We start from the raw sequence: 57261 nt of genomic DNA, 5'->3' as shown, positions 1-57261 counted from the left end.
AGCTTCTAAATTAAAAGAACCCAAAATGGGTCAACGCATTCCAAAGTTCCTTTCCAAACATGAAATAGAACATTTACGCGAAGCCTGCGACACCTCGATGGAGAAAGCCTTATTCGAGTTTTTCTATTCAACCGGTTGCCGTATAGGAGAAGTAGCTACACTCAATCGGCGAGATATCGATTTCATCGGCAACTCGGTCATCGTGCTCGGTAAAGGCGACAAAGAACGCGAAGTGTATTTCAATGTACGGTGTGCGATTTGGCTAAAACGATATTTAGAAGAACGCGACGATCAAGACCCCTGCCTATTCGTCACCGAGCGGAATCCGAAGAAACGTATGAGCATCGATACACTACGTTATACTCTCAAGCGTGTATCAAAACGCTCAGGTATTAATAAATGTATACACCCTCATCAGTTGCGGCATAGTTATGCTACGCATCTGATTAACAACGGTGCCCCGCTTGAAGTAATCCAAAGTTTACTCGGACACGAAAAAAGTGAAACTACACGAATTTATGCGCACTTGAGCGGGAAACTACGCCATGACTTGTATAGTAAGTATTTTTAATGTGGATCAACGTACAGATACTTTTTTCTATTCGTCAATGCTACGCTCGCTACGAAAACAGTATACATCCATTTAAAGACCCCCTCACAGAATTGTAAGGGGGTCTTTACCATTTGAATTTGTGTATTTGGCAGTTTCTTACGCTGGTATCATAAAGTCATGATTCGTAAAACCAATTATTTTCTCCAGATTTCCCTTGCCAAGTAACTCCACCGTTCTGGCGTTCTTTCTGAAGTCTACGTTTAACGCTGCAGAAGCGATATCGATCAAGCTACTGCAAGTAGGTGTTTTAATACCCAACATTTGTCCAAGAGATTCTAATAAAACTAAGCCTTCGGGTACGTCTTCTGTAATAAATCGGGAATCTGCTACAAGCGGACCTTCTGGCGAACTGTTCTTTGCATACGTCAGAAACGCTTCTTTCGCATCAATAGTTAGATCTTCAGAATTACGGTACCTACACGCTTCCACATAAGGTAATCTTTCTGCCCCAATTGCCTCAAGAACATTCATCTTTTCATCGTCTAAACTGTTGACGATGTTCCAAACATGCGGTGTAAATACTTCTTTATACATCCAATAATCGCCTTTTGTATGTTCAATGCGAGGAATACTCATAATTCCACCGATTGTATGAACAATTAAATTAGGATTATGAAGAGCTGCTTCGATAATCGAATTCAGATAAACAAAGTTATATTCTAATGTGTTCAGCTTCTCCTGTATTACTTTTTCATTGCGATTAGTAAATATCGCTACAGGATTTCGCACATTCTTGAATAAAACTTTTACTTTCCCAGGTTCTACAATTCGACAATCAATTGGAGAACTTTGTGCTTCCACTATAGTGAAACTTTTCTCTTTTTCGTGTTTTAAGAAATAGGCAGTAGATAAGTAACCTGGTTCCAGCAACACAATTTGATCTTCATTCATGAATGGAATAATACGTTTGATTACGTCCTCATGGTAATTTGTTTGCACATATATAATAATAATTTCAGCATTTGTAATAGCCAATTGTACATCCGTCGTGACTAAATCGAGATGCACAGTAGTTTCTACAGAATGATCTAGTAATGTGATTTCGCCTTTATTTCGCGCAATATGGTCGAAATGTTCAGTATGCAGCCCCTTGGACGTTTTCAATAAGGTGACCAAGTGACCTTTCATTTTTAAATCTGCTGCAATGGTTGTACCTCCGTGCCCTGCTCCTACTACTGTTATGTTCATAAAGTTCCCTCCAATGATTTGATATAAAGATTCATCAATTTCATAGTTACGGGCCCATTTTATATAAACCTTCAAGAGTGTTTACAAAGAGTCTATTATAAGGTTTTTTAGAATACATTTTCCCTCATTAAAATGAAGACAAGTTTCTACCAAAAAAGACTGCTTTCTTTTTTCTATTTATTAACTTTTCTGTATTACTTCTCTATCATACACCCTATTTGAAAATTTAGATAATTATAGCGATATTTAATTAATCATTAACTAGACAATGATAGCTGAATTAAAAAGTGTGGTTACGTTATATGAAAGAGACTTCCTCCACTTGCACAAATGGCATGTTCAGAAAAATGCTGAACCATTATTTATTAAAGGACTTTGAAAAGGCATTGAAATAGTATGAAAGGTTGAGTAGTATTGTAAAATATAGACAGATACAAAAAGCACGAATTGAAACTTCAAATCCATAGCCATGGAAATATTTTAGTAAGTAGTTGCTTATTTGTTTACTGTGGGTTTGGGTTTGGGTTTGGGTTTGGGTTTGGGTTTGGGTTTATGACGATGTTCCATAAACGGGCCATATTATTGCATTGAATTTTTTTTGAGATGATAATTGTGAGTGGTAAAACAATAAAAGTTAAAAAGGAGAAAAGTTAATGATTAATAAAATTGGTCAAATTATGCTTTATGTAAAGAACCAAGACGAGGCAGTTGATTTCTGGACGAAAAAAGTGGGCTTTAGTATCGTTGCTGAAGAAAATGGACAAGGAATGAGATGGGTTGAAATTTCTCCCTCTAAGGATTCAGAAACAAGTATCATTTTACACGATAAAGAAGCAATAGCTAAGATGTCTCCAGAATTAAATCTAGGTACTCCATCTTTAATGTTCACAACTGAAAACCTCGATAAATTATATAACGATTTAACAAGTCAGGGTGTTACTGTTGGGGAGATTATGGAAATGCCGACTGGTAGAGTGTTTAACTTTGCTGACAGTGAACAAAGTTATTTTGCAGTTATGGAAAAAAGTAAATAACATTATTATTTCTACAATCGGGCGCGATTATGGAAGAAGCTTATTTGTAGACGCTTAGTTGATCGGAGTGGAAGCCGGCGACTCCGGGAGGATCAGCGAGAGCCGTAACGAAGAACGGCTTTTGCGAGTGAAGCGGAGCGGAAAGGAGCACATCTTTGCATTGACAGGTGAAACACCCTGCGAGCGCAGCGAAGGGGTGTGGTTCACCGCCCGCCCTCCGGAACGCGTCCGGCTGCAACGCAGATCAACGGTTTCAAACCACTGTCCGAACTATGGGTGCTAGTATAGAATAAGGACCATGCCTCAATCAGGCTGATTTCTTTAATCATAACTGATCAAGTCAAAGAAGATAACGGAGTAGAAATCACTAACGACAGTGTAAAAGATGCGGTTATTAATACAGACCGAACAACATTCACAACGGACGTTTTCACCGAGCAAATGCGAGGAAATCCATAGTCGAGCTGGTCATGAAAACGACGCGATTGATACAATCATCCGTCTAACGAGAAATACTACGACAATAAAAAAGCCTACACCTCCATTCTCTGTTTGGTAAAAGAGTGTCGAGGGGTAGGCTATTTACAATCATTTTTGAATTTAGAATGTTTTAGTGTTTACGCTTTACTTCGATTCTATAGCCGTCAGGGTCAGTAACAAAGAAGTAAGAAGGTGTTCCGCCTGCAAGTCCTTTTAATTCTCCTGTTTCATAAGAAGAAGCTTTACAGATTTCATGCATTTTTTCTAAATCATTTACGGTTACACCTAAATGACTGAAACCATTTCCTATAACATATGGTTCTGCATCATAATTATACGTAAGTTCTATTTGTACTGAAGACCCTGGTGAATTTAGATAGATTAAATCAAATTTATTCTCAGGGAATTCTCTGCGACTGGCTACTTCAAAATCAAAAAGCTCCGTATAAAAATCTAAAGTCGCATCAATGTCTCTAACACGTAAACAAATTTCAACGAGCACTTGGTTCATCACTATCATCCTCCATGATTTTATTGACCTAATCTTATCATAGATACTATATCCGTACACTTTATGCGATTGAACAAAGTCAGTTGCCCTAGAAATTATCACGCGCGTTACGTAGTTCGATAAAGTCTTCCAAAGTTTCTGCTTGCAAAAAGAGGTTAATTTCCTTCTCTCTGCCGATTGTTGACGGGAGCGTTGGCTGACCTTTAGCACGCATTTCTTGGACTTCATCCAATGAGTTGGAGATTTTTTTATTATCCGGCTGTATTTCGTATGCAAAACGTAAATTAGTTTCGGTATACTCGTGACCGGCATAAACGTTTATATCATCGTCCAAGTGCTTAAATTTCTGCAACGTTTCATATTGAGCTTCGTAATCGCCCGTAAAGACCCGACCACATCCGGCTGAAAATAAGGCATCCCCGCAAAAGAGGTTTTTCCCCATTAAAAAACTGATATGGCCATGCGTATGACCTCCTGATTCGTAGACCTGGAAAGTTTGACTCATCAAGTTAAAGGAGTCCCCTTCCTTTACCACACTATTCACCAAGTCTTTCGTTTCTTCCGGGCCATAAACGAGAATTTCAGGATGACTCGCTAGAATCTCCCGTACCCCACCAGTATGATCTTCATGCATATGAGTTAAAAGAATGGCCGCCAAACGAAGCTGCTTTTCTTCAAGGTACTCCAGGACAACACTCGCTTTTCCTGGATCCACCACAACGACCTCTGTTTCTTCTTGAATGCACCATATATAATTATCAGAAAAGGCTTTGATTGGATGAATAATCACTTTATGATTCCTCCTCTTTTATATATTTAATTTGCGGTTTGGAGACTTATTCCCCTTGCACCGACAAGTTTTAATTTATCCAGCTATCATAACACAGAGATAATTTATATACATGAAGAAGACAACCTCCTCTGTCTGTAATTCAATACTAATTCCTGTCATTTTGAAAAAAGTTAAGGAAAGTTAAAAATTTTGGTTTTAATTGTTACCTCAATTCCTGTACTTCTTCTACTGGGTTTGATTTACTTCCAATATTTTATGAAAAATAAAAGTCTTCCTCAACACTAGGTTGAGAAAGACTTTTAAGTATGACCAAGAACTCTTACGATTGCTTTAAAAAATCCACTTCGACTTCATTTTTTCGCGGTTCACGCTTAAAGAGATAGCCACCGTTTCTTACGGACATCAGCACTTCCGCCCGCTCACGAATAGCCTCATACGGATCTTGTGCATCCAACACGATAAAGTTCGCAGGCTTCCCTACTTCAATACCATACGCATCGTTTACTCTCATAATGTTCGCACCGTAATACGTGATCAAATCCAACGCCTTATTGATCTCGTCAATATGTGTGTAATGCGCTAAGTGAATCCCATTATCTAAAATATTCATCATATTTCCATTGCCTAACGGATACCAGTAGTCTGCTATGGAATCTTGCGCAAACGCCACATTGTTTCCGTTATTCAACAACTCTTTGACTCGTGTTAAGCCACGACGTGTAGGATAGCTATCTCCCCGTCCTTGTAAATGAGCATTTTCAGTTGGACAAGAAATAAAGTTGATTTGTGATTCTTTAAATAGACCTAACATTTTATTGGCATAGCTATTATCGACTGAACCGAAGCTACATGTATGACTAGCCGTTGTATATTTACCGTAGTCTTTTTCCATAACGAGCGCGTTTAACACTTCTAAGAAACGACTATTTGGATCATCGTTTTCATCACAATGAATATCAATCATCACGTTATGCTTTACGGCCATGTCGACAATACGTCGCAATGACTCCACGCCATGCTCATACGAAATTTCAAAGTGAGGAATCCCCCCTACGACGTCCGCACCCATTTCAAGCGCTTCTTGCATTAAACGCTCTGCCCCTTCATATCTAAAGAATCCTTCTTGAGGAAAAGCTACGAGTTGTAATGTAACGAGGTCTTTCAATTCTTCGCGCAGTGTAACTAACGCTTTCATTCCCGTTAAATTTGGATCTGTAATGTCTACATGTGTACGAATGAATTGAACTCCTTTACTCACTTCTTTTTGAATTCCTTTTATCGCACGTTCACGCACCATTTCTTCAGTCAATGATTTCTTATTATCACTCCAACGCTGAATGCCTTCAAATAATGTTCCGGATACATTTGCATTTCCTTCGCCTAGTCCCGAAAAGATATAATCCAAATGTAAATGAGGGTCCACATAAGGTGGCAATACTAAACGTCCTTGCAGGTCAATTACTTCATCTGCGTTATCTAGATCATTACCTATTGCGGTAAACTGACCATCTTTCACTAAAAACTCATGGGAATCTGGGTCACCGTATATATTCGCATTTATATATTTCTTCATAAAATACATTGCTCCTTTATCCGTTGGTATAGTCATGAGTATAGCAGTTACGAAACAAGAAAAATAATTCTTGCTCTCAACAGCATGTGATCAGCTTATTCTTGTCTGTTTTTAAAATAAAATCCAAACTTTTTGCAGAAGCTGTCCGTCAAAAGAGTAAGACGTGATCGCGACATGTTTAAAATTAAAGAAGGTGAACCTTTTGTCATGACAAAAAATAAAAAAATAGAGCAGGTTGAGCAATTTTTAATTGAAAACCAAAATGCTCATTATCGGCTCGCCTATAGCTATGTGAAAAACAAAGAAAACGCACTGGATATTGTGCAAGACTCGATTTTCAAAGCGTTAAAATCCATTCATCGCTTGGAAGAAATCAAGTATTTAAAGACGTGGTTTTATCGGATACTCGTGAATACTTCCATTGATTTTATTCGCAAACATCAGCGGGTGATGGTGATGGATGATGAAGTTCTAGATGGCTATTTACCACAAACTGAAGATGAACCAACTGATATAGATTTACTAGATGCGCTAGATACACTGCCTCCAGATGAAAAATCGTTAATTATTTTACGTTTCTTCGAGGATTTGAAGATTGACGAAGTGGCAGCCGTCTTAGATGAAAACAGTAATACAGTGAAAACCAGGCTTTACCGGACTTTAAAGAAACTGCGTATAGAAATTGAAAAGGGGGATTTGGAATGAAACGGTTAAACAAACTCAAGAAAGAATATGACGATATTGAAATTCCTCCCGAATTGGACAATTTAGTGAAGGATTCTATCCAAGGTGCAAAAAATGCTAAAAAGAAACGCTCACCCGTGAGAAACTGGTCGATTGGAGTCGCTGCTGCGGCTGCTTTATTCGTTGGCAGTATTAATGCTAGTCCTACTTTCGCCAATTCACTAGCGAACATCCCCGTTCTTGGTTCCATCGTGCAAGTTTTCACGATAGACACCTTAACTCTGGAAGAGGAAACGTATCAGGCAAACATGAAAACGCCGGCAATCGATGGTTTAGAAAACGAAGGATTGCAAACTGCGCTAAATGAAAAATATATCGAAGAAAACAAAGCGCTCTTTACGAAATTTGAGGAAGAGATCGCCAGACTAGAAGAGGCAGGTAGCGGTCATTTAGGTATGGATTCAGGTTATGAAGTAAAAACCGACACAGAACAAATTTTATCTATTGCGCGTTACGAAACCACTACGGCGGGATCTTCTTCCACTGAAATGCAATACGACACGATTGATAAACAACATAATATTCTTCTTACATTACCAAGTCTCTTTAAAGACGATTCCTATGTCGAGATCATTACTACCTATATTAAACAAGAGATGAAGCGACAAATGGAAGAGGATGAAAACACTGCGTATTTAGCTATCGAAGGAGCGGACATTGAGTTCAGTTCAATTCAAGCAAATCAAGACTTCTATATTACTGCGGATCATACACTCGTCATTTCTTTTGATCAGTATGAAGTAGCACCGGGTTATATGGGGGTCGTCACATTTGAGATTCCTTCACATATTTTACAGGATGCCCTAGTCGGGGACACATATATTCAGTAAGTTATTTAACAGCAGCAGATGATGGATTTCGTCTGCTGTTCTTCCTATAGATAAAGGTGTTTCTATACATACATAAGGTCATAAACGGTCTATTCAACACAAAATGATAGGAGATGTAAATTTTATGAATACGCTACATCAACAAGTCGGAAAGAAAAGAAGAAAGCTGAAGAAAAGATATTTTCTGCTTCTGATTTTTCTTCTCGTTCTATCGGGTACTGTTCTTTTTGTTGGGACGTCCTACTCTTTCCGTGAAGTACCTAGTACACCGGATCAACCTGTAACCAAACCAGCACCAACTGAAACACCACCATCAACTGATCAGCCAGAACCTATTACACCGCCAGAAGAATCTAGTCCTGAACCTGAAATTTTCCCTACAATAGAATCCGATGAAACAGAAACACCTACCGAAGAAGAAACAGAGATATCTTCTGAAGGGCCGACAGAAACGCCAGCTGAAGAAAACACGGAGCCACCTGTAGAAGAGGAAAAACCAGAAAAAGTAGTGTATTTAACATTTGATGACGGTCCAAGCAAATGGACTGAGCAGTTTTTAGATGTCTTGGCTGCACATGACGCCAAAGCTACATTCTTCATGCAAGGCAGTAACTTGAAGAAAGAACATCTTCAGGAAAGCGTAAAACGTGCAACACAAGAAGGTCATTATATAGGCGGCCACAGTATGACTCACAATTATCAAGCACTTTATACGAATCAACAGTTTGTACCCGAAATGATTGAAACACTAGATCTAATTCATAAAATCACAGGAACTACTCCTAGTCTAGTTCGCCCTCCTTATGGATCAGCGCCTGGATTGAACGGCGGACAAATACGGAAACAATTAGCTGACGCCCATATTAAAATTTGGGATTGGACAATCGATTCGCATGATTGGGAACTTCCCGGTAATCCTTCTCAGATAGTGCAAAACATCAAACGAGACACTACTTCCGATAAAGAAATCGTATTAATGCATGAAAAATCACAAACTTTAGAAGCACTTCCTGAAGTTTTGAACTTCTTCAAAGACCAAGGATATGTTTTCGGAGTGTACAATGATGCGTCTCACTTTGTCATGAACTTCCAAAATGATGCTGCGCTTTAACACCACGATGTATTAGAATCTACTAATAGATGATAGTGTATGGAGGCTATTTAGTACGTGCAGCTAGCCTCCCCTTTCGTTTCACCATTTCCATTTGAAATGATGCAAACTTTTTACGTATTGTAGATCTTTTATAAACGTATGGGTTGACATCGTAAAGTGAATATTATATGATTACCTTGAATTCGAGATAAAAGGAGAACGTCATGGACAATCAAAATAAAGAAATCTATGAAGAAGATTTGTCTCTAAAGGCATTCATTGTTTTAACTCGTGCATTGCAATCCATTAAAGTGCGTGTGGAAGAAGATATAAAACGCTCAGGATTAAATCCAACAGAGTTTGCCGTTTTAGAATTAGTCTATAGTAAAGGTGATCAACCGATACAAAAAATCGGTGAGCAAGTATTGATTGCTAGCAGTAGTATCACTTACGTTGTAGATAAATTAGAAAAGAAAAACTTAATCAAAAGAAAGCCTTGTCCAAAAGATCGACGTGTCACACATGCGTCCATTACAACGGATGGGACGGAATTGATGAATGAAATCTTCCCTCCTCACAAAAAGGCGATCAAAGAAATTTTTAGCGGACTAGATATACAAGAAAAAGAACAACTAATTACACAGTTAAAAAAATTAGGTTTACATGCACAGAATATGTAATGGTAAATCTAGTTTTTTCACAACTATTCTCTCGAATTGATATTATATCAACTAAATATAAATTACAAAGGGGTTTTATGACATGACAAACGAATTACTAGGCATTCACCACGTAACTGCAATGACAGATAACGCAATGAGAAACTATGAATTTTTCACAAACGTACTCGGCATGCGATTGGTTAAGAAAACGGTAAACCAAGACGATATCCACACGTATCACACATTTTTCGCGGATGATGTCGGTTCGCCAGGGACTGACATGACGTTCTTCGACTTCCCGAACAACCCGAAAGGAACACCGGGAACGAACTCGATTTCTAGAACTGGCCTACGGGTACCTAACGATGCAGCGCTTGAATATTATCTAGAGCGTTTCAAAGAGTTTGGCGTAGAAAACGACGGCATTCAAGAGCTTTTCGGCAAAAAAGTACTACCTTTCCAAGAAGCTGACGGACAAAAATATCAACTGTTCTCTGATGAGAATAATGAAGGCGTAGCACCCGGCACACCTTGGAAAAATGGACCCGTACCTGAAGAGCACGCGATTTATGGTTTAGGACCAATTGAAATCACAGTCAGCTATTTTGAAGATTTCAAGAAAATGCTCACTGAAGTATACGGTATGAAACCGATTCTTGAAGAAGTGAATGTAACGCTGTTTGATGTAGGCGAAGGTGGCAACGGAGGTCAAGTCATTTTACGAAATGATGATACAACACAAGGTAGTCAAGGGTATGGACAGGTTCACCATGTGTCGTTCCGAGTGAAAGATCATGAAGCGATTAAAAACTGGGAAGCAAAGTATGATGCAATGGGTATGCAACATTCGGGTCACGTAGACCGTTTCTACTTTGAAGCACTTTATACACGTGTCGGTCATATTCTGATCGAGCTATCAACAGACGGACCAGGTTTCATGACGGACGAACCTTACGAAACATTGGGAGAAAGCCTATCCCTTCCACCGTTCCTGGAACCAAAACGTGAATATATTGAATCACAGATTCGCCCATTCGATACAACACGTTCATAACAGTTGTAAAGGAGTTTTATAAATGGAAGCTATTAAAAAGATCCACCATATTACAGCTATTGTAGGAGATCCCAATGAAAATCTGAAATTTTACAGAGATGTTTTGGGACTCCGTCTCATAAAGCAAACGGTAAACTTTGAAGATCCAGGCGTCTATCATTTGTACTTTGGGGATCATAATGTAACTCCTGGAACGGTTATTACATTCTTCCCTTGGACAAATCAGAATCAAGGTAGAAAAGGCAGCGGTCAGGTCGGACGGATTGCTTTCAGAATACCAAAAGGAAGCATGGACTATTGGAAAGAGCATTTAACTGCCCAGCGTATTCCCATTGAAATGACACTGCTTTTCGGTCAAGAGACACTCGAGTTCGTTGATGTTCATGGACTCGAGCTCGCACTGGTCGAAGGTGAAATAACTGCAGATCATTACGATATAGTTGATTTTCATGGCGCTGTTTTATTGTCAGAAAATCCCGAAGGCACTAAAGACTTACTTACCGGCCTTATGGGTTTAACTGAACTCAATATAGATGATCAGAATCAACATTTTGAAACAGTAGGCAAGGAAAAGCACCATATTATTACAGCCACTCCCCCGCAACCTGCCGGAAGATTCGGTATTGGTACGGTCCATCACATCGCGTGGTCCTTGCCGCATAAGGAAGCATTGAAAGAGTGGCAGTCTGCACTGGCAGATGAACAATTTAAAGTCACTGAAGTGAAAGACAGAAATTACTTCACCTCGATCTATATTAAAGAAAAAGGACGCGTCATTTTCGAATTTGCAACTGACGGTCCAGGATTCGATGTAGATGAAGATATGAAATCACTTGGTTCCATGCTGAAATTACCGGAACAATACGAACAGAACCGGCAGGAATACGAAAGTCTGCTGCCGAAATTGGAGGTATAGTAGATGAATAAAATGCTCAACTTCTCTCCACAAGATCTAACGGCAAAAGAAAAGAAGAAATTCCTGATTGGTTCAGTTATTCCTAGACCTATCGCATTGGTTTCTACGATGTCCAATTCGGGTATTGTAAATATTGCACCATTCAGTTATTTCAATATCGTCACATATGACCCCCCGATGCTGTCCATCGCTGTACAGCGCGTAGACGGGAAATCGAAAGATACTGCTAGAAATATTTATGAAAATAAAGAAGCCGTAGTCCAGGTTGTCGATACAGATAACGTAGAAGCAGCAAACGCGACTTCCGCACCGCTAGGGCCCGATGAAAGCGAACTGGACGTCTCGAGTTTTACGACAGTAGACTCAAAAGCGATTCAAGTTCCAGGATTGAATGAAACCAAAGTGAGATTTGAAACAGAATTATACGATTCAATGGTCATTTACAATGAAGACAACATCGCAACTACAGATGTTTTATTGCTGAAAGTAAAACACTATCATATAGACGAAACAATCTATCACAACGGCTATATTGACCCGTTGAAACTACAAGCTGTAAGTAGACTAGCCGGTAGCGATTACGCTGAAATAGGTAAGCTATTCACAGTAGAACGCCCCCTTAAATAACCAAAGGAGTTGACGTGTAATGAAATATATTTACAATGAAAATAAAAAAGGTGCACCCGTATTCGTATTGCTCCACGGCACAGGTGGTACGGAAACAGACTTAGTCTCTCTTGCCGAACTACTCAATCCTGAATACAACGTGTTGGGCATTAGAGGAAATGTGCAGGAAAATGGCATGAATAGATTCTTCAAGCGTCATGGTGAAGGTCAGTACGACTGGGAAGATCTTGAGTTCCGAGGCAATGAACTGTATGAATTCATTGAAGAAAAATCAAAAGAATATGATTTCAAAATGGAAGATACGGTGCTAGTCGGATTCTCAAACGGCTCGAACATTGCGATTCAAATGATGCTCAAGCACCCAGAAACACTTAAAAAAGCAGCTTTATTCGCACCGCTGTATCCCGCAGATTTAGAAGAAAAACATGATTTCAGTGATGTGGAAGTATTCCTTTCACTAGGCGAAGGTGATCCGATTGTGCCTGAATCTGAAAGCAAGCGCGTCATCCGTCTCTTTGAAGAAAGAGGCGCAAACGTTACAACGGCTTGGGTTAAAGGACATAGCCTTACACAGGAAGTCGCAATGCAAGCGAAAAACTGGTTGAAGTAAACACATTCTATATACTAAAAATATAAATAGGAGTGATAATAATGGAAATTAAAAAAAGCAATGAGAAATTTTATGTTGGTGACAACCCGGAAGAACCTCTAGCGGAAATGACGATCGTCTTGAATGGTCCAAAGCAATTCATCATTGATCATACAATGGTTAGCGACCAATTAAGAGGCCAAGGCGTTGGCGATATGCTATTAGAAGAAGTAGTGAAATTTGCGCGTGAAAACAATCGTCAAATTATCCCTTTATGTCCTTTCGCTAAAGCGAGACTTGAGAAAAACAGAGCGCAATACGAAGATGTGTTGAAAGCGAAATAATAAGCCGACTGCATTTTCATTACTACGCTATGAAACGATACTACAATGACCAATTTCTATCGAATCCCCTACTCTAAGCTTATATTTTTCAAAAAAGGGTAAGTAATTCCTAGGAGGTGCTATTAGTGGGATTTTATAAAACGCATAAGAATGAAATCATCACCTTACAGCTTGTTTCTCAAATTTTAGGGAAAGTGAAACTAGAATATGCTGCACAGGAACCCCAATGGGCGCACGTAGTTCTCGATATTACACCGCGCGGGTTTACTACAGGGCTACTGAGATATAACGCTCACCACTTTGAAATTGAAGTCGATTTAATTAAAAACGTAATCATTAGTAAAACAGAAAAAGATGACGCGGTAATCAAACTTGAGGACGGAAAGACGATTCGTGACTACTATCAGGAAATCATTCGCACTGCCGATGATCTAGGTATACCATTGTCTATCCATACAACACCTCAGGAAATGGAAACGACGACGCCTTTTGAAGACGACGTTGAACACCATCACTACAACGAAGACGTAGCTAAACAAATTCTTAAGTGGTTCCAATTTGCATGGGATGCCGAGCAACAATTCCTTGCTCCAATCAGACAACGAAAGATTTATCCAGGTCTTTTCTGGGGCACGTTCGACGTGACAGGTATCATTGTGTATAACGAGTTCGAACCTTTCCCAGATGATAGTAGAGTAATTGAACGAGCTGCTTTTGATGAACATATGATCGAGTTTGGCTTTTGGTTGGGTGATGACAAATTTGAACATCCTACCTTCTTCACACTGCCCTATCCGTTTGTCGAAGGCGTGGAATTAAAAACAGATGACTCTTTCCCAGAAGGCAGTTACTTCAGCCCCGATATGGCTGAATACCTGTATGAAATCAAGAGTGATGTCGATCAAGCGGACCCTGCTGAAGTCATTCGCTTCTTGGAAGCTTCATGCAGAAAGTCATTTGAATACTTAGAATGGGAAAATACCCATCACTGCTTCGTAGAGTTAAAAATGGAACCGAATAAAAAACAATAAACACGGTTTATTGTATGAAAACGTTAAATGACTATAGTAAATATAAACAAACCATTATTGGAGGAGATTTTTTATGACAAAAGCAACATGGAACGTAGACACAGCACATAGTACAGTAGGTTTTTCCGTAAGACATATGATGATTTCAAACGTAAAAGGAACATTTAACGAATTCCAAGGAAACATCGAAGCGGATCCAGAAGATTTAACAGGAGCGTCTATCGATTTCACAATTGATGCGAACAGTATTGATACACGTAAAGCCGATCGAGACAATCATCTACGTTCAGCTGACTTTTTCGATGTAGAAAATTACCCGAAATTATCATTCAAAGCAACAAAAATTGAGAAGACTTCTAAAGATACGTACGACTTAACTGGCGACTTCACGATTAGAGACACAACAAAGCCTGTCACGTTCAATGTAAAGTATGAAGGTATGGCTAAAGATCCGATGAGCGGAGACGAAGCTGCTGGATTTACAGGTAAAACAACGATTAACCGTAAAGAATTCGGTTTAACATGGAACGCTGCACTAGAAACTGGCGGCGTTGTCGTGAGTGATGAAGTAAAGATCAATATCGAAATTCAATTACGTAAGTAAGCCATATAAAATTCAGCCTTTTTGAAACGGCTGATAATGTGAAGTATATAGCAAGCCCCTACAGGTAGATTTTATCTTCTACCTGTAGGGGCTTTTCTTTCTATCTATAAAGCTAACTTTTTCTCCATTACGATATGTGGTATACCATCTTCCATGAATACATCGGATGTAGTTTTATATCCGAGTTTAAGATAAAACTCCTCTGCATGCGTTTGACCGTGCAACTTTAGCCGCGCCAGTCCCTTGTCCATTGCAATCTCTTCCAAGCCTTGAACAATTATCTTTCCAATACCTGCACTGCGATGAGAGGCTAGCACACAAATGCGTTCTAACTTCCCTACTCCATCTACTACTCTTACTCTACCTGACGCGATCGCTTGTCCTTCATCTTCTACTACTATATGTTCACATAATTCATTCAACACATCAAATTCATCAAACTCGTCTTCTTCCGGAACCTGTTGTTCTTCGACGAATACCGCTTTTCGTATGTTGAAAGACTTTTGAAGATCTTCTTCTGTACGTATTCTCTTAAAGTTCATCGTGCATCAACTCCTCTTTTTACTTTTCTTCCGTAAATAAGAAACTTCCCCAGACAATCTCTCAGTCTGTGGAAGTTTCTTGTTCTATCTCACATTTCAAAAATACATAGCCATCTTTTTCGATAGTCTCACTCATCTTCACCGGAATGCGTTCCTTGAAAATCGGTCCATCGACTACGACCGTGTGGAATTCCCCTGACTCCCCACAACTATCGATGCCGAGTGCTTCGAGTTCATCCATTAATTCCACCGTGAAACGTCTACCGAGAAATTTAGCAGGCATCATCTTTGTATTCACAACGACCACATAGGCTTCAAAGTCTTCTGCAATGAATTCTTCAAGTAGCTTACGTCGCGGTTCTTCCCAAAGTGGATGATATGCTTCCATACCCACTTTGGCACACATCGACTGTACCCATAGTAAATGATCTTCTAAATCGATGTCCCCAAAAACTGCTTTGTGAATACCATGGGCTTTCGAAACGCGCATAGCATCTATGAATTGCATTTCATAGCCAGCCCAGTCTGCTTTTCGAATCATCAATGGAATATCCATCTGCTTCGCCTGTGCTTGAACGATCTCCAGTGGCAATGCATGTGATTTGGAATGTGGCTGATCTTTCTCGAACATTGTCCACAGCATAGCCGGCGTATTTCCCTCTTGGATTGCGCGATACGTTGCGAGTGCAGAGTCCTTGCCGCCACTCCATGACGTAACGAACTTCACGCCCGTCATTGTCCGTCCGCCCATGAGATGCGTGCATCCACTGTACGTGCCATGCGAATCATGTACGAACGGAATCCAAGCTTAGGCCAGAAATACGACGCCAAATGATTCGCCGTCAGCCAATCGGTCATGACATATTTATAACCCGCATTTTTCATTTGTGTGAAACTGTGATTCGCAATCGATTTGCCGATTCCTTGTCCACGCATCTTTATATTCGTCGTCGCCTGTACAAGCACTGCCGACTCATCCGGTGTGGTCATCGCATGACGTGCGTCTGCCGGTGTGAATAGATGAAAGGCTACAGGTACTTCATCTTGCTCTGCAACCCAGCTACGCGTACCTTCCTTGCCTTCATACGCCGCAAATACATCACGCTCTGCATCCAACGCTTCTTGTGTAATCGGTTTCCATGCTGGCGCTTTCGCCTGATGCAAACTGTTCCACGGCGCCATCTTATGCAATGTTTTTTGCTCGTCTCCTACTAGTTCCTTCATCTTCACGAGACTATTCTCTCCTGGCTGTGCGCGATAGTGTTCCAGTGACAACGCCGCAAAGCGCTGTTCGAAATGAAACGACTGCTCCAGCATTTCAAGAATTAATTCGTCATTACCAACCGGAATATCCATGAGATGTTCAAAATAGCCATTGCGAACCCATTCCGCGCCAGCTTCCGTGTACATCAAACGTGCCAATCTTGGATGCTCATCTTCATGAATGACAAACGATGGATACCCAACATATACCGTACGTCCGCGAGTAGCATCCTGACGATATTCGTATAATAAATAGCCGATGACGTCTTCGTCACGTAACGTCACGAGTCCCCCTGTATACGGTTTCTCCAATTCTTCACGCAAGCGATTCTCAGCTTGCTCGATGTCCTCAAAGCGTTCCTGCAAAAACGGAAAACGCTGTCGTTCATCTGCATGTCTCGCCGCTAATAACGTGGCCATCTTCGGTACATACTGCTCTTCAAATTGTACAAAATGAATCATCAGAATCCCCTCCTGCCTTATTTAACTAAATTATACCACAACTGTTTAGCTTGCCAATGAAATGAATGGATGGGAGGTGTTTTTGGGGATAGGTGGGTTATTGGTATAGAGCGGATGTGGAGATATATAGAGCGTTTAACCTTGATGTTTGAGCGGGGGCGGAGCTTGATTGAGCGTTCAACCTCGAACTATGAGCGGGACCGTAGCTTGATAGAGCGTTCAACCTCGAACTATGAGCGGGACCGTAGCCGGATAGAGCGTTCAACCCCGAACTTTGAGCGGGACCGTAGCCGGATAGAGCATTCAACCTCGAACTTTGAGCGGGACCGTAGCCGGATAGAGCGTTCAACCTAGAAGTTTGAGCGGAGGCGGAGCTTGATTGAGCGTTCAACCTAGAACTTTGAGCGGGACCGGAGCCGGATAGAGCGTTCAACCTCGAACTTTGAGCGGGACCGGAGCTTGATTGAGCGTTCAACCTCGAACTTTGAGCGGGACCGTAGCTTGATAGAGCGTTCAACCCCGAACTTTGAGCGGAGGCGGAGCTTGATAGAGCGTTCAACCTCGAACTATGAGCGGGACCGTGGCTTGATAGAGCGTTCAACCTCGAACTTTGAGCGGGACCGGAGCTTGATAGAGCGTTCAACCCCGAACTATGAGCGGGACCGGAGCCGGATAGAGCGTTCAACCTCGAACTATGAGCAGGACTGTAGCTTGATTGAGCGTTCAACCTCGAACTATGAGCGAGGGCGAGCATACATAGAGCACTGATCCTTAAACTTTGACCGCAAATACGTCAATATTGAGCCAAAACACAAAAAACTGCAGACCCACTCATTAAAAGAGTGAATCTGCAGCTTATAAAATCAACCACTCAAGCAGGCATTGGAGTATCTGTAGGTTTTGCATAGTCTCCGTTACCGTATTCCGTGTCAATTGCGTCACGGATTTCTTTCATGGACTTGCCGTCTTGCTTCATTTGTACGGATTTCACTGCGATCTCCAGGCAAACTAGGCAACGCGTGCCATGGTCGTCCCAGACAACGGAGCCGTCTTCGCGTATTTCATCCAAGAAACAATTCATATTGCTCTTGTGCCCGGCACTATCTCCGCAGCCACAATAGCAAGGCATGTATTCCAAAACGTCCGTTGCGTTGCCCGCCACTTGATAGACCATGCGCATATCTTCTGGCTTATCCTCTAAGAATGAAGGCAGGATATCCGCTGATGCGGTCACTTCCTGCAAGTCGCCGTTTGGCAAATGTTCTGCGTGGTCATGTCCTGCTTCTACCCGCGCATCTGTCGGATCAACTTCAGCAGGCTTTTCTGTAGCGCCGTTTCCGCATGCCGCAAGCGCTAAAGTCAGCGCCGTCAGTCCTGCCAGTACCTTCTTTTTCATGTATATTCCTGACTCCTTTGTATAGAGGTTATGCCTTTAGTATACAAGGTTTGCGGGAAAAACAAGCGTACAAATTCATGACAATTATGAGTTGCCCGTCATCTTGCTTGGGTCTACATATTCGTCAAATTGCGCTTCTGTCAATAAACCAGTAGAAAGTGCTGCTTCTTTCAGCGTTGTACCTTCTGTATGAGCTTTCTTCGCAATCTTCGCCGCATTTTCATAGCCGATATGTGGATTCAATGCTGTAACGAGCATCAAAGAGTTCTTCACTTTATTGTCGATTTCTTCACGGTTCGGTTCAATTCCTACCGCACAGTTATCGTTAAAGCTAATCATACCGTCAGCAAGTAATTTCGCTGATTGTAGGAAGTTGTAGATAATAACTGGTTTGAAGACGTTCAATTCGAAGTTCCCCTGGCTCGCAGAAAAACCGATTGTCGCGTCGTTACCCATTACTTGTGCCACAACCATCGTCAATGCTTCACTTTGCGTCGGGTTTACTTTACCTGGCATGATCGAGCTGCCCGGTTCGTTTTCCGGAATCGTAATTTCACCGATACCTGAACGTGGACCACTTGCCAACCAACGTACGTCATTCGCTACTTTCATCAAGTCCGCAGCCAATGCTTTCAGTGCGCCATGTGTATAGACGACTTCATCATAGCTCGTCAATGCGTGGAATTTATTTTGCGCAGATGTAAACTCAATGCCTACAGATTTTGAAATCTCTTCTGCAACTTTATCGCCGAATCCAGCCGGTGCGTTAAGTCCTGTACCAACTGCTGTACCGCCGATTGCGAGTTCTTTCATTGTCTGGACACTAGTTTCTAGCATGCTGTGCGTTTTCTCTAGCATTCTGTGCCATCCACTGATTTCTTGTCCTAACGTCAATGGCGTCGCGTCTTGCAAGTGCGTACGTCCAATTTTGATGATATCCGCGAAGTCTTTGGATTTCTTCTGAAGTGTTGCTGCTAATTTATCAATTGCCGGCAATACTTCACGCTCTACCGCAATTACACCTGCTACGTGTAGCGCTGTTGGGAATGTATCGTTGGAGCTTTGTGATTTGTTGACATCGTCGTTCGGGTGTAGGCGTTCTTCCTCGCCCCATTCCTCAAGCAACTGGTTACCTCGGTTAGCGAGTACTTCGTTCATGTTCATGTTCGACTGCGTACCGCTTCCTGTTTGCCAAACGACTAACGGGAAGTGCTCGTCCCATTTGCCTTCGATAACCTCTTCTGCTGCTGCTTTAATAGCTTTCATTTTGACTTCGGATAGATTTCCGAATGAATGACTTGCGATCGCTGCTGATTTTTTCAAATGGGCAAAGGCTTGGATTACACCAAGCGGAATGCGTTCCCCGCCGATTTTAAAGTTGTGCTTACTGCGCTGTGTCTGCGCTCCCCATAACTTATCTGCTGGTACTTGTATTTCTCCGAACGTGTCATGCTCAATACGATATTCCATCTTTACATCCACCTCTCAAAATAATAATCAGACTCTCTATCTCTATCATGCCCTATTTTCGCGCAAATTTGAATTAAAAAGGATTGAGAGTGGGAGTTATCTAGTGTGTACGATCGGATGGAAGCTCCGGCTGGCGGACGCTTTTCTAGAGGGCTCACCGCGAGTCCTCTAGAAAATCCCCCCTCCGAAGCGCCAACCCCAACAGTCTCTCTCCTTAAATCTCTTGCAGACGATACGCCTTCCGAACCACTGTAAAGTAGATCACCAACGCCGCGGTACTGCATGTCAATACGATAATACTAAGCGGCCAAGCCGAACTGTCTCCTGCGAGTCCTACTAGCGGCGAAACGATTGCACCGCCGATGAAAGGCAATAGCCCGAGAAACGCCGATGCGCTTCCTGCTGACTTACCTTGACTCTGCATCGCTAGCGAAAACGCTGCCGGCGACACTAAACCAACGCTCGATACCATAAAGAATAATGCCGTCGCAATTACGGCAAGTGGCCATTCATTCCAAACCGTCAATAGAAGTAAAATGCTAGCCGTGAATGAAAGTAACACACCCGCGCGCAGGAACTTCAACTCGTGAATTTTGCCCGAAAGTCGACCCGTCACTTGCGCTGCCGTAATAATCCCGACACCGTTCATCGCAAAGAACAACGAAAACTGTTGCGCTGTGACGTTATAAATATTCTGCAAAACAAACGGAGATCCTGCAATGTATGCGAACATACCCGACATGATCAAGCCTTGCGTCAACGCGATGCCTAAAAACCACTTATCCTTTAGTAGACCACTAAACGTCTTGACGACTGCCAGCATTCCACTCTCCGCACGCGCTTCAACCGGCAATGTATCCGGCAAGAAAAATGCTGTGGATAAAAACATTAATAAACCGATCACTCCAAGTAAGAGAAATACCGTATGCCACGAAGAGTAATTCAGCACGACTCCGCCAATTATCGGTGAAAGTATCGGTGCTGATCCACTGACGATCGACAGCATGGCCATGAATTTAGTTAATTCATTTCCTACATATAAGTCACGTGCGCAAGCTCTCGCGATGACAATGCCCGCAGCGCCTGTCATACCTTGGACGAAACGTAATGCAACGAAAATCCAGATATTCGGACTAAACGCACATAGAACAGAAGCGATTGCATACACGCTGAGCGTAATGACGAGCGGCTTCCGTCTGCCATAAATATCACTTAACGGTCCGAATATGAGCTGCCCTGCACCTAAGCCGATCAAACAGGCTGTCAAACTTAATTGAACTAGTGACGTTGAAGCATTTAAATCCTCCGCCACAATCGGCAATCCTGGCAAATACATATCCATCGATAGCGGACCGAATGCGGACAGTGAGCCGAGCAATACTACGAGCCAAACAGTTGGCATAGCAATCTTTTTTTGTAATGAAGTATTCATATGTACATAACCCTTTTCTTTTATAGAATTCATTTAGTATAACAAAAGCACTTGCATTTGGTTACTTTTATACTATATGGACAATACAGCTCCACCTACCGCACCGACTAGCACGACGATCCATGGAGGCATCTTCCAAAAGGTTAGCATACTGAATAAAATGGCCGCCAATGCGAAGTCCTCTGCACGCAAAATTGAGCTTGTCCAAATTGGATTATATAATGCCGAGAGTAAAATTCCAATTACTGCGGCGTTGACACCCATGACCGCTCCTTTGATTTTCGGATGATTGCGCAAAATGTCCCAAAAAGGCAGTGCTCCGATGATCAATAGAAAGGCAGGCAAGAAAATCGCAACGGTCGCGAATAATCCACCTTGCCAACCGTTCATCACGGCACCGAGATAGGCAGCAAACGTAAACAATGGTCCCGGAACGGCTTGTGTCGCGCCGTAACCCGCTAGGAATGACTCGTTTCCGATCCATCCCGCTGGCACTAATTCCTGTTCCAATAAAGGCAAGACGACGTGTCCTCCTCCGAATACGAGCGCGCCCGATCGATAAAAGCTATCGAATAACGCGATCCAGTAAGATCCCGTCAGTTCTCGAAGCAATGGCAATATACCAAGCAAAGTAAAGAACAGTGTTAAACAAATGATTCCTGTTTTCTTCGATATGAGGAATTTGGATGAACTAGCATCTGACGAATCGTGAACTTTGAACAGCCATAACCCTACTAACCCCGCTACTATAATCACACCGACTTGTGTGAAAGCCGCTTGCCATAAAAGAGTAACAACGAGCGCTAGTAATGCGATGGCCTTACGCTTAACATCCGGTGTTAAATTCTTCGCCATTCCGAGGACCGCATGGGCAACAATCGCTACAGCCACGATCTTCAATCCATGCAACCAGCCGGCCTCACTAACATCTGAACCTGCGAGAAGCGTAGCAAACAAGATTAATGCCACTACAGACGGCATCGTGAAACCTAGAAAGGAAACTAGCCCCCCTACTACTCCTGCACGTGCCACACCCATTCCAATCCCTACCTGACTGCTTGCCGGGCCTGGAAGGAATTGCGCTAACGCTACTAAATCCGCATACCCTTTTTCATCCATCCACTTCCGTTTCCGGACATACTCTTCATGAAAATAACCTAAATGCGCGGTTGGCCCACCGAATGAGGTCAGTCCTAGTTTAAGAGAGACGATAAATAGTTCTACTAGCCTTTTTACGGAAGCAGCTGTGTGATTCTTCATTTCGATCCCCTTTCCACTTACACAATGCTTTATTGCCGATCATCTCATGCATCCATGTATTTTCAACAGATTATGGAGAACTTTACGATAACTTAACAATCGCCGGACAAATTACGGACTAAAAAAAGCCTCGCAACTATCGCTCAAATTCTACATCGTTCGCTATCTTTTTTCGCACGGTTTTTGTATGATGTAATAACTATCGATGTCAACAATAGATGGAGGAATTTAGATGCTAGGTCCACGTAAACCCGATCCGTTTTTCACAGCGTTATTGGACATCGCCAAGCATGTGCAGGAATCTATGCACTATGCGAACGATTTCAAAGTCGATTCTGTCTCTGATTTGAAAGATGTGAGCATTCGAATGAAAGAATATGAAACAGCTGGTGATACGTTAATTCATGAATTAATCACGAAATTGAATACATCGTTCATGACACCAATTGAACGGGAAGATATTTTGAATATCGCGATTGCAATGGATGATATCCTCGACGGTATGGAGCATTTTCTTGCTAATCTTGAGATGTTTTCTCTCATTGAAATCGATGAATACATGCAGAAGTTCATGATCAACATTATGAAAAGTTCAGATGAGATCGTTTTGGCGATGGAATTGCTGACGAAGAAAAAGTTAGTCGAAATGCGTACGCATGCCGTGCAAATCAAAGAGTACGAACGAATTTGCGACGAAGTGTTGCGGACTTCCATTAAGCAAATGTTCATTCGTGAAAAAGATCCAATTCGCATCATTCAATTGAAAGATCTATATGAACTACTTGAAGATACCGCAGATTTCTGTCAAGACGTAGCAAATAATATCGAAACAATCATTATGCGCAACGCGTAAGGAGTCCTAAGCGATGGATACGATTCTCATACTAACCATTCTCGTCGTGGTATTTGCCTTGGCATTCGACTTCATCAATGGTTTCCACGATACAGCCAACGCGATCGCTACTTCGGTATCGACTCGCGCATTGAAACCACGGACTGCGATTATGCTTGCCGCCACGATGAACTTCGTTGGTGCGCTGACATTCACAGGCGTAGCAAAAACCATTACGAAAGATATTGTCGATCCGTTCTTATTAGAAAATGGTTCTCTCGTTATTTTGGCAGCACTCGTTTCCGCGATTATCTGGAACTTGGTCACGTGGTATTTTGGAATTCCTTCTAGCTCGTCGCATGCACTGATCGGCTCTATTGCCGGCTCAGCGATTGCGGCAGCCGGATTCGGCATTTTAAATTACAGCGGCTTCATTAAAATCATTCAGGCGCTGTTGCTATCTCCTATCATTGCACTCGTCGGCGGATTTCTTGTCATGACCCTATTACGTACGGTATTAAAAAATCGTAATTTATTTAAAGCCAACCGTCGGATTCGTTACATGCAAATCGGTACGGCAGCAATTCAATCGTTCACGCACGGTACGAATGATGCGCAAAAGGCGATGGGAATTATTACGATGGCGTTGATCGCAGCAGAATTGCAGACAACCGATGATATCCAATTATGGGTACGGATTGCGGCGGCGACGGCGATGGGAATCGGGACGTCAATCGGCGGATATAAGATAATCAAGACCGTTGGCGGCAAGATTATGAAAATCCGACCGATTCACGGGATTGCGTCTGATTTGAACTCCGCAGTCATTATTTTCAGCGCTACCCTCCTTCATTTACCTGTCAGCACGACGCACGTTATCTCTTCTTCTATTATGGGAGTCGGTTCAGCGCAACGCTTAAAAGGGGTGAAATGGGGAGTTGCACAGAAGATCGTTTTGACGTGGATTATCACGATGCCAATCTCTGCTTTAATGGCTGCAGTCGTCTATAAAATATTCACACTTTTCCTATAACTGCCTAAGAATCCAAGCGACCATTCTCTTCAACTAATCATTCTACTTGCTTTATCTGCCTTTTCTTGTTATGATAAAGAAGAATTATTTTTGTTCGACGTTGGTCTACGATTTATCTCGACCGTTTTTTAGAAATTGAGCAAGGATAGTAATACAATGTGTACACGAGTGTGCACGAGGAGGAAACAAACATGGAACAAGGTAAAGTAAAATGGTTTAACGCAGAAAAAGGTTATGGCTTCATCGAACGTGAAGATGGCGACGACGTATTCGTACACTTCTCAGCTATTCAAGGTGACGGATTCAAAACTCTTGAAGAAGGTCAAGACGTGTCTTTCGAGATCGAACAAGGACAACGCGGACTTCAAGCTACTAACGTAACTAAAAACTAATTTAACTATACAAACCACTTCCTTTTAGGAAGTGGTTTTTTTGTGCATTTCTTTCCATATTTGCGTAACACTTCTCTATATTTCCTTGTTATGATAAGCATAGATATGAGATGAATGAATTTTATGCATTGAGTGAGGAGGAATGACGTTGCAACGTTTCGGGAAGTTTGTAACCCAATCATATAAATGGATTTTCACGTTTTGGATTTTACTATTTGGGGTGATGACGTATTTCGCCATCCAATTGCCCGGCCTACTTGCTGGAGACGGCTTCCGTGTAGACGGTGAGCACGAACAAGTGATGAAGATTATCTCGGAAGACTTCGGCTTACCTGCAGAGTCTTTGTTTTTAGTTTTTGACGGAAAAACTGACGCAGAAATCGATACTTCACTTGATCAGCTGGAGAAGCTCGGTGTCATGTCGGATATCGTATCCCCTCTAGCTGAAAAAGCGCAGTATACGAAAGACTTATCCTATGCCTTGTTGCAATTTGATACGGCGCCTGATGATATGCCGCAAGTCGTGGAAGATATCCGCGGTGAAATCGATGGTCAACCAGGCGTGACGCTCACTGGCGGAGGAGCATTTGAACACGACGTCAACCAGGCTAGTCAACGCGATTTGATGACAGCTGAAGCAATTGGTTTGCCGATTGCGATTATTGTGTTGCTGTTTGCGTTTGGCACCATCGTGGCTTCATTCGTTCCATTGATCGTCGGCATTGGCACGGTCGTCTCTACTCTCGGCATTTTAGCATTGCTCGGCAATACGGTGGACCTTTCCATTTTCGTACTGAATATCGTACCGATGCTCGGTCTCGCCCTCTCGATCGACTTCGCGTTATTATTCATTAGTCGCTATCGGGAAGAGCTGACTAAACGCAGCGTGACAGAGTCTATCATCATGACGATTCGCACTGCTGGTCGTTCGATTATTTTCTCTGCTGTTTGTGTGTTCATTGGACTCGGTGCAATGCTTCTTATCCAAGTAGATATTTTCATGAATATCGCACTCGGAGGGATGATTGTCGTCGGGATGGCGGTCGTTTCTTCCCTTACTCTTCTGCCTTCCGTTCTGCTGATGCTCGGTGATCGCATCCATAAAGGACGTTTGCTAAAAGAGCGTGGCGAAGATGCGAACGGTTGGAGAAAGTTTGCGCATTATGTAATTAAGCGCCCCGTTACGATTGCGATCGTAGCATTTGTGTTACTTGCCATTGCTGTAATTCCAGTAAAAAATATGGAATTAACGATCCCGCAGATTGATTCACTACCGGAAACCTTTGATACTCGTGTAGCTTTTGAACAGATGCAAGATACATTTGGTTTAGGCGACGAGAGCACTGTTTTCTTGATCGCAGAGCGTGACGGTAGTTGGAAGACGACGGAAGGTCTTCACGACATGTTAACGTTACAAGATCAGTTGACGGACGATGCTTTGGTCAAAGATATTTCGACGGCCTTTACGATCAGCGGAATTGATAATGTTGCGCAATGGGAGCAAACGCTTCGTATTCCGCAAATGTACGACCAGCTCAATCCGGTATTGAAGAAATTCACAGACAGCGGTAACCGCTTGTTCATTCCCGTGACATTACAGGCTGCCGGCAGTTCCAATGAAGCACAAGACTGGATCCGCGATTGGTCAGAGAAAGATACCGGTTTTAACATTTTGCTTGGCGGTGAACCGCGGTTTAACCAGGAAATCTTCGATGAAATAGCGGATCACATCGTATACGTATTGCTCATTATCATCGTCTCTACCTTCTTCATCTTGATGTTCGCATTCCGTTCATTGATCATTCCAGTGAAGGCGATTCTGATGAATATTCTCGGATTATCCGCAACATTCGGCATTCTCGTCTATATATTCCAGTATGGCCACTTCGGATTAAATCCAGGTACCGTAGCGCTCATCATTCCAGTCATCGTCTTCAGTCTCGTGTTTGGCTTGAGCATGGACTATGAAGTATTCTTAATCTCGCGCATGCAAGAAGAGTTCGCGCAGTCGTTCGATAATGATAAATCTACAGTCGAAGGACTGGCCACGACGAGTAAAGTCATCACGTCTGCCGCGCTGATTATGATCGTTCTAACAGGCGCCTTTGCGTTTACAGACGTCATGCCCGTGAAGCAAATCGGCGTCGGGATTGCAGTCGCAGTGGCGATCGATGCGACGATTATCAGACTGTTGCTAGTTCCGAGCTTAATGAAACTGTTTGGCAAATGGAACTGGTGGTTGCCGTTTGGTAAAGGCTTGTATCGTTCGAATAGCCAGAAATATAGTGTGAAAAAATAAAAAGTGCCTGTTGAGAATCGTATATTCTCAACAGGCTCTTCTTCTTTTATTGCCAACCAAATGTGCCGATTTCGGTATACGACTGGTTGTCCAATGATTGATGATTTTTTTGTGTAGGATTATTTTTGAAGGTAGTCTGAACCATTAATACGACGCCCACTACCGCCACAATCAACACGACAATCAGCCAAATCGCAACTGTTTTACCCTTCATTCGATATCACTCCTGTAGCTGTTATTTCGTTTTGACGGAAAAGCCTTCTTCTTTCAAATAACTTGCCGCCTCACCGTAATCTCCGAAGCCTTCTTCCAAGTTTACTTCATGGTAAATATTAAAGAAGCCATCTTCTTCAAGAAGTGTCAGCATCTGACCATTGGAATTCTGCCATGTTTCTGCGATCGTTTCAGGTTCCTCTACTTCTGTCGCCAATCCTTCAATTGCCGCACGAATCACTGCACGGAATTCATCCGCAGAGTATTCGCGTACATTGACTAGACCGCGGTCATCTGCCTCATAGCCTTTCACATCTGCTACGTAAACAAATGCGTTACCGTTCGGGTGCAAATGCTGCACGACTACCGTTTTATCGTATAAAGACTCTTCATAATGATAGTTCAAGCGCTTCATAGACACTTCTTTCTTCACTAACTCCGGGAACTCTTCTATAATCTGTTGTTTTTCTTCAAATGTTAACATATTTTTTCCTTCTTTCTCTTGATATTCAGTGTTCATCTTGTTCGCCATTCCGTAATCAGGACAAGCAATATAACGACTGCAATTGCGACTATATAAAACCAGGAAGGTACACTGCTCACACCACCGAACATGCCATCCACTCCTTCCAAACTTCCATTCTTTTTTTAGTATACCCTTTTTCCTGCTACTCTGGAGGATAATTTTCAACATTTCATAGTTACCACTGTATTGCTGAGGGGGAAACAGAGTATAATGTGATGGAGGAGTGGGTTTCTTATGATAAAACGCCTGTTTCAGTTACTCTTTCTCGCCGTACTACTCTACGCTTTCAAGCCCTTATGGGAAGGCCCGGTATCAGAACACGTGGATTTATCGTTTCTCGATCCGCTTGATGCCAAAGTAGAAACTGTGCTGAACGAGGAAGTAGTTGGATCTGCGCTTGACTATACAAAAGAATCGATTGTCGATTTAATTACATTCATTTCCGAAAAAGCAAACGGAAGCAGTCCCCCAGAGGAAGTTGCCCAACCTGTGCTCGATGCGCCGGCAACAGGTATTATTTCTATTCACAATATCGAAATCGGTACAACCGAAGCACAAGTGAAGGAAAAGCTCGGAGACCCTACGCGGAAATCCGTTAATGAATACGGCACAGAATGGCTGACGTTCCATGATAACTATCAGAACTTTGTCATGCTGTCATACGATATTAAACGTCGCGTCAATGCGATTTATACAAATGATCGCCTGATTGCTTCATCTATCGGTATCGAATACGGCGTGCCAAAAGCAGAAGTACGTCAAGGACTCGGCGAACCAATCTCTGAAATCCGTAAAGGGGCAAACATTTATAAGTTGCAAAACGATGAGGGCATGGACATCTTTCATTCAGATGGACTCTATATGTATGTTTTTTATGATCTGCATAATGAAAATACCGTAACCGCAGTACAATTAATCTCGGATTCGCTAGAGCAAAGAAAGTCCGCGCTCTACGCCCCTCAAAACGATGCGATGCGCCAAGGCTTTGAGATGCAATTATTTGATTTGACGAACGCGGCAAGAGTTCGCCACGGTCGTTCCATTTTAACATGGGATGAACTCGCATCTGAAACGGCACGTCTACATAGTACCGATATGGCAGTGCAAGATTACTTCAGCCATGAAAACTTACAAGGCGAGTCCCCTTTCGATCGCATGAAAAAACAAGGCGTCCAATTCGTCAGTGCCGGTGAAAATCTAGCATATGGTCAATCCAGCAGTATCTTTGCACACGAAGGGCTAATGAATTCAAAAGGCCACCGAGAAAACATATTAATCCGCGACTATCAGTTCCTTGGGATCGGTGTAGATTTCAACGACAAAGAACAGCCATTTTATACGGAAAACTTCTTCGCTAAGTAAGGGAATTTCCTTTCATTACGGCTAGTTATCCAGTAAAATAAAGAGAAGGGCATGGGTAGATCCAAGACCTTCACTACAGCATTAAAGGAGATTATCAATTGAAAAAATTTGCTGCATTTTTCCTCGCTGCGACATTGATTTTGTCGCCAATCGGGAACATCATCTTCCAAGATGAAATTACTGCCGAAGCACGTGGCTATAAGTCTGGTAAGAAGAGCTTCAGTACACCTAACCGTGTACAACCGAACAAAGCAGAAAAGAAACAAGATACCAATCAAAGTAACGATAAAGCAACAGCAGGTAAGACAGCTAAGAAGCCAGGCGGTATGGGTGGCGGCTTAATGAAAGGTCTATTCGTTGGTGGACTGGCAGGTCTATTATTCGGCAGCTTGTTTGCGAATATGGGTATGCTTGGATCCATTATGGGCTTGCTCATTAACGTGTTAGCGATTGTCTTCATCATTTACATGGTTCGGAAGATTTTCGCGATCTTCAAAGAGAAAGAGCGTAAACGCAATGAGGACATGAATCAATGGAACAACAGATAATTTACGAACAGGACGTAGTAAATGCAGTATGTGTATTGATTGCAAAAGAGTCACGTGCAATGCCAGACGACGTGGAAGTCGAACTTGCTTACGATGACGACACTGGGTTTTCAGCAGATGCCGAGCTAAACGGCAAGATGCATCATTTGGATACCTCCCGTCTAGTCGAAGCGCTTCGCCTTTGGATCGAGCAGTATCTCGATCAGGATCCGATGGCAGCAGGCATTCAGCTAAAGCTGGATGATGAAGAAGGGATTATCGCGATTGTTCGATAATCAACAGGACGCCCCTTTCCGGGAGGGCGTTCTTTTTTTCGTGTTCAATAGTTTTTCAATAGTTTAATGGAGAGGCTGGCAGTGGTGTTGGGGGTGGGGAATGGTGCTTCGGAGGGGACGCTTTCCGGAGGGCGGGCGGTGAACCACACCCCTTCGCTTCGCTCGCTGGGTGTTTCACCTGTCCCACTGATCCTCCAGGAGTCGCCCCTCCTACGCACCAATCCCTTACAGTGTGGGTGGGTGATACTTTTCGTTGCGCATTAAAGTAAGTGTTGTAATACACTTTTGAACTTCAGTACTTGAATTAAAATAAGTTAAGACAAAACAATAATTCACACACTATCGACAGTAAGTGTTCTTAGTCCTTCCACTATAAAAGTAGGTTGGAAGCGGAAGTTGGGGGCGAAGTGCAAAGATGTGCTCATAACGCTGCGCTTTTACTCGCAAAAGCCGTTCTTCGTTACGGCTCTTCCCGATGGATCAGCCCGATCAGGTGAGACAACCAATAGGGAGCTCGCGACCTGGTTGGCTCACCGCGGGCCCATGGAAAAGCGTCCGCCAACTGGAGCTTCCATCCCACGTACTCACTAAGTAACTCACTCTTTCCAAGCACGTGCACTTGCACTTGCACTTGCACTTGCACTTGCACTTGCACTTGTACTTGCACTTGCACTTGCACTTGCACTTGCACTTGCACTTGTACTTGTACTTGCACTTGTACTTGTACTTGTACTTGTACTTGTACTTGTACTTGCACTTAAACAAGTCGAAACAACACAAAAAAAGATGCCCCAAAACTCCGGGACATCCTACTTTATTACTTCATATTCTCAGATGTAATCTCAGCACAAGCAAATGGCGTTCCTGAATCACCAGCTGGATCCGTTACGTTATCATCCGGACCTTCATGGATAACCAAAGCTGTTCCGTCTTCATCAATTAATGAATTGTCTTTTCCGGACTCAAGCGTAACTGCATCTGTCGTTACAGTAACTTTTGCATTCCCTTCTTCATCCGCCACAAGATTCTCCAAGTCTCCTGCATGGTGTCCTTCCGGATTCTCTAACCCGTGTTTTTTATCCGTTGGGTTAAAGTGACCGCCAGCCGACTCTTTAAAGTCCGGCGCTGTACAGACGCCCGTTTCATGGAAGTGCATCCCGTGTTCACCTGGCTCAAGCCCCATTACGTCAATGTCCATCGCTACGCCAGACGGTCCTTGCGTTAGCGTTACAGAACCGATTTTTTCTCCGTCAACATTCATAACCGGCGCCATCACTTCAGGCTCCGCTGTTCCCTCTTCTTCCACGACTGGATCACCGCTGCCGTTCACCGGTTCTTTTTCTTCATCCGCCGCGCCACCGCAAGCTGCCATCAATAATGCCGAGCCCAATACAATACTAGGTAGTTTCCACATAATTAAATTCCTCCTCGTGTAAGTTATGTACATTACTGCTCATTACCGCTTGGATAATGAACTCATAGTGTGTAGTGTACCCTATTTAACGCAATTCTAACATGTAAACGGGATTTTATGAGCGGAGCATGTGCTGGATAGAGCGGATAATTTGTGACATTGAGCGGACGCCGCCATGCAATGAGCGGTTAACGACTGACTTTGAGCAGATTTAGCATTGCATAGAGCGCTTAAACACTAACTTTGAGCGGATCTAGGGTCGCATTGAGCGATTCAAGGGATGACTTTGCACGGATCCATTGGTTACCTCCTGACCTTGAGCAGCCATAGATAGAAAGCATCGCATTGAGCGCTCCCCCCCATGACATAGAGCGGAGCCAAGACTACATTGAGCATTTATAAGGACTGATAGAGCACTCGCCCAGAAACTAAGAGCGGATAAGCCACAATATAGAGCACTCAGCCAAATTAATGAGCGGCCCTCCTTCTTACCCCTTCCTTCATTCCACACAAAAAAATACACTCCAAGGAATTACCCTCAGAGTGCTCACTAACCATAGTACATTCCACAACACTTAATCTTCAATTAACGGATACACACCGTTCTCATCATGCGTCTCCGTTCCAACGACTGGCGGGTTAAAGACACAAATCAAGCGCATGTCTTCTTTTCCACCGCGCAAATAATGCTCGTCGTGTTCATTCAACGCATACATCGTACCATCTTTGATCGGATAGACTTTACCGTCTGCGATCGTTTCAATTTCTCCATCGCCTGCTACACAGTAGACAGCTTCTAGGTGGTTTTGGTAATGGATATGTGTCTCAGTTCCAGCATAAATAATCGTTTCGTGGAACGAGAAGCCCATATTGTCTTTCTTTAGCAAGAAACGTCGGCTTGCCCACGTTTCCGCTTTTGTTTCATTTTCGCTACCAATAATTTCATCTACTGTACGTACTATCACTGAACATTCTCTCCCTTAGTTTTTAACAATTTCTTCAATCGCTTCTTCTAGAATATCAAAGCCTTGATCGATACCTTCTTCATCCATAATCAATGAACCGAGGAATTTAACGACTTCGCCTTCAGGTCCAGACGTTTCAATGATCAAGCCTTTTTCAAATGCTTTTGCACAGATTTTATCCGCATAGTCTTCCTTGCCTTCACCACAGACGATTCCTTGCATGAAGCCGCGGCCACGTGTTGTAGCTTTCAACTGTGGATAGTCTTCGACGATGGTTTCCATACGCTTCGTGATGAGCTTAGATTTTTCTTGTACCGATTTAGCGAATTCATCTGTTTCCCAGTACGATAAAGCTTCAGTCGCTGTCAAAATCGCCATGTTGTTGCCGCGGAATGTTCCGTTATGCTCAGCTGGACCGAATGTATCATATTCTGGTTTGATCAGCGTGAGTGCTAATGGTAATCCGTAGCCACCAATGGATTTGGATAGACAAACGATGTCCGGTTTAATGCCGGCTGGTTCAAAACTGAAGAAAGTTCCAGTACGTCCACAACCTGCTTGCACATCATCGACAATTAATAAGATATCGTAATTTCTGCATAGACGTTCCACTTCCCGCAACCACTTAAAGCTTGCCGGATTGATGCCGCCTTCCCCTTGTACCGTTTCGAGAATCATAGCTGCTGGCAAATCCAAGCCACTGCTTGCATTTGCTAAATACTTTTTCAGGAAGTTCAATGATTGTCCTTCTTCTAAAAACGTATCAAACGGCATAGAGGTCGTATTGGTAAGCGGTACTCCTGCTCCACCACGGTTGTATGAGTTGCCTGTTACAGACAACGCACCAAGCGTCATGCCATGGAAACCATTCGTAAAGCTCACAATATTTTGACGTCCCGTAACTTTGCGGGCGATTTTCAGCGCACTTTCGACTGTATTCGTCCCAGTAGGACCAGGAAACATTACTTTATAGTCCATGTTTCGCGGCTGCAAGATCACTTCGTTAAATCGTTCAAGAAATTCTTTTCGGACCGTTGTCCCCATATCCAAACTATGTGAAATTCCATCGTCTTGAATATATTCAATCAGCTTTTCTTTCATTCTATCGTTATTGTGGCCGTAGTTTAAAGCACCTGCGCCGGCGAAGAAATCGATATATTCTTTACCTTCCGTGTCCCACATTTTATAGCCTTTTGCTTTGTTGAATACTGTTGGGAAACTTCTGCTGTAACTTCTCACTTGCGACTCGCGATTCTCGAATACTTCCATTACTTTCTGACTTTTTGTCAGTACCATGTGTAATTAATTCCTCCGTTAGATTCTGTATTTTCCAGTGTCATGTTGCGGCAATCGGCTTGTTTCTCAGAATGGTCCAATGCGGAACAGTTCTTCTGATTCATGCCCGCCACCAGGGAATTGATCTTTCGTATAGCCATCCGTTATCGTGCATTCCGTCTCCAAATCGCGTGCTAAGCCTGTAAATAACTTAGTAGACGCCTCATTAGATGGTGTGACGGTCGCTTCTAGATAGCGAATATTCCGACATGCATTACTTTGCAAAATCGTATGCAACATACGGGAAGCTATACGCTTACCACGTACCGATTCATCGACTGCGACTTGCCAGATAAACAATGTATCTTGCGCTTTCGGTTGAATAAAGCCTGAAATGAAGCCTACAAGCTTTCCGTGATCTTCTACGATAATACTCGTGTCACTGAATTGGTCTGCCCACAGCAAATAGCTATAGGAAGAGTTTAAATCCAGTACGTTCGTATCTTTAATGAGCTGCCAGATGAACTTTCCATCGTCTACAGTCGGAATACGAAATGAATACGGATCGTTCGGATCTAGCCCTGCAATCGAAACTTTGTGTTTTGTGTCCAAACAGTTTCTCCTCCAAGTTCTCTTACATGTAGTTGTACAAGTATTCATCATCTGTGAATTTCTAAGATGTGCGCTTCGTTACCCGAGAACACGATCTACTTATAATACGTTCGTCGAATAGTCATCAATGTGAGGTTTTTACGGACCGAGCACATACACTCGGCAGATTCTAGTTATGAATCTAGCGGATATAGCAAGGGTACTTACGTAGAAAAGCCAAAATGGAGATTCGTGCTGGCTACTATGGGTGCTATCTTTCTGCCTTGCGGTATGAAGAGCAAAAAAGAGCGCCTTTACAAAAGCGGGGAGCTTTTGTTCATGGAAACAGCAGATATATTAAAGATTCGCTGATATGAAAGACACTTTCATTATCTAAAATTTACTACCATACGCATTCATCCAACCAACGTTCCCACACTGGCGAAGAAGCAAACTAGGTGTCGCCTGTGACACTGGTTGCTATTATAGGAAACTCTGAAAACGTTGTCAACAGTAAATATATCATTTTATTTATTTGATTAAAAAGTAAAGCGCGACTAAGTCAGTCAGCGTATAGCCTGAGAGAGAATATAAAAAACCGGAAACATTTTTCGTTTCCGGTTGAATTTTATGAAAATAATATCTTTTCTAATTCCATTGGTGCAATATATGTATCGCCTTGATAGACGCGCATATTGCCTCCTGAAATTTCATCGATCAACATGATATTTCGCTCAGGATCGCGACCAAACTCTAATTTAATATCATATAGCTCTAAACCTTTTTCTGCCATCTCTGATCGGACTACTTCAGAAATTTGCTGAGTTAATTCTTTAAGAGTTGCGTATTCTTCATGCGTCAAAATGTGAAGTTGTGCCAAAGCATCTTCTGAAATAGGTGGATCTTGACGTTCGTCGTCTTTCAATGTCACTTCCACGAAAGCATCGAGTACTTGTCCTTCTTCAGCATACGCACCGAATCTGCGCAAGAAACTTCCGACCGCACGGTATCGACAAATCACTTCTAATCCTTTACCAAAGACCGTAGCAGGCTTCACCGTCATCGTTACTTCATCTAGATCAGCATCGATGTAATGTGTCGGTATGTTTTGCTCCGCCAATTTCTCAAAAAAGTATTGTGTCATGCGAAGTCCGGACTTTCCGGCGCCATCAATTGTCAGGCCTACTGTGTTGGCACCTGGATCGAATACACCATCTTCCCCTGTTACATCATCCTTGAATTTCAATAGCACGTGGCCATCTTCCAAGCGGTAGACGTCTTTCGTTTTACCAGAATAGGTTAATTTCATCCGTACGATTCTCCTCTGTTCATAAATGTGTACTACTTATTCAGTATAAAGCACTTTGGTCAGAAGAAAAAGTCTTGTTTGACGAATCTTGACAGGCGTCAAGGCAGTGTACACAAAAATTTCTTATACTTAAGATAATAAATACAAACGAAAAGGATGAGGAAAATGAAAAAAGCCGTATTTTTAATGGAGCCATTCAGCTGCCCATCATGTGTTAAGAAAATTGAAGGTGCCCTATCCCGAGCGAAGGGTGTACAACAAGTAAAAGTATTATTCCACTCCAGTAAAGTTCGGGTCGAGTTTGATGAATCTGTCGTAGAAGCCAATGAATTGCAGGAATTGATTGTCAAACTCGGCTATCCAGTTCTCAATCAAAAAGTCTCATAAAGAGGAGGTATTCAAATGAATGCAAAACAAACTGTGCGCATCACTTCCCTATCCGCGATGTTGCTTGGTATAGCGATCATCTTGCACTTCGCGGGCCTTCATGACGCGCGTCAGATTACATTAATCGCTGCCACTATCATTGCGGGTACTCCGATTGCTATAAAAGCGTGGAAAGCTATTCGAATGAAAGCTTTCAGTATTGAGCTTCTTGTCACCATCGCCGTAATCGGTGCACTGTTTATCGGCGAGTATGTAGAATCCGCGGCAGTAACTTTCCTATTTTTATTTGGAGCATTACTTGAAATTCGTACAATGGAGAAAACACGCTCTTCCCTCAAAGCACTTGTAGATCTGGCCCCGCTAGAAGCGAGTGTCCTTCGGGATGGTAAACTAACGACGATTGCTGTTGATGACGTAGAAATCGGTGACCGGGTAATCGTTCGCTCAGGTGAACAAGTTCCGGTAGACGGTCCGATTGTTTCAGGAAATGCTTCTCTAAATGAAGCAGCCATCACAGGAGAATCGGTACCCGCATCCAAATCACTAGATGATCAAGTATTTAGCGGGACGTTAGTAGACAATGGCTATATCGAAATAATTGCTGAACGTGTAGGTGACGATACAGCATTCGCTCGTATTATCGAGCTAGTCGAAGAAGCACAAGAAGCCAAGTCGAAAACTCAAAAATTCTTAGAGCGATTTGCTAACATTTATACACCTTCCATCGTCATCCTATCGATTATCGTCTATATATTCACACGCAATATCGAAATGACATTAACATTCCTTGTCATCGCTTGTCCTGGTGCCCTCGTCATTTCAGCCCCCGTCTCGATCGTAGCCGGAATTGGTAACGGAGCCCGTCACGGCGTGCTCATTAAAGGTGGCGACGTGATGGAGCAATTGGCGAAAATCGACACTGTCGTCTTTGATAAAACAGGTACTTTAACTAAAGGACGTCCAGAAGTTACTGACATCCATAGCTTTGGCATCGACAAAGAAGACCTATTACGCTTAACTGCAGAAGCTGAACTGATGTCTGAACACCATCTCGGCCAAACGATCGTTCGCGAAGCAAAAAAACGCTTGATTCATTTAAAACACCAAGCACAAGACGCACAAGTTATGAAAGGTAACGGACTTCTTGCTGAAGTAGACGGCCAGCAACTGGCGGCGGGTAACCGAAAGCTGATGATCTCACAAGGTATAGCTATCTCTCCAACTATAGAAGAATATGCATCCAAGCGAGAAAAAGCAGGTAACACAGCCGTGTTCATCAGCATTGGCGGAGAAATCGCAGGTATTATTTCCATAGCGGATCAAATCCGTCCAGAAGCCGCGGCTGCTCTGGCTAAACTACGAAGAAATGGTATTAAACAAATGATTATGCTAACGGGCGACAATGTACACACCGCCCGACTCGTTGGCGAACAACTTGGTCTCGATAGCGTCTATGCGGAGCTGCTACCTGAAGACAAAGTAGCCGCTGTCCAAAAGTTGAAAGCGGCAGGACATCGAGTAGCGATGGCAGGTGACGGAATCAATGATGCGCCGGCAATCGCCACTGCAGATATCGGGCTGGCAATGGGTAAAGGCGGAACAGACATTTCCATGGAAACAGCGGATATCGTCTTGATGGCGGATCGACTAGATCAATTCGCCCACGCCTATGCATTATCGAAAGCGACTGTGAACAATATGAAGCAAAACACATTTTTCGCAGTTGGCACAGTAGTTTTATTGCTAATCGGTGTACTGCTAGGCAAAGTCTTCCTAGCATCCGGAATGCTTATCCACGAAGCAAGTGTGCTTCTTGTCATATTGAACGCCATTCGATTAATACGCTATACTAGTGACAAAGTGTCCAATCGAAATGTAAGCGAGGTGAAGGTGAATGAGTCAGCAGCCCCACAATAACACGACCGATCATCGAATGTGTGTATCGCTTGTTCCACTGTTCAATCACTTGGAAAAAGATCAGATGAAGCACATTGTAGAACTTGCACGAAGCACCCCCTACCCACGTGGACAAATTATTTACAATGAAGGCGACCGCTCCGAAGGCTTGTATATTTTGCATAAAGGACGAATCAAAATATATCGCCTGTCAGAAAACGGCAAAGAGCAGATCGTACGAATTTTAGAGCCGGGAGATTTCACAGGCGAGCTATCGTTATTTGATGCTAAACCTCATGACGCCTATGCAGAAACACTCGAACCCGTAGAACTATGTGTTATTCAACGGGACCAAATGCAGCAACTTCTACAAGAGCATCCCGCAATTTCATTGAAGATGTTAGAGGAGTTCTCTTCCCGCCTCGCCCGAACGGAACAACGAGCGGCGCGAATCGGTATGGAATCAGCAGAAACGCGTATCGCGCTTTACCTAGTTGACTTATCAGAAGAACAAAGACAATTGATAGTCGAGTTACCAATGAGTCGCAAAGACCTTGCCTCTCACTTAGGGACGACACCCGAGACAATCAGTCGAAAATTAAGCGCCTTCGAAGAGTCTGGCTGGATTCGCCAGTGCAGTATGAAAGCAGTAGAAATTCTCGACTTGGATGCTTTATTGCTTTTATAAAAGAAACGCTTTTCATTCTACCGTACACGTGGTAGGCTAGTTCTGAAAACCAAATATTTTGACCATTAGGGGAATCCTTTACAAGGACTGAGAAAAGAGTGTGGCTCTGAAACCCTTATTACCTGAACAGGTTAGCACCTGCGGAGGGAAGTGGCGAGTCGTTCCGTATGTATTTCTGTCGACATTTCTACCACTTTCCGATTCGGGAAGTGGTTTTTTCTATTGGAGGGGAATGAATGAAATTATTGGGCGTGACCGACGACCGTCTTTCGGTGGATGAACTGACACTACATTTGTTGCGCACAGCACCGTTTCTTGATGCCATCATTTTGCGGGAAAAGTCCAAGTCAGATGAACAGCTAGTAGATCTAGTTACCCGTCTTGCAAGTACTGAATTCCCACTCGACAAGCTTATTCTTCATGCCAGACCTCACTTGGCTAGAAGACTGAAGCTCAAAAAAGTGCAACTGACTGGCTATGGTATGTCGTTACAGGAAGCACATCGAGAATTCCCCGAGCTCTCTTTTGGTTGCTCGATTCATTCATTGGAAGAAGCAAAGGTAGCTATGGATGAGGGAGCAAACTGGCTATTGTACGGTCATGTTTTCGAAACGTCTTCGAAACCTGGGCTGCCAGCGCGTGGAACGGAAGAGTTGTTTTCTATTGCACAGTGTAGTTCGATTCCTGTGTATGCAATTGGTGGAATTCAGCCGCATCACTTACCTAATTTACAGCAAAATCACGTGACAGGCGTGGCCGTATTATCCCCTATGCGTTCACTGAAAACTTTGCAGAGTTATAGAAAAGGAGAGGTATCTCATGGAGAAAATGATTGATCTGAACGGCAATTCGTACCCCGTCATTCCTGAAGTAGAGACGATCCAGCAGTTACTTGAGCACTTAGGGCTTGGCGATCGTATTTTGATCGTGGAGAAAAACAAGGAAATTTTGCAGAAAGATCACTACGACGCACCGATCATGGACCGAGACCAAATTGAAATCATACATTTTGTAGGAGGCGGATGAACATGTTAAAAATTGCAGATAAAGAATTCTCTTCACGTTTATTACTAGGCACGGGGAAATATCCTTCATTTGATATTCAAAAGCAAGCAGTGGCGGTGTCAGAAGCAGAGATTCTGACATTTGCGGTACGACGCATGGATATTTTTGAAGCTTCGCAACCCAATTTCCTCGAACAACTTGATTTAACGCGCTATACATTGCTTCCGAATACAGCAGGCGCTAGCACAGCGGAAGAAGCCGTACATATCGCACGTCTCGCCAAAGCTTCCGGACTTTGCGACATGGTGAAGGTGGAAATCATCGGCTGTAGCCGTTCGCTGCTTCCTGATCCTGTGGAAACATTACGCGCGTCTGAAATGCTGTTAGAGGAAGGTTTCATTGTATTACCCTATACTTCAGACGATGTAGTACTTGCGAGAAAACTATGTGAATTAGGTGTCCACGCTATCATGCCGGGTGCTGCGCCAATCGGCTCGGGCAGAGGCATTCTAAATCCGTTGAATTTGTCATTTATCATTGAGCAGTCCAATGTACCCGTCATTATTGACGCAGGGGTCGGCTCTCCAAAAGACGCTGCTTTCGCGATGGAACTCGGTGCAGACGGTGTATTGCTGAACACAGCCGTATCGGAAGCAGCCAATCCCGTCATGATGGCCGAGGCAATGAAGCTCGCAATTGAAGCGGGACGTCTCGGTTATAAAGCTGGACGTATGCCGGTCCGCGATTACGGCGTGGCTAGCAGTCCAACTGAAGGGCTTGTGACGACTTGAACAGTAAATATTCTCGGCAAGAGCTGTTTGCACCCATCGGACCAATCGGGCAACAGCGTATCCGCGAAGCAAAAGTTTTCGTCTTAGGAGCTGGTGCTCTTGGCTCTTCAGGAGCGGAGATGCTAGTGCGGGCAGGCGTCGGCGAACTGACCATTGTCGATCGCGATATTTTGGAATGGACTAATCTTCATAGACAGCAATTATACTCAGAACAAGATGTCATCGATCAATTGCCGAAAGCAATCGCTGCGGAAAGCCGATTGCGCGCGATCAACAGCGACGTGAAAGTTCGTGGGATTGTGGCGGATGTGACGCCTGAAAATGTCCTTGAATTATTCGAAGGCCATCATTTCATTCTCGATGGCACAGATAATATCGAAACTCGATTACTCGCAAATGACGCCGCATTACAACTCGGCATCCCCTTCTTCATGGGCGCTTGCGTCGGTAGCTATGGGCTGACATTTCCTATTGGTGTAAAAGAAGGAACGCCCTGCTTACATTGTCTGCTCGAAGCGTTGCCGCCACAGTCTTTAACATGCGATACAGTCGGCGTCATCTCGCCCATCGTCGTCACGACTGCCGCCCGTCAAACCGCGGAACTGCTGAAGTGTATCACGGGGGCGACGATGGAACCCCGCCTGGAATCCGTCGATCTCTGGACAGGCGAACGTGCCGCCATGAACGTACAAAGCATGAAAAAACCTACTTGTCCAAGTTGCTCAGACACCCCTGTCTATCCTTACTTGTCTGCCAATGAAGTAATTCGTACAGCCGTACTATGCGGACGCGACACGGTTCAACTGACATGGCCGAAGAACCGACAAGTTGAGCTGATGCCATTTGCTAATTCCATTCGCGATATTGTTTCTAATTTAAAGCAAAACCCTTATTTAGTTTCCTGTGAATATAACGACCATCGACTCGTGTTATTCCGCGATGGCCGGATGTTGGTGCATGGAACGAAGGATATTACGGCCGCGCGGAAGATCGTGGCAGGTTTGCTTGGGTGACGATTGGATCTTAGGTAGAGCGGTTGTGCGTGGTTTTATAAGCGGGTAGCGGGTCACTTTGAGCGGATGCCAACACTATTGAGCGCAGCCATGATTTTATGAATGAGCTACACGATTGAACTTGGCATTGAGCGGGTAACACGTCACTTTGAGCGGATCGCAAGCAGTATAGAGCGCCCCAGCAGTTTTATGAGCGGGTAACTCACCGCATAGAGCGGCTAGCGTGTCACTTTGAGCGGATTGCCAACACTATTGAGCGCGCCCACGATTTTATGAGCGAGCTCAATAGTAAACTCTATATCAGGTGCCCATCAAAACACCATCATAAAAAACGCTCCGGAAAGCCCTAAAACGGCCGTCCGAAGCGTTTATTTCATTAAAATTCTAGCCGTACACTTACTCAGTCACATCCGCCTCAGCCGAACTCTCTAGCCTCAATACACCATCCGTCATCTTGTACACTTTATCTACGTACTTGATCAATCGTACGTCATGCGTCACGACAATGGTTGCCGTTTGATTGGACTTCGTTTCATTTCGTAACAACTCCATTACTTCAAACGCACGATCAGAATCGAGCGAAGCAGTAGGCTCATCTGCCAAAAGTATCGCCGGCTTACTGAACAGCGCTTTGGCAATCGCCACACGTTGACGCTCGCCGCCCGATAAATCGGAAGGATAATTCTTATGCAACTTGGTAATACCTAAATCCTCGTATAACTTACGTTGCTCGTCTTTCGACATATTGTCTTTCTTCACTTTATTTAGCAATTCGAGTTGCTCGTCAACAGTTAAGAACGGGACAAGATTGGAAGCTTGTAATATAAAACCAATTTCCTGCAAACGAATTTTAGAACGTTGCTTTTCATTTAGCTGCGATAATTCTTTGCCGTTAATGATGACTTCGCCCTCGCTTGGTGTTTGTAGACCCCCAGCCACCGTCAGGAACGTACTTTTACCTGAACCGGATGGACCGATGACTGCGACCAATTCGCCACGTTCGACTACAAAATTGGTCTCTTTCATCGCTTCAACGAGCGTATTGCCTTCACCGAACGTCTTTTTCGCGTTTCGTAATTCGAGTACCATCGTTTTACCCTCCTATCGCTTCGAGCGGATCAATTCGGATAATCGTCCAAACCGAAATGACAGCTCCGAGAATCGCCACTACTATTAAGATCAAACCATAAATAATCATGGTAGGTATATCAAACATGATAGGCACTGCGTTAGGTAAGAAACTTCCCGCAAGTAATGTCAGACCAAATGCGAGGACAACCCCGATTAGCGCAAGAATGAATGTCTGCGCGATAACTGATCTTGCCAAATAGGCACTGGAAATCCCTTGCGCTTTCATTAGGCCAAACATGCTGATTTTCTGTACTGTCAACACGTACAAGAAAATCGCAACGATTGCAGCCGAGATAACGAATAGGAAATAAATCATATATGTTAACGTCAAATTCTGCTCAGTATAACCCGGCAGATTCTCAATGAACGTTTCCGTTTCAATGATTTCCGTATTGTCTGGCAAGGATAGTGCATCCCATTCTTTGTCTTTAATGACAATTGCGTTGACAATATCTTTATTCATTGTATACGCGTCTCCAAATTTAATTTTCTGCATGTCATTTAACTTCATGTAAAGTATAGGTGATGCATTAAAACGAGCCTTTTCCGTAAAGCCGACAATCGTCAGTTCCGTATCAGATGAAGATAGCTCCAGCGTATCGCCGATCTTAAAGCCTTCATCTTTCAACACATCCGATGCTACCACACCGTTTTGAACATAAAACGTCGGGTCCCCTTCACTGACTTCCGGCTTGATAAACTCATCTCGATCAATACCGAAGAGCATAACGTTTTGCTTGGTGTCACCGTTGTTCGCAATGGCACCCATTTGACTGACAACAGCTGTTTCTTTCGCATCTAGCTCATCGGCTACTTCTTTGTTGAGTGCCGATTCGTATAAACTTTTATCGGATTCCTCTGTCAGTAACACCGCATCAACTTTCCATGTGTCAATCGCTTCTCTGTTCATGCTGGCTAACCCATTTGCCAGTCCTGATAGGAAGAACACGAGGAACGACACCAATAGCAAGATCGATGTAATGAGTAAAAACCGTAATTTGTTCTTTTTAATTTCACTCCAAGCTAAAAACATGCATTCTCACTTCCTTTATAAGAAATTTTTTGCTTTTTCTTTCGATATACCATAAATCGATGAAATGCTTTGCGCAATTATTCATTTTACTCTACTGATATAAATATACTGCTATCCCTTAGTTTGTTTACACTTTGTATAATGTTTATGTTAATTGATTATACATCGCTCTGCCTACAAATACTAGAATAATTGATTAGCATAGACCTAATTCTTACTTTTCGAATTCCTACTGATCAAAACCCCTACAAAGAAACCATATACCGCGTGTCCCGCAATCCACCAAAACAAGGAAACCATGTTCGTAACATTTGGCGTACGGTCAGAAAATGAAGTCGTTGGATACAAGATTAATCCTATAACGACATTCACTAGAAAAGTGAATAGAATCACATTATTGCGGATGAAACCGTTGCATTTATCGTACAACGTCACTAGTATGATACAGAGCACAACTGATACAATTAGATGAAAAAACACTTCAATTACTTCTGGAAATGCATACTCTTTTACGATGGGGATGTAATCTACATTCAATAGCAAAGTATACACTTTCTGACCTGTAACGGACTGCACCCCTTTCAATAGTATAGCGAGAAAAATCCCCGTTATGACACCAATCCATGTACCTTGCACAATATATGTATTTTTCATTTAGACACCTTCCTAGAATGTAAAAATAACAGATTTGACTTACCTCGTCAAATCTATGTATAATGTTAGACATGAAGAACAGAGCGATAGTTGATCGCTAATTTTAGTACACAGAAAGGTTGATTGCTTTGAAGCCGTCGTCTGAAACCCCTACGTATACCATTAAACAGGTTGCAGATCAAACAGGCTTGTCGAGGCAAGTCTTGAGGAAGTGGGAAGAGCGCTATGATATCGTAATTCCACAGCGTCTCGATAATGGCTATCGAGTCTATCATGATGAGGACATTCGGTTATTTTTGCTGATGAAGCGCTATGCAGAAGAGGGTTTTGCGCTATCACAAGCAGCTGAAATGGCAAAGTCTCAAAAAAACTCCACTATTCCATCGAATTCTGAAAACAACTATTTGGAAGATACACTGAGCGACTTATTGCGCCACGGTAAAAATTGTGATGAGCTAGAATTAAACTTCTCCTTACAAGCAGCCTATCATCGATTAGGACTTGAACACTATCTGCAACAAATCGTGGTTCCATTTTTACAGCAAGTAGGCGATCACTGGGCTAGTGGTGAATGGGATGAATATCAGGAAGCTTTGTCGAGTTTGGTCGTGCGGGATCAGCTCGTTCAGCTACGTCGCAATTTTCAATACCGGGAAGACTCGCCTATACTGCTTGGCGCGTGTCTTCCGAATGAATCACATGAAATCCCAGTGCATATTTTTCTACTGCAACTCATGCTCGACGGTTGGCGCACAGCGATGATTGGATCTTCACCTGCTCCAGGCGCTATCCAGTCTCTTATAGAAAAGATAAAGCCTGTCAAAGTGTTGCTGTCAGCATCCACTACGTTTCCGTTTGAGAAAGATCCGCAGATGATCCAGGAGTTGGACGAGTTTGCAGGCCAACATCCCGATACCGAATTTTATCTAGGTGGATACGGGGCAATCATTTGGGCGGATCGGTTACATCTACAACATATCCGTCTGCTGGAGTCGATTGATGAGATTTAAGAGTTTTTACATGTATCATATGCTGCCAATGCACGCGCACGGGCAGCTTGGTGATCAACGATCGGAGCCGGATAGGTTGTTCCTATCGTAACGCCTGCCGATTCCAACACATCAATCGGTGCTTCCGCCGGCTGAAATACATACTTTACTGGCATGTCCGTTAACTCGGGCAGCCATTTTTTTATATACTGCGCATCTCCATCGAATTTCTTCGCCTGAAGGATCGGATTAAACACTCTAAAATACGGCGAAGCATCAAAACCACTGCCCGCCACCCATTGCCATCCCATCGCATTATTTGCTAAATCCAAGTCTACCAGCGTCTCTTCAAACCACGCCATACCTTCACGCCAATCGATCAATAAATGCTTGATCAAAAAAGAAGCCACAACCATCCGTACACGATTATGCATATAGCCTGTTTCCCATAGTTCACGCATCCCGGCATCAACTAACGGATAACCGGTACGCCCTGTTTTCCAAGCCTCAAGCTGACCGTCGGCTGGTTGCCACGGAAAATTTTCAAACTCAGGCCGCACAGGTTTCGTCAACATCTCAGGAAAATACAGTAGCTGGTAATTGTCAAAGTCGCGCCACGCCAATTGTCGAATAAAAGCTTCCACTTGTTGATCACCAACGTCCTCCGCCGCAACTAACGCACCGTACCATAGCGAACGCACGCTAACATTCCCCCATGCCAAATAAGGTGACATACGCGAGACACTAGATTGTGCTGGAAGATCCCGTTCTATTAAATAGTCGTATAACCCACTATCTCGGAACGTTTCCCAACATTCCATTGCAGCTTTTTCACCAGGTTGCCAATAGCTTGCGAGCTTGTCATACCAAGGGAAATCCGATAACAGTCTCCATTCATCTGAAGACAAAGATTGTAGTGTAGTAGTAGACGACACGAATTCAGGAGTAGCAAGCGGTGTCGCGATGGGTTCTTGGCGCAGTCGCCTCCAGTAGGGCGTAAACACTTTATATGGCTGATTCGTTTTATTAAATATCGCATCGGGCGCAACGAGTAGTGCCCCTTGGAATGAACGCACTTGAACTCGTCTTTTCTCACAAGCCTCCGCTACTTCACGTTCTGCTTCACGGCTTTCCGGATCATATAATTCATTGAAAACAAGCTGATCCGCTCCACTTTCATCTATTAGCTTCATCAACTGTTCAACAGGTTGTCCTTGTCTAACGACGAACTGGATTTTCTGCTCCGCAAAGCGCTCGATTATTTCCAGCAGGCTGTGATGTAACCACCAATCCGATGCTGCGTGACACGTTACTGGCAAAATGAAAACGGGCAACACTTCACCATGTGCTGTCGCCTCCACCAATGCGGGATGATCATGCAAACGCAGATCTTTTCGGAACCAAACTATTGTTTTACTCACTCTGTTCCCTCCTTTTACTTACTTTAAAACGCACCCGATCCCCCGCCACCGCCACCGGTTCCTCCGCCTCCACTGCTACTATCACTACTTGGAGCGTTATTCGATACATTGGATGACGCTTGGTTGAATGAACCTGCAAGGAATACAGGGTTGTAGACGGCACCTCCGTTGTAGGAGTTTCCGTACTGTGTGTCTGCTGTATCATGTGGGTATCTTTCATCATGACGAGTGCGATTTTGATCAAGCTGCTTCTGCGCGCTAACGAAGTCCTTATAATACGCGTCCAGTTCAGGGTGCTTCACGCCCACTCCGTAAATCAACACACGGAATCGATCATCAATGGATAACCCTTCCCATTTCTTCGTATCTAGTTCCTTCATCCATTGACCTACTCGCTCCCACTCGAGTTTACGCAAAGTCCCTTCATAATTATATGGACTATAAAACAATGCGAATCCAAATGCAACCAACGTCAAAATTCCCACTATAACTAGCTGTAAATATAACTCATAATAGATAAAGGAGATGGCGAATCCAATTCCAAGTACACCAATTAAACTTAGGATTACACGTTCTTTCGTAGTCTTAACCTTCATTTCATATTCATTCAATTCTGCTTTTACAAGATCTTTCCATGCGACAAATTTCTTATCAAACGCTTCATAATTCTTCTCTTCTTTTGTGTAACTTTTCAACTCACTCAATGTGAACTTTTTATCATGACCAATTTGGAAAAATAACAGCTGAATTAGTTGCTTCTCATGTTCTAACTTAACGTTCGCATCGACCAATTCAAACTCTTCATCGGATAGTTGCTTCACATTCCCTTTCCGAACGAGATCAAGCAGCGCCGCGGACATCAGCTCGACGGAAGCCACTCCATTCTTGAAAAGAAGTACTGCTGGTAAGCTCATATCATTCGCTGGAACGTAGAAACCATTCGACTCCATTTGATAGTATGCTTCCTTCACATATCTTTTCCTTCTAGCATTCGCAAAAAATCCAATCAAACCAACCCCAAAAATACCCGCCGTTGCACTAACACTACCCACAGTGCCGATCATCTGTTGTTTCTCACTGAACTCCCGACGTAGCATAGCTGCTGTTTCCTGATCTTTTTTCACCGTTGGACGGATGTCGCCATCTACTACAGTCATCGCTGGGAATAAAGACGGCTCGTAGACAACGCGAATATCTCCATTGTCTCCTGCATGAACTTCTCCCAATGAAAATATGACTGTTCCATCCGGTTGTACTTCCCCTGTCTCTTCTGCACTGTCATAGCCGATGAACATCACGTCAGACGCTTGACTAGGAGGTATAATTGTAATTGTCATATTGCCATAATCGGTTTCATTACGACGGTCAAAAAATGGCCAGTGGAACTGTGCACCATCGTTATACTTTTCCATTCCATTGCGAATCGTGTACTGCAAATCAAAGACAATGACCTCACTGTCTCCCTTGCGGTGCACACGATATTCCGCGTCACGCTTCTCAATCTCTAACGCTTTCCCCTTTTCAGAAGCCGTAAAGTCTTCAATTGAAGCTCCTTGTTTCGGTTGAATTTCACGAATTATCCCGTTAAATTCACTATCGAAATCATACGTATGCTGCTCCTTCACCTGAACAGTCCCATCCGGTTCCAACTGCGCGTTGATTTTCACATCCGAAATGCTGAAATCTACAGCCCCAGCTGTCGTCGGTAGAACTAGGAAAGCTAGTAAAGCGACGAGTAACAGTTTCCATTTCATAAAAAATCACCTCTTATCAGGAGTATACGATAAGAGGTGATCAATAGATTCATTTATTGGCAGAATCTTAGGAATACAATACAGCTATTCTCTATAGTTTCATTACTTTATAAAAATAAACACCCATCGAACCGAATAATAACCCGAGTATCGTGATAAAAATCGGCATATTCAATGATTCGATTCGAGCCAAGGCGATATCGGTTGTCTGCCATATGAGAAAAACAAATAATAGTGTCGAAATATTTTTCATCACATTCATAAATACCACGCCATAGCGGTACTGGATTTCTACGTTATCAGGACGCAAATTCAAGTAGTTATATGCATGCGGATACTTCTCTAGCATCCACATCCCTACCCACATAACGATACCAATGACTGGTAACAGCAATAATTCCATTCTCGACCCATAACGGTCCACTTCCCCATCCGCACCAAAATGCGCAGGAATTTGATCCGGTAATTGATTCCACTGCAACACTAAATAGACGAGAGAAGCAGCGAATAAAGCGATAACCAACACATCGAACGCTTTTGCAACAGCAGGTTTCTCTATGTCTAGCTTCGGTTTTTTCATCTCCATACTCTCGCCACCTTACTTATGATTCCGTTGCGCTCGTCATTTCAAATACATCAAAGACATTCTCTTTAATATTGAGCGACATAATCTTGCCTTGTTTCTCATAGAAATGGATGGATCCTCTACGGTCTTCCACCATCTCTACCCAGCCCCATTCCTCGATCGTACGCAAATAATGATCTGGCGGATTGCCGTCTGCGTCACCGATTCCCTTTAGCTTATACTTTGCCGATTTGGAAATCTCTCCTATGCAATCCTCTGCTTTCACTTCATACGCTTCTTTCGGAACAGGAAACCCTTGATTGATGATTGCCATGCGGTAGCCGTCTTCCTGGCTATACACATTGGAACAGCCAGTTAGTACTAAGACGGACACCACAGCCAACAGCGCAAGTAGTTGTTTCATATGTCTTCCTCCCGTTTCACGACTTCATTAGATCCATCGTACTAGGAAATATTGACAGTGTCACCCAACGTTTTTGTGACGAATTAACGTAACTTCTGCACAATCACGACTTTTAAATAATTAAATTCAGGATAGTCCCGTGGTGTACGGAAGTCTCTTGGTAACGAGGATTCTTCCAGTACTTTATAGCGAATATCCGTCTCTTTGAATGCTTGCTCAATGAAACCTTTAAACTTCTTCATACTGAAGCTTGCGTTATTAGTAGAAGCTACGATAAAACCGTTCTTCTCCGTAACCGCGATCGCTTCTTTCATCAGCATAGGATAATCCTTCGCTGTACTAAATGTATACTTCTTCGAACGCGCAAAGCTCGGCGGATCGAGTACAACGAGTCCAAATTTCATGTCATGACGCTTGGCATAACGGAAATAGTCAAAGACATCCATTACTTTAATATCCTGCTGCTCATAATCAATGCCATTCACGCTAAACTGCTCAATCGTCTTCGCGACACTACGCTTCGCCAAATCAACATTCGTCGTTTTCTTAGCTCCACCTAAAATCGCTGCAACCGAAAACGCTCCTGTATAAGAGAACGTATTCAACACTTCGCGACCTTCCGAATAATTGTCACGAATCGCTTCACGTACATCGCGCTGATCAAGGAAAACTCCTGTCATGGCGCCATCATTCAAATCAATCGCAAAGTTCATACCATTCTCTTTGACGATAATCGGGAAATCTCCAGGTGTTCCTTGAACGAAATCGTCCTGTTCCACATACTGCCCCTGTGAATCAAAACGCTTCTTCTCGTAAACCGCTTTGTAACCTCCACGCTTATCCAACACATTATAGACGTGGTGACGGAACGCATAAATGCCTTCACTGTACCAGCTGACCATATAATAACCATCGAAATAATCGATCGTCACGCCACCAATTCCGTCGCCTTCTCCATTAAATAAACGGAAAGCCGTCGTATTCGGATCTTTCATATACGCGTCACGACGCTCAAAAGCAGTCGCCATTTTCTGATCAAAGAAATCAAAGTCAATCTCTTCTTTTTCATTCGAAGTCAGCACCCAGCCGATTCCTTTATTTTGAATTCCATAATAACCCGTAGCCAAATACTTATGGTATCGATCCGTCAAACGAATCAAACTACCTTCCTTCGCCTGAATCTCACTACTCATCACAGCATCCTTCAAAATCAACGGATACCCCTTCTTCAAAGCCACCGTGCCCTGTGCATTTAACTGTATTTCAACTAATCTACTCATATCGTCATCCTCAAAGTGTATTTTCTCTATTATCGCATGGATGACACAAAAGTGAAAGGTGGCGATTAGAGTCGGCAGGCATAAGACGAAGATGCGAAGCGGCGTCTTTTTGCCGCACAGCAGCTTTGACTTATGTCCCGAGACTCTGCCACCTGGAACTCGATGACACACAAAAGTGAAAGCGGCTCGTCAGGATCGACAGGCATAAGACGGGCTGGACTTGAGGCGCCCTTTGCCTCACGAACAGCACGACTTATGACCCGAGATCCTAGCCGCTGGAACTGGATGACACAAAAGTGAAAGGTGGCGATTAGAGTCCACACCTCAAAACAACACTTACTTTCACGACATTTACACACCTTTCACTTACAATGAAAGTACTAAAATAAGCAAACAGGAGGAATTCACATGAACATCATCCCTTTAGGCATCTGGGGCGGCTATCCGAAAGCGAACAGCGCCACCTCTTCATTTCTCATTGAACACGAAGGATTCCATTGCCTATTCGACTGTGGCAGTGGCGTATTATCTTCCCTGCAAAACTACATCGAACTCGACCAACTCGACGCCGTTGTCATCAGCCATTATCATGCCGATCACATCGCAGACATAGGAAGCCTGCAATATAGCCGATTGATTCAGTACTACCTTGGACAACCTTCCCCTCCACTGCCGATTTACGGACATGCGCAGGACGAGGAACAATTTGCGAAGTTGTCGTATAAAGAGCAAACGCGAGGTATCGAAATTCAAGAAAACCAATCCGTTCGAATCGGCCCGTTCACTGTTACGTTTTGTCCAACCACCCATCCTGTCTACTGTCTCGCAATGAAGTTCACAGTAGACGGCAAGTCAGCTGTCTTCACGGCCGATACGGAATGGTCCGACAAGCTCGTGACGTTCTCGCAACACGCAGACATCGTATTCTGCGAGGCCAATCTATACGAAGAACACCTCGGCAAATCACCAGGTCACATGGCAGGTAGCCAAGCAGGAAACATGGCACAGCAAGCAGACGTGGGACAACTCGTCCTCACCCATCTGCCACATCATGGTGATATTAATGAGATATTGAATGAAGCGGAGAAAACGTTCAGCGGTTTAACGGAAATTGCAGAAGTAGGAAAAAGGTATACAGTACTTTAAAACTGGAACAGTAAACTGGTGAGTATGAAGGGATTGCAACTCCAGATAGGGGACGCTTTCCCATGGGCGCGACCTTGAGCCAAGCGAACAGCGAAGGGTTAGCTTTGCCGTATTTCTGTGTACTTTGCAGAAATTAAGGCATCAATGCGGGGTCTCAAGGCCCGCGCTGATCCATCAGGAGTCGCCCCTATCTTCCGTTGCAATCCTACATAGATAGTAGAAGAATGTGGGTCACTTACTGCCAGTAGAAAGTGAATTATTGTTTTCCTTAAACTAATCTAAGGTCAAAAACAGAAATGATTACAACACTAACTTTAATGATCTTTGATAACTATAACCCACTGATATTGCAAAGGATTGAAGCGGCAGGCGGCGACTCTCGGAGCATCAGTGGGACAGGTGAAACACCCAACGGAGCGAAGCGGAAGGGTGTGGTTCACCGCCCACCCATAAGACACGCGTCCGCCTAGAGCGCAAATCCCCTACCGTATCCTACGCCAGCCTTTGAATTTCATTCCACAAAAAACGACCTCTGCCACTTACACAAAGGTCGCTTCACTTCTTATAAAAACACAATCACTGCCAAGATCGCTGCCAGCACAATACGATAAATCGCAAACGGCATTAACTTGACCTTTGAAATTAACTTCAGGAAGAAACGGATTGAAATTAGTGCGAACACAAATGCACTTAAGAAACCAACTACGTAAAACCCGATGTCATCCATCGACATATACTCCCAGTTCTTTAATACCGACACTAGACTTGCGCCCATCATAATCGGAACCGCCATGATGAACGTAAAGTCAGCAGCCGTTCGGTGATTCATTCCGAACAATACACCTCCGGAAATTGTCGCACCCGAACGTGAAAATCCTGGCCATAACGACAAACACTGAACCAGTCCAACTGTGAATGCTTGTTTATATGTAATCTGATCCAACGTTTGCACGCGTGGATTTTTCGGTCCAAACTTATCTGCCGCGATCATCAGCACCGCACCTGCGACTAGCGCAAAAATAACCGTTTCCACACCGAATAAATAATCATCAATTAAATCTTTCAACGCAAAGCCAAAAATCACAGCTGGCAACATACCAACGATGACGTGTAGCAAATTGAAACGCTCGCTCATTTTGACTTCGTTATCCACTTTATACAAACCGACTAAACTAAATAACCGTTTCCAAAAAACCACGACTACAGCCAAAATTGAACCGAGCTGAATGACAATCTTAAATGTTATTGCAGGATATTTCCCGAGAAATTCTTCCGTCTTCAGCCACATATCATCGACAATAATCAAATGACCAGTCGAAGAAACGGGCGCGAATTCCGTCATTCCTTCTACGAACCCTAATATTAACGCTTTAATTAAATCAAATAATTCCATATGACTCTCTTTCCGCGAAGGCTACCCTTCTGCTATTCTATTTTCTTTTATCCAGTCTACCATGACGTAACAAACAGTGGATAAGTTTCCGACAGAATATTTTTATCCACATGTGCATACTTTTTATTTTTGCATATAACTGAATACTTATACACATAGTACGTGGATAGATTGTGGAGAAGTTCGTAACTTCAGACTATTCCAATTAAAATCGCTGTTTATCCACAGTTTTATCGTTGATCTACTAATATGCCGTAGCTTTTACTTGTAGACTATTAATCCGTTAATTTATTTTGAAACGCATAAATAACCGCTTGAGTGCGGTCTTGGACTTCCAATTTAGATAATAGATTACTAACGTGAGTCTTAACAGTTTTTAATGCAATGAATAGTTCATCCGCAATTTCCTGATTGGATTTACCCTTAGCTAATAATAATAACACTTCTAGTTCACGATCGGTTAAATCTTCATGCAATGCATGCGTCTGACCACCGCGCATTTTTGTCATCATTTTAGAAGTCACTTCGGGCTCGAGCACAGTTTGCCCTTGCATCGTTTCCCTAATAGCGTCGGCCACGCGCTTCGCATTGGATGTCTTCAAAATATAGCTGACAGCCCCGGCTTCAAGTGCGGGATATAATTTATCATCATCGAGGAAGCTGGTGACGATAATGACTTTCGCTTCCGGCCATTTATCGATAATCGCAGCCGTCGCCTCAGCACCGTTCATAACCGGCATGACCATGTCCATCAAAATAATATCGGGACGTAAATCCAGTGCTTTCACGACACCTATCTGACCATTTTCCGCCTCCGCAATCACTTCGATATCCGGTTGCATTTGCAAATACGTCGATACGCCAATGCGCACCATTTCATGATCATCTACCAACAGCACTCGAATCATCTGCCAGCTCCCCTTTCAAAATCGGTAATTTCACTTCTACGATCGTTCCTTGAGACGGTACCGAGACAATCTTACAACTGCCGCCGATCTCAATTGCACGTTCTTTCACATTCTGTAAACCATATGATCCACCTTTGCCGTCATCTTGCTTAAATCCAACGCCATTATCTTGCACGCGCAAAATCGCCAATCCATCTCGTTCGATTAATAAAATTTCTACTTCCGTTGCCTTGGCATGACGAAGTGTATTCGATAACGTTTCTTGTGCAATCCGGAATAAATGATCTTCCGCGCCTTTAGATAGCTCAATGTCTTCTAAACGATGTGTAATATCAAACGTTACTTTCTCCTGTAATTCGCTCAATAACTCTTCGAGACCTTTCGCAAGCGTTTGGTTATGCAGTGCAGCCGGACGTAAATGAAGAAGTAACGCCCGCATTTCTAGTTGTGCTTGCTGAACCATTCGCTCCACTTGAAGTAACGGCTTACGAATTGGACCTTCTTCCGCCTGTTCCGCAAGTGCTGACAACAGCATGGACGCCGCAAACAATTGTTGTGACACAGAATCATGCAGCTCTCTCGCCAACCTTTGACGTTCTTGGACGATTCGTTCCTGAATAATTTTATCTTGTGTCTCTACTCGCTCATCCGTAATCTTACGCAAACTATTTCGCTGGGCTTCGAGTACTTCATACAGCTGTTCAATGGAACGATTCGTTTGTTTTTTCATTTTATTCGAGCTCGTAAATTCCTGTTTAGCATACAAATCTTGTAGTTTCCCAATAATGATGTTCTCTTTCGTTCTGCTGTTTAGGCTAATCCAGCTTGCAATTCCTAAGCTGATGATGAAAATCGTTGTGAATAACCAGACAAGCAACGGCATATCTGCAGCTTCCGTATCGAGTAGCAACCTTTGATATTCAGCGATGGATACATCAATGAATAAATAGAAAAAGACCGCGACGATCGTACTAAACGTCAACGTCAAGAGAATGGTGCGACCAATGATTACCTTCATTTTCTACGCACCTCCACATCACCGATCCAAGTAAATACCGAAATAATCAACTCTGGGTCATTCGGCCGCTTCGTTTCATAGCCATCATGTTCCTGTATCGTTTCATTGAATAATTGCTGTGGGGCCATACCTAAAAGATTTGCTTCACCATACAATGTGGCATAGTGAATTCGCACCGGGATGTCATAAGGCAGTTCAATACGCACTTTACCGAAGATTTGCCGAATCGAAATAAAGGAAGCCCCTTTAGGCAATACGGTATCCGTCACATCGACATGTACATCACCGAAAAACCCTTGCAGATGCATATCTTCCCACTCATACGTCGCAAATGGTGTGGATTGGACCGAGAATAAGCGGTTTCTCCACATACCTTGCGATCGTCTAACTCGGGGCTTTTGCAAATCACCAAATACTTCACTGGCCGGTGTGCCTTTCCATAACTTCATTATAATATACAAGACAATTGCTAAAATCAGCAGACGTACACTCCATAACGTCAAAAGCGCGATCACGATGAAGACGATACCTGTAATTGCTGTCCATTTTCCGCGTTTTCGATAACCATAATCGAGAAATCCCCAACCGAGAAGGAGGAAGATGAAATTACCGTTTGAAAACAACATAGATTCGACGAAAGCAATTGCCAAAAGAGCAAGTAAGTATACCGAAACTTTAGTAGAATCCCTCTTAGCCATTCCATTCTCTCCCTTCTCGATAGAGGAAGCGCGATGCTTCCTCTTATAGTTTACACAATATCTTGCGTTTTTGCGTTAGATTTCTCTAATGAATCTAAACGTTGCTCCATTGACGAGTGCGATTGTGGCGTTCTCGTGCCACCGCCAAGGTTTTCGATGTATGCATGCAAGTCGTCAAGTGTGGAGAATGACTGATCCGGCTTGACGAAACGATCCATCTTTTCCTGCGCACGCGTCACGTTCTCTTTGCCCATCAATTGCAACTGGCGAACACGCATATCCTTCACGCGGTGCTTCATCTCTTCAAACTTCCGTTCCAATGACAGCAATTCTTGCGTAGCGTCTTGGATACTCGCAGACAAACGGGCAACGCGTCCTTCATATGCCACTACTTCTTCTTTCGCAAACGCAATCAACTCTGCGTCTCCTGTCGCTTCAGCGAGTTCTAGCTGATGACGACGTTTTACCGCCATCAAATCCGCATCCTGACATTCGTTTTCCAATTCTTCTTTCAGTCTTCCTTGGCGTTCAAGCAACTTACCGATTTCCGCTGTTTGCTTTTGCGCATCTAGGAAATACTGATTCAGTAACTCAAGTGGATTTTCTTTCTTCTGCGGCTTATCCATCAAATTATTCAAATCTTCTTGTACCGTATATTTCAATTTGTGCCAAAATGCGTTCATATTGCATCTCTCCTTTTATTTTGTAAGTTCATTCCACTGGCGTTCGAAGTTTGTGAACGGGTCATTGGAGATGACATTCGGATTGACATTGCGGTCGTTCCATTTGCGATATACATAATAGACTCCAATCAATGCGATGATCCCGATGAATGCACCGATGTTTGAAATCGAGCTGATTACACTGATGATCAAGATCGTCATCCAGAATACTTTCGCGAACATCGAGTGGCTTTTTCTCCAGTAGTGGTAGCTGACAAGTGCAATCGCTCCGGTAACTGCTAAAGCGATGATGGGGCCAACGTTTAGCACTAGGGCTAAACCTGCCACAATTCCTAGTAATAGTAGTCCAAGTTTTTTCATGTTGATGTCCTCCCTTCATTTGTAACCTTAGTTTATAATGAATTTCGGCTTTCTCCGACGGTCCCATAGCGGATTTCTTACTCAGACTTTAGGCTGAGTGTGAGTAGGTATCGCAGCTGGGAACTGTTTTGTTGGAATGACTATGTGGTTAGGGGCGTTGCTCGACTGGTTGTTGTTTACTGAAGTTTGTAAGTGTCTGCTTTCTGGACTCGCGCAGGCACGTGGGGGATTGCCTACAGCCAGGAGCCAGCTGGCAAAGTGCCGCCAGTTGTCTCATGGCCACGGCCTACCCCGCAGTTGTGCCTGCGCTGTTGAGTGGTAGTTATTTTGGTTGTGGTTCTAAGTATGATAAATTGCGTATCTTACCCAATCTAGAAACGCGGTTGACGGAAAGACTAGGCGGCTGCGGGTCTTTGGCACTTTTGTTGGGGTCGTTGCTCGACTGGTGGTTGGGTACTGAAGTTAGTGAGTGTCTGCTT

Annotated in this window: 62 protein-coding genes and 1 riboswitch (1 of these 63 only partly in view); of the genes, 29 read left to right on the top strand and 33 right to left on the bottom strand. The window is 43.3% G+C overall.

Annotation, left to right across the window (positions count from 1 at the left end; translation table 11 throughout):
• On the top strand, positions 1–571 hold the 3' portion of the coding sequence (locus CSV64_RS06650; protein WP_099633965.1) for a tyrosine-type recombinase/integrase. It extends 272 nt beyond the left edge of the window; only the last 571 of its 843 coding nucleotides appear in the window; its start codon lies off the left edge, out of view; its stop codon occupies positions 569–571.
• A gap of 138 nt (positions 572–709) precedes the next feature.
• Here CSV64_RS06650 and CSV64_RS06645 read toward each other — a convergent pair whose 3' ends face one another.
• Positions 710–1801, bottom strand: a complete 1092-nt coding sequence (locus CSV64_RS06645) for an NAD/NADP octopine/nopaline dehydrogenase family protein (RefSeq protein ID WP_099633964.1) — start codon at positions 1799–1801, stop codon at positions 710–712.
• A 653-nt stretch (positions 1802–2454) separates the two neighbouring features.
• Here CSV64_RS06645 and CSV64_RS06640 point away from each other — a divergent pair.
• Positions 2455–2835 (top strand): VOC family protein, encoded by a 381-nt coding sequence (locus CSV64_RS06640; protein WP_099633963.1) that lies wholly within the window; start codon positions 2455–2457, stop codon positions 2833–2835.
• A 610-nt stretch (positions 2836–3445) separates the two neighbouring features.
• Here the strand turns inward: CSV64_RS06640 and gloA are convergent.
• The 3 genes from gloA to CSV64_RS06625 form a co-directional block, all read right to left on the bottom strand.
• Positions 3446–3826, bottom strand: coding sequence for a lactoylglutathione lyase (gene gloA / locus CSV64_RS06635; protein WP_099633962.1), 381 nt, complete (start codon positions 3824–3826; stop codon positions 3446–3448).
• 88 nt (positions 3827–3914) lie between these two features.
• On the bottom strand, positions 3915–4616 hold the full coding sequence (gene gloB / locus CSV64_RS06630) for a hydroxyacylglutathione hydrolase (RefSeq protein WP_099633961.1): 702 nt from the start codon (positions 4614–4616) through the stop codon (positions 3915–3917).
• 322 nt (positions 4617–4938) lie between these two features.
• The gene (locus tag CSV64_RS06625) at positions 4939–6192 is read right to left on the bottom strand and encodes an amidohydrolase family protein (protein ID WP_099633960.1); all 1254 of its coding nucleotides are present in this window, start codon (positions 6190–6192) and stop codon (positions 4939–4941) included.
• A 207-nt stretch (positions 6193–6399) separates the two neighbouring features.
• Between CSV64_RS06625 and CSV64_RS06620 the strand changes: the two genes are divergently transcribed.
• From CSV64_RS06620 to CSV64_RS06570, 11 genes are all read left to right on the top strand, one after another.
• Positions 6400–6897 carry an RNA polymerase sigma factor SigV gene (locus tag CSV64_RS06620; RefSeq protein ID WP_199168457.1) on the top strand — a complete coding sequence of 166 codons (498 nt, stop codon included), beginning with the start codon at positions 6400–6402 and terminating at the stop codon, positions 6895–6897.
• Positions 6894–7766, top strand: coding sequence for an anti-sigma-V factor RsiV (gene rsiV / locus CSV64_RS06615; protein WP_099633958.1), 873 nt, complete (start codon positions 6894–6896; stop codon positions 7764–7766). The genes CSV64_RS06620 and rsiV overlap by 4 nt, the downstream gene beginning before the upstream one ends.
• Before the next feature lie 427 nt (positions 7767–8193).
• Positions 8194–8877, top strand: coding sequence for a polysaccharide deacetylase family protein (locus CSV64_RS06610; protein ID WP_233190421.1), 684 nt, complete (start codon positions 8194–8196; stop codon positions 8875–8877).
• A gap of 206 nt (positions 8878–9083) precedes the next feature.
• On the top strand, positions 9084–9539 hold the full coding sequence (locus CSV64_RS06605; protein ID WP_099633956.1) for a MarR family winged helix-turn-helix transcriptional regulator: 456 nt from the start codon (positions 9084–9086) through the stop codon (positions 9537–9539).
• An 82-nt stretch (positions 9540–9621) separates the two neighbouring features.
• Complete coding sequence (gene mhqE / locus CSV64_RS06600) at positions 9622–10575, top strand: ring-cleaving dioxygenase MhqE (RefSeq protein ID WP_099633955.1); 954 nt, start codon at positions 9622–9624, stop codon at positions 10573–10575.
• A 22-nt stretch (positions 10576–10597) separates the two neighbouring features.
• Positions 10598–11491, top strand: coding sequence for a VOC family protein (locus CSV64_RS06595; RefSeq protein WP_099633954.1), 894 nt, complete (start codon positions 10598–10600; stop codon positions 11489–11491).
• Between the two features lie 3 nt (positions 11492–11494).
• Positions 11495–12118, top strand: coding sequence for a flavin reductase family protein (locus tag CSV64_RS06590; RefSeq protein ID WP_369823504.1), 624 nt, complete (start codon positions 11495–11497; stop codon positions 12116–12118).
• A gap of 19 nt (positions 12119–12137) precedes the next feature.
• Positions 12138–12728, top strand: a complete 591-nt coding sequence (locus CSV64_RS06585) for an alpha/beta hydrolase (RefSeq protein ID WP_099633953.1) — start codon at positions 12138–12140, stop codon at positions 12726–12728.
• A 41-nt stretch (positions 12729–12769) separates the two neighbouring features.
• Entirely contained in the window at positions 12770–13051 is a 282-nt protein-coding gene (locus CSV64_RS06580) for a GNAT family N-acetyltransferase (protein ID WP_199168455.1), read from the top strand.
• Between the two features lie 125 nt (positions 13052–13176).
• Complete coding sequence (locus CSV64_RS06575; protein ID WP_099633952.1) at positions 13177–14082, top strand: DUF5996 family protein; 906 nt, start codon at positions 13177–13179, stop codon at positions 14080–14082.
• 73 nt (positions 14083–14155) lie between these two features.
• Positions 14156–14686: a YceI family protein gene (locus CSV64_RS06570; protein WP_099633951.1), complete on the top strand. Its 531-nt coding sequence runs from the start codon at positions 14156–14158 to the stop codon at positions 14684–14686.
• Positions 14687–14790: 104 nt separating this feature from the next.
• Here CSV64_RS06570 and CSV64_RS06565 read toward each other — a convergent pair whose 3' ends face one another.
• The 7 genes from CSV64_RS06565 to chrA all read right to left on the bottom strand — a co-directional run bounded on the left by CSV64_RS06565 (position 14791) and on the right by chrA (position 22511).
• Positions 14791–15228, bottom strand: coding sequence for a GNAT family N-acetyltransferase (locus CSV64_RS06565; protein WP_099633950.1), 438 nt, complete (start codon positions 15226–15228; stop codon positions 14791–14793).
• A 61-nt stretch (positions 15229–15289) separates the two neighbouring features.
• A complete protein-coding gene (locus CSV64_RS06560) occupies positions 15290–15964 on the bottom strand; it encodes a Dph6-related ATP pyrophosphatase (protein ID WP_099633949.1) in 675 nt (224 codons plus the stop codon).
• Complete coding sequence (locus tag CSV64_RS06555) at positions 15961–16953, bottom strand: GNAT family N-acetyltransferase (protein ID WP_233190418.1); 993 nt, start codon at positions 16951–16953, stop codon at positions 15961–15963. The genes CSV64_RS06560 and CSV64_RS06555 overlap by 4 nt, the downstream gene beginning before the upstream one ends.
• Before the next feature lie 871 nt (positions 16954–17824).
• Positions 17825–18349: a PCYCGC motif-containing (lipo)protein gene (locus CSV64_RS06550; protein ID WP_099633948.1), complete on the bottom strand. Its 525-nt coding sequence runs from the start codon at positions 18347–18349 to the stop codon at positions 17825–17827.
• A gap of 84 nt (positions 18350–18433) precedes the next feature.
• Complete coding sequence (gene fumC / locus CSV64_RS06545) at positions 18434–19819, bottom strand: class II fumarate hydratase (RefSeq protein WP_099633947.1); 1386 nt, start codon at positions 19817–19819, stop codon at positions 18434–18436.
• A gap of 214 nt (positions 19820–20033) precedes the next feature.
• Positions 20034–21251 carry a multidrug effflux MFS transporter gene (locus CSV64_RS06540; RefSeq protein ID WP_099633946.1) on the bottom strand — a complete coding sequence of 406 codons (1218 nt, stop codon included), beginning with the start codon at positions 21249–21251 and terminating at the stop codon, positions 20034–20036.
• 72 nt (positions 21252–21323) lie between these two features.
• Positions 21324–22511 (bottom strand): chromate efflux transporter, encoded by a 1188-nt coding sequence (chrA, locus tag CSV64_RS06535; protein WP_099633945.1) that lies wholly within the window; start codon positions 22509–22511, stop codon positions 21324–21326.
• A 232-nt stretch (positions 22512–22743) separates the two neighbouring features.
• On the opposite strand from chrA, the gene CSV64_RS06530 reads away from it, so the two are divergent.
• The 4 genes from CSV64_RS06530 to CSV64_RS06515 all read left to right on the top strand — a co-directional run bounded on the left by CSV64_RS06530 (position 22744) and on the right by CSV64_RS06515 (position 27067).
• On the top strand, positions 22744–23364 hold the full coding sequence (locus CSV64_RS06530) for a DUF47 domain-containing protein (RefSeq protein WP_099633944.1): 621 nt from the start codon (positions 22744–22746) through the stop codon (positions 23362–23364).
• Between the two features lie 13 nt (positions 23365–23377).
• Positions 23378–24376, top strand: a complete 999-nt coding sequence (locus CSV64_RS06525; RefSeq protein ID WP_099633943.1) for an inorganic phosphate transporter — start codon at positions 23378–23380, stop codon at positions 24374–24376.
• A gap of 191 nt (positions 24377–24567) precedes the next feature.
• The gene (locus CSV64_RS06520; protein WP_009766462.1) at positions 24568–24768 is read left to right on the top strand and encodes a cold-shock protein; all 201 of its coding nucleotides are present in this window, start codon (positions 24568–24570) and stop codon (positions 24766–24768) included.
• A gap of 142 nt (positions 24769–24910) precedes the next feature.
• A complete protein-coding gene (locus CSV64_RS06515) occupies positions 24911–27067 on the top strand; it encodes an MMPL family transporter (protein ID WP_199168453.1) in 2157 nt (718 codons plus the stop codon).
• A 46-nt stretch (positions 27068–27113) separates the two neighbouring features.
• On the opposite strand, the gene CSV64_RS16630 is transcribed toward CSV64_RS06515, so the two are convergent.
• Both CSV64_RS16630 and CSV64_RS06510 read right to left on the bottom strand, forming a co-directional pair.
• Positions 27114–27281 (bottom strand): hypothetical protein, encoded by a 168-nt coding sequence (locus CSV64_RS16630; protein WP_158232159.1) that lies wholly within the window; start codon positions 27279–27281, stop codon positions 27114–27116.
• 21 nt (positions 27282–27302) lie between these two features.
• Positions 27303–27764 (bottom strand): hypothetical protein, encoded by a 462-nt coding sequence (locus CSV64_RS06510; protein WP_099634016.1) that lies wholly within the window; start codon positions 27762–27764, stop codon positions 27303–27305.
• 276 nt (positions 27765–28040) lie between these two features.
• Between CSV64_RS06510 and CSV64_RS06505 the strand changes: the two genes are divergently transcribed.
• The 3 genes from CSV64_RS06505 (at position 28041) to CSV64_RS06495 (ending at position 29991) form a co-directional block, all read left to right on the top strand.
• A complete protein-coding gene (locus CSV64_RS06505; protein ID WP_099633941.1) occupies positions 28041–29168 on the top strand; it encodes a CAP domain-containing protein in 1128 nt (375 codons plus the stop codon).
• 98 nt (positions 29169–29266) lie between these two features.
• Positions 29267–29716, top strand: a complete 450-nt coding sequence (locus tag CSV64_RS06500) for a hypothetical protein (RefSeq protein ID WP_085427907.1) — start codon at positions 29267–29269, stop codon at positions 29714–29716.
• Positions 29701–29991 (top strand): DUF2653 family protein, encoded by a 291-nt coding sequence (locus tag CSV64_RS06495; RefSeq protein ID WP_099627715.1) that lies wholly within the window; start codon positions 29701–29703, stop codon positions 29989–29991. Before CSV64_RS06500 ends, CSV64_RS06495 begins: the two co-directional genes overlap by 16 nt.
• A gap of 460 nt (positions 29992–30451) precedes the next feature.
• Here CSV64_RS06495 and CSV64_RS06490 read toward each other — a convergent pair whose 3' ends face one another.
• The 6 genes from CSV64_RS06490 to CSV64_RS06465 form a co-directional block, all read right to left on the bottom strand.
• The gene (locus CSV64_RS06490) at positions 30452–30748 is read right to left on the bottom strand and encodes a hypothetical protein (protein WP_099633940.1); all 297 of its coding nucleotides are present in this window, start codon (positions 30746–30748) and stop codon (positions 30452–30454) included.
• Positions 30749–30808: 60 nt separating this feature from the next.
• Entirely contained in the window at positions 30809–31405 is a 597-nt protein-coding gene (locus CSV64_RS06485; RefSeq protein WP_233190417.1) for a superoxide dismutase family protein, read from the bottom strand.
• Positions 31406–31980: 575 nt separating this feature from the next.
• Positions 31981–32370 (bottom strand): ectoine synthase, encoded by a 390-nt coding sequence (locus CSV64_RS06480; RefSeq protein ID WP_099633938.1) that lies wholly within the window; start codon positions 32368–32370, stop codon positions 31981–31983.
• 15 nt (positions 32371–32385) lie between these two features.
• A complete protein-coding gene (gene ectB / locus CSV64_RS06475; RefSeq protein WP_099633937.1) occupies positions 32386–33666 on the bottom strand; it encodes a diaminobutyrate--2-oxoglutarate transaminase in 1281 nt (426 codons plus the stop codon).
• 66 nt (positions 33667–33732) lie between these two features.
• Positions 33733–34257 carry a diaminobutyrate acetyltransferase gene (ectA, locus tag CSV64_RS06470; protein WP_233190416.1) on the bottom strand — a complete coding sequence of 175 codons (525 nt, stop codon included), beginning with the start codon at positions 34255–34257 and terminating at the stop codon, positions 33733–33735.
• A 607-nt stretch (positions 34258–34864) separates the two neighbouring features.
• Positions 34865–35545, bottom strand: a complete 681-nt coding sequence (locus CSV64_RS06465) for a phosphoribosylaminoimidazolesuccinocarboxamide synthase (protein WP_085427902.1) — start codon at positions 35543–35545, stop codon at positions 34865–34867.
• A gap of 165 nt (positions 35546–35710) precedes the next feature.
• On the opposite strand from CSV64_RS06465, the gene CSV64_RS06460 reads away from it, so the two are divergent.
• The 7 genes from CSV64_RS06460 (at position 35711) to CSV64_RS06430 (ending at position 41325) form a co-directional block, all read left to right on the top strand.
• Positions 35711–35932 (top strand): heavy-metal-associated domain-containing protein, encoded by a 222-nt coding sequence (locus CSV64_RS06460; RefSeq protein WP_099633936.1) that lies wholly within the window; start codon positions 35711–35713, stop codon positions 35930–35932.
• A 15-nt stretch (positions 35933–35947) separates the two neighbouring features.
• A complete protein-coding gene (locus CSV64_RS06455; protein WP_099633935.1) occupies positions 35948–37849 on the top strand; it encodes a heavy metal translocating P-type ATPase in 1902 nt (633 codons plus the stop codon).
• Positions 37827–38516 carry a Crp/Fnr family transcriptional regulator gene (locus CSV64_RS06450; protein ID WP_099633934.1) on the top strand — a complete coding sequence of 230 codons (690 nt, stop codon included), beginning with the start codon at positions 37827–37829 and terminating at the stop codon, positions 38514–38516. Before CSV64_RS06455 ends, CSV64_RS06450 begins: the two co-directional genes overlap by 23 nt.
• 57 nt (positions 38517–38573) lie before the next feature.
• A riboswitch (TPP riboswitch) is annotated at positions 38574–38682 on the top strand.
• Positions 38683–38752: 70 nt separating this feature from the next.
• Positions 38753–39352: a thiamine phosphate synthase gene (locus CSV64_RS06445; protein WP_099633933.1), complete on the top strand. Its 600-nt coding sequence runs from the start codon at positions 38753–38755 to the stop codon at positions 39350–39352.
• Positions 39336–39542, top strand: a complete 207-nt coding sequence (thiS, locus tag CSV64_RS06440) for a sulfur carrier protein ThiS (RefSeq protein ID WP_099633932.1) — start codon at positions 39336–39338, stop codon at positions 39540–39542. Before CSV64_RS06445 ends, thiS begins: the two co-directional genes overlap by 17 nt.
• Positions 39539–40312 (top strand): thiazole synthase, encoded by a 774-nt coding sequence (locus CSV64_RS06435; RefSeq protein ID WP_099625385.1) that lies wholly within the window; start codon positions 39539–39541, stop codon positions 40310–40312. Before thiS ends, CSV64_RS06435 begins: the two co-directional genes overlap by 4 nt.
• Positions 40309–41325: a ThiF family adenylyltransferase gene (locus tag CSV64_RS06430; RefSeq protein WP_099633931.1), complete on the top strand. Its 1017-nt coding sequence runs from the start codon at positions 40309–40311 to the stop codon at positions 41323–41325. Before CSV64_RS06435 ends, CSV64_RS06430 begins: the two co-directional genes overlap by 4 nt.
• A 396-nt stretch (positions 41326–41721) precedes the next feature.
• Here the strand turns inward: CSV64_RS06430 and CSV64_RS06425 are convergent, their stop codons facing one another.
• The 3 genes from CSV64_RS06425 to CSV64_RS06415 form a co-directional block, all read right to left on the bottom strand.
• Positions 41722–42414, bottom strand: a complete 693-nt coding sequence (locus tag CSV64_RS06425) for an ABC transporter ATP-binding protein (RefSeq protein WP_099633930.1) — start codon at positions 42412–42414, stop codon at positions 41722–41724.
• Between the two features lie 4 nt (positions 42415–42418).
• Entirely contained in the window at positions 42419–43489 is a 1071-nt protein-coding gene (locus CSV64_RS06420) for an ABC transporter permease (RefSeq protein ID WP_099633929.1), read from the bottom strand.
• A 207-nt stretch (positions 43490–43696) separates the two neighbouring features.
• Complete coding sequence (locus CSV64_RS06415) at positions 43697–44143, bottom strand: hypothetical protein (protein WP_099633928.1); 447 nt, start codon at positions 44141–44143, stop codon at positions 43697–43699.
• Between the two features lie 119 nt (positions 44144–44262).
• Here CSV64_RS06415 and CSV64_RS06410 point away from each other — a divergent pair, with 119 nt between their 5' ends.
• The gene (locus CSV64_RS06410) at positions 44263–45153 is read left to right on the top strand and encodes a MerR family transcriptional regulator (RefSeq protein ID WP_099633927.1); all 891 of its coding nucleotides are present in this window, start codon (positions 44263–44265) and stop codon (positions 45151–45153) included.
• Here CSV64_RS06410 and CSV64_RS06405 read toward each other — a convergent pair.
• The 5 genes from CSV64_RS06405 to CSV64_RS06385 all read right to left on the bottom strand — a co-directional run bounded on the left by CSV64_RS06405 (position 45150) and on the right by CSV64_RS06385 (position 50576).
• Complete coding sequence (locus CSV64_RS06405) at positions 45150–46553, bottom strand: cryptochrome/photolyase family protein (RefSeq protein WP_099633926.1); 1404 nt, start codon at positions 46551–46553, stop codon at positions 45150–45152. The two genes, CSV64_RS06410 and CSV64_RS06405, sit on opposite strands and share 4 nt — an antisense overlap.
• A 23-nt stretch (positions 46554–46576) precedes the next feature.
• On the bottom strand, positions 46577–48307 hold the full coding sequence (locus CSV64_RS06400; RefSeq protein ID WP_099633925.1) for a DUF2207 domain-containing protein: 1731 nt from the start codon (positions 48305–48307) through the stop codon (positions 46577–46579).
• 91 nt (positions 48308–48398) lie between these two features.
• Positions 48399–48893 (bottom strand): DUF1648 domain-containing protein, encoded by a 495-nt coding sequence (locus tag CSV64_RS06395; protein ID WP_099633924.1) that lies wholly within the window; start codon positions 48891–48893, stop codon positions 48399–48401.
• Positions 48894–48909: 16 nt separating this feature from the next.
• The gene (locus CSV64_RS06390; RefSeq protein ID WP_099633923.1) at positions 48910–49296 is read right to left on the bottom strand and encodes a hypothetical protein; all 387 of its coding nucleotides are present in this window, start codon (positions 49294–49296) and stop codon (positions 48910–48912) included.
• An 83-nt stretch (positions 49297–49379) separates the two neighbouring features.
• The gene (locus tag CSV64_RS06385; protein WP_099633922.1) at positions 49380–50576 is read right to left on the bottom strand and encodes a class I SAM-dependent rRNA methyltransferase; all 1197 of its coding nucleotides are present in this window, start codon (positions 50574–50576) and stop codon (positions 49380–49382) included.
• Positions 50577–50984: 408 nt separating this feature from the next.
• Between CSV64_RS06385 and CSV64_RS06380 the strand changes: the two genes are divergently transcribed.
• A complete protein-coding gene (locus tag CSV64_RS06380; protein WP_099633921.1) occupies positions 50985–51722 on the top strand; it encodes an MBL fold metallo-hydrolase in 738 nt (245 codons plus the stop codon).
• Positions 51723–52284: 562 nt separating this feature from the next.
• On the opposite strand, the gene CSV64_RS06375 is transcribed toward CSV64_RS06380, so the two are convergent.
• From CSV64_RS06375 to CSV64_RS06350, 6 genes are all read right to left on the bottom strand, one after another.
• Complete coding sequence (locus CSV64_RS06375; RefSeq protein ID WP_099633920.1) at positions 52285–53115, bottom strand: undecaprenyl-diphosphate phosphatase; 831 nt, start codon at positions 53113–53115, stop codon at positions 52285–52287.
• Positions 53116–53390: 275 nt separating this feature from the next.
• Positions 53391–54023 carry a response regulator gene (locus tag CSV64_RS06370; protein ID WP_099633919.1) on the bottom strand — a complete coding sequence of 211 codons (633 nt, stop codon included), beginning with the start codon at positions 54021–54023 and terminating at the stop codon, positions 53391–53393.
• Positions 53998–55041: a sensor histidine kinase gene (locus tag CSV64_RS06365; RefSeq protein ID WP_099633918.1), complete on the bottom strand. Its 1044-nt coding sequence runs from the start codon at positions 55039–55041 to the stop codon at positions 53998–54000. The genes CSV64_RS06370 and CSV64_RS06365 overlap by 26 nt, the downstream gene beginning before the upstream one ends.
• Positions 55038–55739, bottom strand: coding sequence for a cell wall-active antibiotics response protein LiaF (gene liaF, locus CSV64_RS06360; protein WP_099633917.1), 702 nt, complete (start codon positions 55737–55739; stop codon positions 55038–55040). Before liaF ends, CSV64_RS06365 begins: the two co-directional genes overlap by 4 nt.
• A gap of 50 nt (positions 55740–55789) precedes the next feature.
• Positions 55790–56422, bottom strand: a complete 633-nt coding sequence (locus CSV64_RS06355; protein ID WP_099633916.1) for a PspA/IM30 family protein — start codon at positions 56420–56422, stop codon at positions 55790–55792.
• A gap of 15 nt (positions 56423–56437) precedes the next feature.
• Positions 56438–56782: a lmo0954 family membrane protein gene (locus CSV64_RS06350; protein ID WP_099633915.1), complete on the bottom strand. Its 345-nt coding sequence runs from the start codon at positions 56780–56782 to the stop codon at positions 56438–56440.
• Positions 56783–57261: the final 479 nt, after the last annotated feature.

Origin of the sequence: Sporosarcina sp. P32b (assembly GCF_002743335.1) — a bacterium.
Classification (GTDB): Bacteria; Bacillota; Bacilli; order Bacillales_A; family Planococcaceae; genus Sporosarcina.
Note: the sequence above shows the minus strand (reverse complement) of the source record. Positions and strands in the feature narration are given on the sequence as shown.

Excerpts from the sequence above, each read along its gene's own strand:
- CSV64_RS06645 (WP_099633964.1), bottom strand. The coding sequence starts at position 1,801 with ATGAACATAACAGTAGTAGGAGCAGGGCACGGAGGTACAACCATTGCA.
- CSV64_RS06640 (WP_099633963.1), top strand. The coding sequence starts at position 2,455 with ATGATTAATAAAATTGGTCAAATTATGCTTTATGTAAAGAACCAAGAC.
- gloA (WP_099633962.1), bottom strand. The coding sequence starts at position 3,826 with ATGAACCAAGTGCTCGTTGAAATTTGTTTACGTGTTAGAGACATTGAT.
- CSV64_RS06625 (WP_099633960.1), bottom strand. The coding sequence starts at position 6,192 with ATGAAGAAATATATAAATGCGAATATATACGGTGACCCAGATTCCCAT.
- CSV64_RS06620 (WP_199168457.1), top strand. The coding sequence starts at position 6,400 with ATGACAAAAAATAAAAAAATAGAGCAGGTTGAGCAATTTTTAATTGAA.
- rsiV (WP_099633958.1), top strand. The coding sequence starts at position 6,894 with ATGAAACGGTTAAACAAACTCAAGAAAGAATATGACGATATTGAAATT.
- CSV64_RS06605 (WP_099633956.1), top strand. The coding sequence starts at position 9,084 with ATGGACAATCAAAATAAAGAAATCTATGAAGAAGATTTGTCTCTAAAG.
- mhqE (WP_099633955.1), top strand. The coding sequence starts at position 9,622 with ATGACAAACGAATTACTAGGCATTCACCACGTAACTGCAATGACAGAT.
- CSV64_RS06595 (WP_099633954.1), top strand. The coding sequence starts at position 10,598 with ATGGAAGCTATTAAAAAGATCCACCATATTACAGCTATTGTAGGAGAT.
- CSV64_RS06590 (WP_369823504.1), top strand. The coding sequence starts at position 11,495 with ATGAATAAAATGCTCAACTTCTCTCCACAAGATCTAACGGCAAAAGAA.
- CSV64_RS06585 (WP_099633953.1), top strand. The coding sequence starts at position 12,138 with ATGAAATATATTTACAATGAAAATAAAAAAGGTGCACCCGTATTCGTA.
- CSV64_RS06580 (WP_199168455.1), top strand. The coding sequence starts at position 12,770 with ATGGAAATTAAAAAAAGCAATGAGAAATTTTATGTTGGTGACAACCCG.
- CSV64_RS06570 (WP_099633951.1), top strand. The coding sequence starts at position 14,156 with ATGACAAAAGCAACATGGAACGTAGACACAGCACATAGTACAGTAGGT.
- CSV64_RS06565 (WP_099633950.1), bottom strand. The coding sequence starts at position 15,228 with ATGAACTTTAAGAGAATACGTACAGAAGAAGATCTTCAAAAGTCTTTC.
- CSV64_RS06560 (WP_099633949.1), bottom strand. The coding sequence starts at position 15,964 with ATGACGGGCGTGAAGTTCGTTACGTCATGGAGTGGCGGCAAGGACTCT.
- CSV64_RS06555 (WP_233190418.1), bottom strand. The coding sequence starts at position 16,953 with ATGATTCATTTTGTACAATTTGAAGAGCAGTATGTACCGAAGATGGCC.
- CSV64_RS06550 (WP_099633948.1), bottom strand. The coding sequence starts at position 18,349 with ATGAAAAAGAAGGTACTGGCAGGACTGACGGCGCTGACTTTAGCGCTT.
- fumC (WP_099633947.1), bottom strand. The coding sequence starts at position 19,819 with ATGGAATATCGTATTGAGCATGACACGTTCGGAGAAATACAAGTACCA.
- CSV64_RS06540 (WP_099633946.1), bottom strand. The coding sequence starts at position 21,251 with ATGAATACTTCATTACAAAAAAAGATTGCTATGCCAACTGTTTGGCTC.
- chrA (WP_099633945.1), bottom strand. The coding sequence starts at position 22,511 with ATGAAGAATCACACAGCTGCTTCCGTAAAAAGGCTAGTAGAACTATTT.
- CSV64_RS06530 (WP_099633944.1), top strand. The coding sequence starts at position 22,744 with ATGCTAGGTCCACGTAAACCCGATCCGTTTTTCACAGCGTTATTGGAC.
- CSV64_RS06525 (WP_099633943.1), top strand. The coding sequence starts at position 23,378 with ATGGATACGATTCTCATACTAACCATTCTCGTCGTGGTATTTGCCTTG.
- CSV64_RS06520 (WP_009766462.1), top strand. The coding sequence starts at position 24,568 with ATGGAACAAGGTAAAGTAAAATGGTTTAACGCAGAAAAAGGTTATGGC.
- CSV64_RS06515 (WP_199168453.1), top strand. The coding sequence starts at position 24,911 with ATGACGTTGCAACGTTTCGGGAAGTTTGTAACCCAATCATATAAATGG.
- CSV64_RS16630 (WP_158232159.1), bottom strand. The coding sequence starts at position 27,281 with ATGAAGGGTAAAACAGTTGCGATTTGGCTGATTGTCGTGTTGATTGTG.
- CSV64_RS06510 (WP_099634016.1), bottom strand. The coding sequence starts at position 27,764 with ATGTTAACATTTGAAGAAAAACAACAGATTATAGAAGAGTTCCCGGAG.
- CSV64_RS06505 (WP_099633941.1), top strand. The coding sequence starts at position 28,041 with ATGATAAAACGCCTGTTTCAGTTACTCTTTCTCGCCGTACTACTCTAC.
- CSV64_RS06495 (WP_099627715.1), top strand. The coding sequence starts at position 29,701 with ATGGAACAACAGATAATTTACGAACAGGACGTAGTAAATGCAGTATGT.
- CSV64_RS06485 (WP_233190417.1), bottom strand. The coding sequence starts at position 31,405 with ATGTGGAAACTACCTAGTATTGTATTGGGCTCGGCATTATTGATGGCA.
- ectB (WP_099633937.1), bottom strand. The coding sequence starts at position 33,666 with ATGGTACTGACAAAAAGTCAGAAAGTAATGGAAGTATTCGAGAATCGC.
- CSV64_RS06465 (WP_085427902.1), bottom strand. The coding sequence starts at position 35,545 with ATGAAATTAACCTATTCTGGTAAAACGAAAGACGTCTACCGCTTGGAA.
- CSV64_RS06460 (WP_099633936.1), top strand. The coding sequence starts at position 35,711 with ATGAAAAAAGCCGTATTTTTAATGGAGCCATTCAGCTGCCCATCATGT.
- CSV64_RS06455 (WP_099633935.1), top strand. The coding sequence starts at position 35,948 with ATGAATGCAAAACAAACTGTGCGCATCACTTCCCTATCCGCGATGTTG.
- CSV64_RS06450 (WP_099633934.1), top strand. The coding sequence starts at position 37,827 with ATGAGTCAGCAGCCCCACAATAACACGACCGATCATCGAATGTGTGTA.
- CSV64_RS06445 (WP_099633933.1), top strand. The coding sequence starts at position 38,753 with ATGAAATTATTGGGCGTGACCGACGACCGTCTTTCGGTGGATGAACTG.
- thiS (WP_099633932.1), top strand. The coding sequence starts at position 39,336 with ATGGAGAAAATGATTGATCTGAACGGCAATTCGTACCCCGTCATTCCT.
- CSV64_RS06435 (WP_099625385.1), top strand. The coding sequence starts at position 39,539 with ATGAACATGTTAAAAATTGCAGATAAAGAATTCTCTTCACGTTTATTA.
- CSV64_RS06425 (WP_099633930.1), bottom strand. The coding sequence starts at position 42,414 with ATGGTACTCGAATTACGAAACGCGAAAAAGACGTTCGGTGAAGGCAAT.
- CSV64_RS06420 (WP_099633929.1), bottom strand. The coding sequence starts at position 43,489 with ATGTTTTTAGCTTGGAGTGAAATTAAAAAGAACAAATTACGGTTTTTA.
- CSV64_RS06415 (WP_099633928.1), bottom strand. The coding sequence starts at position 44,143 with ATGAAAAATACATATATTGTGCAAGGTACATGGATTGGTGTCATAACG.
- CSV64_RS06400 (WP_099633925.1), bottom strand. The coding sequence starts at position 48,307 with ATGAAATGGAAACTGTTACTCGTCGCTTTACTAGCTTTCCTAGTTCTA.
- CSV64_RS06395 (WP_099633924.1), bottom strand. The coding sequence starts at position 48,893 with ATGGAGATGAAAAAACCGAAGCTAGACATAGAGAAACCTGCTGTTGCA.
- CSV64_RS06390 (WP_099633923.1), bottom strand. The coding sequence starts at position 49,296 with ATGAAACAACTACTTGCGCTGTTGGCTGTGGTGTCCGTCTTAGTACTA.
- CSV64_RS06385 (WP_099633922.1), bottom strand. The coding sequence starts at position 50,576 with ATGAGTAGATTAGTTGAAATACAGTTAAATGCACAGGGCACGGTGGCT.
- CSV64_RS06380 (WP_099633921.1), top strand. The coding sequence starts at position 50,985 with ATGAACATCATCCCTTTAGGCATCTGGGGCGGCTATCCGAAAGCGAAC.
- CSV64_RS06375 (WP_099633920.1), bottom strand. The coding sequence starts at position 53,115 with ATGGAATTATTTGATTTAATTAAAGCGTTAATATTAGGGTTCGTAGAA.
- CSV64_RS06370 (WP_099633919.1), bottom strand. The coding sequence starts at position 54,023 with ATGATTCGAGTGCTGTTGGTAGATGATCATGAAATGGTGCGCATTGGC.
- CSV64_RS06365 (WP_099633918.1), bottom strand. The coding sequence starts at position 55,041 with ATGAAGGTAATCATTGGTCGCACCATTCTCTTGACGTTGACGTTTAGT.
- liaF (WP_099633917.1), bottom strand. The coding sequence starts at position 55,739 with ATGGCTAAGAGGGATTCTACTAAAGTTTCGGTATACTTACTTGCTCTT.
- CSV64_RS06355 (WP_099633916.1), bottom strand. The coding sequence starts at position 56,422 with ATGAACGCATTTTGGCACAAATTGAAATATACGGTACAAGAAGATTTG.
- CSV64_RS06350 (WP_099633915.1), bottom strand. The coding sequence starts at position 56,782 with ATGAAAAAACTTGGACTACTATTACTAGGAATTGTGGCAGGTTTAGCC.